General features: G+C 62.9%; 47 protein-coding genes (2 of these 47 running past the window's edge). 31 read left to right on the forward strand and 16 right to left on the reverse strand.

Going from position 1 to position 57671, the window contains the following annotated elements; all coding sequences use genetic code 11:
* The 13 genes from ACOSV0_RS02250 to ACOSV0_RS02310 form a co-directional block, all read left to right on the forward strand.
* Positions 1-595, forward strand: partial view of a ubiquinone biosynthesis accessory factor UbiJ gene (locus ACOSV0_RS02250; protein WP_434108469.1) — the 3' portion only. 50 nt of this gene lie to the left of the window's left edge; only the last 595 of its 645 coding nucleotides appear in the window; the start codon falls outside the window, past its left edge; the stop codon is at positions 593-595.
* Between the two features lie 15 nt (positions 596-610).
* A complete protein-coding gene (gene ubiB / locus ACOSV0_RS02255; protein WP_434108471.1) occupies positions 611-2188 on the forward strand; it encodes a ubiquinone biosynthesis regulatory protein kinase UbiB in 1578 nt (525 codons plus the stop codon).
* 35 nt (positions 2189-2223) lie between these two features.
* Positions 2224-2847 (forward strand): methyltransferase domain-containing protein, encoded by a 624-nt coding sequence (locus ACOSV0_RS02260; RefSeq protein ID WP_434108473.1) that lies wholly within the window; start codon positions 2224-2226, stop codon positions 2845-2847.
* A gap of 178 nt (positions 2848-3025) precedes the next feature.
* Positions 3026-3430: an FmdB family zinc ribbon protein gene (locus ACOSV0_RS02265; protein WP_434108475.1), complete on the forward strand. Its 405-nt coding sequence runs from the start codon at positions 3026-3028 to the stop codon at positions 3428-3430.
* A 75-nt stretch (positions 3431-3505) separates the two neighbouring features.
* Positions 3506-4159, forward strand: coding sequence for a DUF502 domain-containing protein (locus ACOSV0_RS02270; protein WP_434108477.1), 654 nt, complete (start codon positions 3506-3508; stop codon positions 4157-4159).
* A gap of 64 nt (positions 4160-4223) precedes the next feature.
* Positions 4224-6023: an aspartate--tRNA ligase gene (gene aspS / locus ACOSV0_RS02275; protein ID WP_434108479.1), complete on the forward strand. Its 1800-nt coding sequence runs from the start codon at positions 4224-4226 to the stop codon at positions 6021-6023.
* Positions 6024-6190: 167 nt separating this feature from the next.
* Positions 6191-6691: a dihydroneopterin triphosphate diphosphatase gene (gene nudB, locus ACOSV0_RS02280; RefSeq protein ID WP_434108481.1), complete on the forward strand. Its 501-nt coding sequence runs from the start codon at positions 6191-6193 to the stop codon at positions 6689-6691.
* Complete coding sequence (clsB, locus tag ACOSV0_RS02285; protein ID WP_434108483.1) at positions 6688-7947, forward strand: cardiolipin synthase ClsB; 1260 nt, start codon at positions 6688-6690, stop codon at positions 7945-7947. Before nudB ends, clsB begins: the two co-directional genes overlap by 4 nt.
* A gap of 227 nt (positions 7948-8174) precedes the next feature.
* A complete protein-coding gene (locus ACOSV0_RS02290; protein ID WP_434108485.1) occupies positions 8175-8774 on the forward strand; it encodes a TetR/AcrR family transcriptional regulator in 600 nt (199 codons plus the stop codon).
* A gap of 101 nt (positions 8775-8875) precedes the next feature.
* Positions 8876-10663 (forward strand): acyl-CoA dehydrogenase C-terminal domain-containing protein, encoded by a 1788-nt coding sequence (locus tag ACOSV0_RS02295; protein WP_434108487.1) that lies wholly within the window; start codon positions 8876-8878, stop codon positions 10661-10663.
* A 124-nt stretch (positions 10664-10787) separates the two neighbouring features.
* Complete coding sequence (locus tag ACOSV0_RS02300) at positions 10788-13223, forward strand: 3-hydroxyacyl-CoA dehydrogenase/enoyl-CoA hydratase family protein (protein ID WP_434108488.1); 2436 nt, start codon at positions 10788-10790, stop codon at positions 13221-13223.
* Positions 13224-13356: 133 nt separating this feature from the next.
* The gene (locus tag ACOSV0_RS02305; RefSeq protein ID WP_434108490.1) at positions 13357-14556 is read left to right on the forward strand and encodes an acetyl-CoA C-acyltransferase; all 1200 of its coding nucleotides are present in this window, start codon (positions 13357-13359) and stop codon (positions 14554-14556) included.
* Positions 14557-14681: 125 nt separating this feature from the next.
* On the forward strand, positions 14682-15452 hold the full coding sequence (locus tag ACOSV0_RS02310; protein WP_434108491.1) for an enoyl-CoA hydratase: 771 nt from the start codon (positions 14682-14684) through the stop codon (positions 15450-15452).
* A gap of 47 nt (positions 15453-15499) precedes the next feature.
* Here the strand turns inward: ACOSV0_RS02310 and fdhD are convergent, their stop codons facing one another.
* Positions 15500-16339, reverse strand: a complete 840-nt coding sequence (gene fdhD, locus ACOSV0_RS02315; protein ID WP_434108493.1) for a formate dehydrogenase accessory sulfurtransferase FdhD — start codon at positions 16337-16339, stop codon at positions 15500-15502.
* A 158-nt stretch (positions 16340-16497) separates the two neighbouring features.
* Between fdhD and ACOSV0_RS02320 the strand changes: the two genes are divergently transcribed.
* Both ACOSV0_RS02320 and ACOSV0_RS02325 read left to right on the forward strand, forming a co-directional pair.
* Positions 16498-16974: a nitrate reductase associated protein gene (locus ACOSV0_RS02320; RefSeq protein WP_434108495.1), complete on the forward strand. Its 477-nt coding sequence runs from the start codon at positions 16498-16500 to the stop codon at positions 16972-16974.
* 237 nt (positions 16975-17211) lie between these two features.
* A complete protein-coding gene (locus tag ACOSV0_RS02325) occupies positions 17212-20319 on the forward strand; it encodes a sensor domain-containing protein (RefSeq protein ID WP_434108496.1) in 3108 nt (1035 codons plus the stop codon).
* A 33-nt stretch (positions 20320-20352) separates the two neighbouring features.
* Here ACOSV0_RS02325 and ACOSV0_RS02330 read toward each other — a convergent pair whose 3' ends face one another.
* Positions 20353-21249: a LysR family transcriptional regulator gene (locus tag ACOSV0_RS02330; RefSeq protein WP_434108498.1), complete on the reverse strand. Its 897-nt coding sequence runs from the start codon at positions 21247-21249 to the stop codon at positions 20353-20355.
* 111 nt (positions 21250-21360) lie between these two features.
* On the opposite strand from ACOSV0_RS02330, the gene ACOSV0_RS02335 reads away from it, so the two are divergent.
* Positions 21361-22572, forward strand: a complete 1212-nt coding sequence (locus ACOSV0_RS02335) for a serine hydrolase domain-containing protein (protein ID WP_434108500.1) — start codon at positions 21361-21363, stop codon at positions 22570-22572.
* 32 nt (positions 22573-22604) lie between these two features.
* Complete coding sequence (locus ACOSV0_RS02340; RefSeq protein ID WP_434110370.1) at positions 22605-23849, forward strand: MFS transporter; 1245 nt, start codon at positions 22605-22607, stop codon at positions 23847-23849.
* A 167-nt stretch (positions 23850-24016) separates the two neighbouring features.
* Here the strand turns inward: ACOSV0_RS02340 and ACOSV0_RS02345 are convergent, their stop codons facing one another.
* Complete coding sequence (locus ACOSV0_RS02345) at positions 24017-24631, reverse strand: glutathione S-transferase family protein (protein WP_434108502.1); 615 nt, start codon at positions 24629-24631, stop codon at positions 24017-24019.
* A gap of 160 nt (positions 24632-24791) precedes the next feature.
* Here ACOSV0_RS02345 and ACOSV0_RS02350 point away from each other — a divergent pair, with 160 nt between their 5' ends.
* Both ACOSV0_RS02350 and ACOSV0_RS02355 read left to right on the forward strand, forming a co-directional pair.
* On the forward strand, positions 24792-25697 hold the full coding sequence (locus ACOSV0_RS02350) for a LysR substrate-binding domain-containing protein (RefSeq protein ID WP_434108504.1): 906 nt from the start codon (positions 24792-24794) through the stop codon (positions 25695-25697).
* A gap of 214 nt (positions 25698-25911) precedes the next feature.
* On the forward strand, positions 25912-26238 hold the full coding sequence (locus ACOSV0_RS02355) for a DUF4148 domain-containing protein (protein WP_434108506.1): 327 nt from the start codon (positions 25912-25914) through the stop codon (positions 26236-26238).
* A 175-nt stretch (positions 26239-26413) separates the two neighbouring features.
* Here ACOSV0_RS02355 and ACOSV0_RS02360 read toward each other — a convergent pair whose 3' ends face one another.
* A complete protein-coding gene (locus ACOSV0_RS02360; protein ID WP_434108507.1) occupies positions 26414-26809 on the reverse strand; it encodes an acyl-CoA thioesterase in 396 nt (131 codons plus the stop codon).
* 170 nt (positions 26810-26979) lie between these two features.
* Here ACOSV0_RS02360 and ACOSV0_RS02365 point away from each other — a divergent pair, with 170 nt between their 5' ends.
* A complete protein-coding gene (locus ACOSV0_RS02365) occupies positions 26980-28869 on the forward strand; it encodes an ABCB family ABC transporter ATP-binding protein/permease (RefSeq protein WP_434108509.1) in 1890 nt (629 codons plus the stop codon).
* Between the two features lie 170 nt (positions 28870-29039).
* Here ACOSV0_RS02365 and murU read toward each other — a convergent pair whose 3' ends face one another.
* Positions 29040-29753 carry an N-acetylmuramate alpha-1-phosphate uridylyltransferase MurU gene (murU, locus tag ACOSV0_RS02370; RefSeq protein ID WP_434108510.1) on the reverse strand — a complete coding sequence of 238 codons (714 nt, stop codon included), beginning with the start codon at positions 29751-29753 and terminating at the stop codon, positions 29040-29042.
* Positions 29754-29756: 3 nt separating this feature from the next.
* Positions 29757-30848, reverse strand: a complete 1092-nt coding sequence (locus tag ACOSV0_RS02375) for an aminoglycoside phosphotransferase family protein (RefSeq protein ID WP_434108511.1) — start codon at positions 30846-30848, stop codon at positions 29757-29759.
* Positions 30849-31070: 222 nt separating this feature from the next.
* Here ACOSV0_RS02375 and ACOSV0_RS02380 point away from each other — a divergent pair, with 222 nt between their 5' ends.
* The 4 genes from ACOSV0_RS02380 (at position 31071) to rsmA (ending at position 36935) form a co-directional block, all read left to right on the forward strand.
* On the forward strand, positions 31071-33437 hold the full coding sequence (locus tag ACOSV0_RS02380) for an LPS-assembly protein LptD (protein WP_434108512.1): 2367 nt from the start codon (positions 31071-31073) through the stop codon (positions 33435-33437).
* 67 nt (positions 33438-33504) lie between these two features.
* Positions 33505-34866 carry a peptidylprolyl isomerase gene (locus tag ACOSV0_RS02385; protein WP_434108513.1) on the forward strand — a complete coding sequence of 454 codons (1362 nt, stop codon included), beginning with the start codon at positions 33505-33507 and terminating at the stop codon, positions 34864-34866.
* 5 nt (positions 34867-34871) lie between these two features.
* Positions 34872-35882, forward strand: a complete 1011-nt coding sequence (pdxA, locus tag ACOSV0_RS02390; RefSeq protein ID WP_434108514.1) for a 4-hydroxythreonine-4-phosphate dehydrogenase PdxA — start codon at positions 34872-34874, stop codon at positions 35880-35882.
* A gap of 180 nt (positions 35883-36062) precedes the next feature.
* The gene (gene rsmA / locus ACOSV0_RS02395; protein ID WP_434108515.1) at positions 36063-36935 is read left to right on the forward strand and encodes a 16S rRNA (adenine(1518)-N(6)/adenine(1519)-N(6))-dimethyltransferase RsmA; all 873 of its coding nucleotides are present in this window, start codon (positions 36063-36065) and stop codon (positions 36933-36935) included.
* Between the two features lie 75 nt (positions 36936-37010).
* On the opposite strand, the gene ACOSV0_RS02400 is transcribed toward rsmA, so the two are convergent.
* Entirely contained in the window at positions 37011-37946 is a 936-nt protein-coding gene (locus tag ACOSV0_RS02400; protein WP_434108516.1) for a DMT family transporter, read from the reverse strand.
* A gap of 455 nt (positions 37947-38401) precedes the next feature.
* Here ACOSV0_RS02400 and ACOSV0_RS02405 point away from each other — a divergent pair, with 455 nt between their 5' ends.
* A complete protein-coding gene (locus tag ACOSV0_RS02405) occupies positions 38402-39511 on the forward strand; it encodes a porin (protein ID WP_434108517.1) in 1110 nt (369 codons plus the stop codon).
* A gap of 4 nt (positions 39512-39515) precedes the next feature.
* On the opposite strand, the gene ACOSV0_RS02410 is transcribed toward ACOSV0_RS02405, so the two are convergent.
* Both ACOSV0_RS02410 and ACOSV0_RS02415 read right to left on the reverse strand, forming a co-directional pair.
* Complete coding sequence (locus ACOSV0_RS02410; protein WP_434108518.1) at positions 39516-42488, reverse strand: autotransporter outer membrane beta-barrel domain-containing protein; 2973 nt, start codon at positions 42486-42488, stop codon at positions 39516-39518.
* 290 nt (positions 42489-42778) lie between these two features.
* Positions 42779-44122, reverse strand: a complete 1344-nt coding sequence (locus ACOSV0_RS02415; RefSeq protein WP_434108519.1) for an MFS transporter — start codon at positions 44120-44122, stop codon at positions 42779-42781.
* Between the two features lie 102 nt (positions 44123-44224).
* Between ACOSV0_RS02415 and ACOSV0_RS02420 the strand changes: the two genes are divergently transcribed.
* The 6 genes from ACOSV0_RS02420 to ACOSV0_RS02445 all read left to right on the forward strand — a co-directional run bounded on the left by ACOSV0_RS02420 (position 44225) and on the right by ACOSV0_RS02445 (position 50616).
* Positions 44225-45181: a LysR family transcriptional regulator gene (locus ACOSV0_RS02420; protein ID WP_434108520.1), complete on the forward strand. Its 957-nt coding sequence runs from the start codon at positions 44225-44227 to the stop codon at positions 45179-45181.
* A gap of 162 nt (positions 45182-45343) precedes the next feature.
* Entirely contained in the window at positions 45344-46033 is a 690-nt protein-coding gene (locus ACOSV0_RS02425) for a TetR/AcrR family transcriptional regulator (RefSeq protein WP_434108521.1), read from the forward strand.
* 112 nt (positions 46034-46145) lie between these two features.
* Complete coding sequence (locus ACOSV0_RS02430) at positions 46146-47966, forward strand: alkyl sulfatase dimerization domain-containing protein (protein ID WP_434108523.1); 1821 nt, start codon at positions 46146-46148, stop codon at positions 47964-47966.
* A gap of 83 nt (positions 47967-48049) precedes the next feature.
* Positions 48050-49702, forward strand: a complete 1653-nt coding sequence (locus tag ACOSV0_RS02435) for a long-chain-fatty-acid--CoA ligase (RefSeq protein WP_434108524.1) — start codon at positions 48050-48052, stop codon at positions 49700-49702.
* Between the two features lie 102 nt (positions 49703-49804).
* Positions 49805-50191 carry a lactoylglutathione lyase gene (gene gloA / locus ACOSV0_RS02440; RefSeq protein ID WP_434110372.1) on the forward strand — a complete coding sequence of 129 codons (387 nt, stop codon included), beginning with the start codon at positions 49805-49807 and terminating at the stop codon, positions 50189-50191.
* Between the two features lie 26 nt (positions 50192-50217).
* Entirely contained in the window at positions 50218-50616 is a 399-nt protein-coding gene (locus ACOSV0_RS02445; protein ID WP_434108525.1) for a hypothetical protein, read from the forward strand.
* A 117-nt stretch (positions 50617-50733) separates the two neighbouring features.
* Here the strand turns inward: ACOSV0_RS02445 and ACOSV0_RS02450 are convergent, their stop codons facing one another.
* The 7 genes from ACOSV0_RS02450 to ACOSV0_RS02480 all read right to left on the reverse strand — a co-directional run.
* Positions 50734-51624, reverse strand: a complete 891-nt coding sequence (locus ACOSV0_RS02450) for a M48 family metallopeptidase (RefSeq protein WP_434108526.1) — start codon at positions 51622-51624, stop codon at positions 50734-50736.
* Between the two features lie 44 nt (positions 51625-51668).
* Positions 51669-52427, reverse strand: coding sequence for a lysophospholipid acyltransferase family protein (locus tag ACOSV0_RS02455; RefSeq protein ID WP_434108527.1), 759 nt, complete (start codon positions 52425-52427; stop codon positions 51669-51671).
* 40 nt (positions 52428-52467) lie between these two features.
* A complete protein-coding gene (gmhB, locus tag ACOSV0_RS02460) occupies positions 52468-53022 on the reverse strand; it encodes a D-glycero-beta-D-manno-heptose 1,7-bisphosphate 7-phosphatase (protein ID WP_434108529.1) in 555 nt (184 codons plus the stop codon).
* A 10-nt stretch (positions 53023-53032) separates the two neighbouring features.
* Positions 53033-55132, reverse strand: a complete 2100-nt coding sequence (gene glyS / locus ACOSV0_RS02465; protein WP_434108531.1) for a glycine--tRNA ligase subunit beta — start codon at positions 55130-55132, stop codon at positions 53033-53035.
* Between the two features lie 15 nt (positions 55133-55147).
* Positions 55148-56155: a glycine--tRNA ligase subunit alpha gene (glyQ, locus tag ACOSV0_RS02470; RefSeq protein WP_013088411.1), complete on the reverse strand. Its 1008-nt coding sequence runs from the start codon at positions 56153-56155 to the stop codon at positions 55148-55150.
* Positions 56156-56361: 206 nt separating this feature from the next.
* Complete coding sequence (locus ACOSV0_RS02475) at positions 56362-57207, reverse strand: FkbM family methyltransferase (protein WP_434108533.1); 846 nt, start codon at positions 57205-57207, stop codon at positions 56362-56364.
* A gap of 161 nt (positions 57208-57368) precedes the next feature.
* Positions 57369-57671 carry the 3' portion of an FMN-binding glutamate synthase family protein gene (locus tag ACOSV0_RS02480; RefSeq protein WP_434108535.1) on the reverse strand. It continues 1308 nt past the right edge of the window, so only the last 303 of its 1611 coding nucleotides appear in the window; its start codon lies off the right edge, out of view; it ends in the stop codon at positions 57369-57371.

A 57671-nucleotide genomic window follows, 5' to 3' on the forward strand; every position in this document is an offset into this window, starting at 1 on the left:
CCGCGAATCGTGGGCCCGCGAGCGCCTCGCCCCGTACGCAGGCAAGACCGCCAGGCTGTCCTGTCCGCCTGTCGTGCTGACGCTGCTGGTGCAACCCGACGGCTATCTGGGCGCGGTCGAGCAAACCGATGCGCAACAGTTCGATGTGACCGTCTCGGTGCCGTCGGATGCGCTGCCGGCCTTTGTGCAAGGCGGCCAGGCCGCCGTGATGAAGCACGTGAAGATCGAAGGCGACGCCGAATTTGCGACTGTGATCGCCAGGCTCGCCGAGCATCTGCGCTGGGAGCCGGAGGAGGATCTGGCGAAGCTGATCGGCGACGGTCCGGCGTGGCGGGTGGCGTCGGTCGTCCGTACGGTCGGCGAACATGCGCGGCGCACCGGGCGCAATCTGCTCGATACCGCCGCCGAATACCTGCTCGATGAAAATCCGCAACTGGTGCGGCGCGCCGCGCTGGAGGATTTCAACGTCGAACTGGCGCGCGCCCGCGATGCTTTGGCGCGCGTGGAAAAGCGCATCGAGCGTCTTGAACAGAAGGTCGAAGCCCGCGGCGCCGATGCGCCGGGCGGCGCCGCCACGTCGCGCGGCACGCGCTAGTCATCGGGCACAACTATGCGTTTTCTGCGTTTCCTCAAGATTTTCTTTACGGTCATCCGCTTCGGTCTCGATGAGATGATGCTGAGCCGCGTCAACGACCGGCGCGTGCGTCTGCTGCTGCGTATCACCACCATCGGCCGCAAGTTCGAGGCGCCTCCGGGTGTGCGCTTGCGGCTCGCGCTCGAAAGCCTCGGGCCGATCTTCGTCAAGTTCGGCCAGGTGCTGTCCACGCGGCGCGATCTGCTGCCGGTGGATATCGCCAATGAACTGGCCAAGCTGCAGGATCAGGTGCCGCCGTTCGATTCCGCGGTGGCAATCGGATTGGTCGAGAAATCGCTCGGTGCGCCGGTCGACGTGCTGTTCGACGATTTCGAGCGGGTGCCGGTGGCGAGCGCGTCGATCGCGCAGGTGCACTTTGCGAAGGTGAAAGCAGGGCAGCACGCGGGCAAGGCAGTCGCCGTGAAGGTGCTGCGGCCGAACATGCTGCCGGTGATCGATTCCGATCTGGCCTTGCTGCGCGATATCGCTGTATGGGCGGAGCGTTTGTGGGCCGATGGCAAGCGACTCAAGCCGCGCGAGGTGGTCGCCGAATTCGACAAATACCTGCACGACGAACTCGATCTGATGCGCGAGGCGGCCAACGGCAGCCAGTTGCGCCGCAACTTCGCCGGGCTCGATCTGCTGCTGGTGCCGGAGATGTACTGGGAGTTCTGCACGCCCACGGTGCTGGTGATGGAGCGCATGGTCGGCGTGCCGATCAGCCAGGTGGAGACGCTGCGCGCGGCCGGTGTCGATATTCCGAAGCTGGCGCGCGAAGGTGTCGAGATTTTCTTCACCCAGGTGTTCCGCGATGGTTTTTTCCATGCCGACATGCACCCGGGCAACATTCAGGTGAGCCTCGACCCAGCGCACTTCGGCCGCTATATCGCGCTCGACTTCGGCATTATCGGCGCGCTGTCGGACTTCGATAAAAACTACCTCGCGCAGAACTTCCTCGCTTTCTTCAAGCGTGACTACCACCGCGTCGCCACGCTGCATCTGGAGTCGGGCTGGGTGCCGCCCACTACTCGGGTCGAAGAACTGGAAAGCGCGATCCGCGCCGTTTGCGAGCCTTATTTCGACCGCGCGCTGAAGGATATTTCGCTCGGTCAGGTGCTGATGCGCCTCTTTTCGACCTCGCGCCGCTTCAACGTGGAAATCCAGCCGCAACTGGTGTTGCTGCAAAAAACCATGCTGAACGTGGAAGGGCTCGGCCGTTCGCTGGATCCTGAACTGGACTTGTGGAAGACGGCCAAGCCCTACCTCGAACGCTGGATGAACGAGCAGATCGGTCTGCGCGGCTGGTACGAGCGGCTGAAGATCGAGGCGCCGCAGTGGAGCAAGACGCTACCGCAGTTGCCGCGCCTGATCCATCATGTACTGGCCGGACGGCACGACAATGCGCGCGGCGCGAACGACGACATGATTCGCCAGATTCTGCTCGAACAGAAGCGTACCAACCGGTTGTTGCAAGGCTTGCTGCTGTTCGGCGCGGCGGTCGGTGTCGGCGCGGCGCTGGCACGGGCGTTTCTGGCGTTCGCCAACGGCGGCTGATCCCGATCCTGATCCTGATCCACTCGAGGCATTCCATGAGCGACCCGAATTCGCCTTCCGCGCCCGATTTTGCGACCCGTGACCCCAACTCGCCGGCGTTCTGGGACGAGCGCTTCGAGCGCCATTTCACGCCGTGGGATCAGGCGGGCGTGCCGTCGGCGTTCCAGTCGTTCGCCGGGCGGCATCGCGGGGCTGCGGTACTGATTCCGGGTTGCGGTAGTGCCTACGAGGCGCTCTGGCTCGCAGAGCAGGGCAATCCGGTCCGGGCAATCGATTTCTCGCCGGCTGCCGTAGCGGCAGCGCGCGAACAACTGGGTGCGCAGCATGCGCAACTGGTCGAGCAGGCCGATTTCTTCGCTTACGAACCGCCGTTCACGCCGGCATGGATCTACGAGCGCGCATTCCTTTGTGCGCTACCGCCGGCGCGCCGTGCGGACTACGCGCAGCGAATGGCCGGGTTGTTGCCAGAGGGCGCACTGCTGGCGGGTTTCTATTTCATCGGCGCGACGCCGAAAGGGCCGCCGTTCGGTATCGAGCGTGCCGAACTCGACGCGTTGCTCACGCCGTACTTCGATCTGATCGAAGACGAAGCCGTAAACGATTCCATCGCCGTCTTTGCTGGACGCGAGCGCTGGCTGACCTGGCGCCGCCGTGATTGAAGACGCCGCCGGACCCGGCGGTGACGCGGGCCGCACTTGATTCGAACGCGGCCGCCCCCATCTAGGCGGACGGCGGCTGCGCCCGGCACTTGTCCCCGAAATCCGGGGAAGGGGTGTCGTTTGCGGCTATAATTCAAGGCTTTGCAAGCGTTTACAAGATTTCAGTAGGGAACAGATCATGCCGATCTACGCTTATCGTTGCGAGTCATGCGGTTTCGGGAAGGACGTGCTTCAGAAGATGAGCGACCCCCAGTTGACGCAATGTCCCGAGTGCGGGAAAGACACATTTCGCAAGCAGGTGACTGCAGCCGGTTTCCAGTTGAAGGGTTCCGGCTGGTATGTGACCGATTTTCGCGGCGGTAACGGCGGCGCGAGCGCGCCGGCCAAGCCCGACGCGAATGGCGGCTCGAATGCGAATTCGGGCGAAACCGCCGCAGCCGGGAATGACGGCGCAGCGAAATCCGACACGGCTTCGGCCAACGGTACGGCCGCCGCCGCTTCTTCGGGTGCGGCCGCAACGCCGGCCGCGCCTGCTGCCGCGCCGGCCGCATCGGCGAGTTCGAGTGGTCCCGGCAGCGCCTAGTGGGACTGCCGCCCTCCGGGGCGGTGCACACGCCGCGCGCCGGATATCGGCTCGCGCGGCTTTCTGGCGGTACACATGACGACGAAAAAAACGACGCTCAAATCGGTGTTCCTGACTGGCCTGCTGGTGCTGGTGCCTTTGGCTATCACCCTGTGGGTGCTCGGCCTGATCATCGGCACGATGGACCAGACGCTGTTGCTGCTGCCTACCTCATGGCAGCCGGAGCGCGCGCTCGGCTTCCGTTTGCCGGGTCTTGGCGCGGTGCTGACATTGGCGTTCATCTTTGTCGTCGGGTTGTTGACGCAAAACTTCATCGGCCAGAAGCTCGTGAAGTGGTGGGAAGTCGTGGTTGCTCACATTCCGGTGGTCGGCCCGATCTACACCAGCGTCAAACAGGTGTCGGACACCTTGTTGTCGAGCAGCGGCAATGCGTTTCGCAAAGCGCTGCTGATCGAATACCCGCGCCGCGGTTCCTATACGATTGCGTTTCTGACCGGCGTTCCGGGCGGCGACGTGGTTAACCACCTGAAAGAAGATCACGTCAGCGTGTATGTGCCGACTACGCCGAACCCAACGTCCGGCTTCTTCCTGATGGTGCCCAAGAGCGAAGTGATCGAACTCGACATGACAGTCGACGCCGCGCTCAAGTACATCGTCTCGATGGGCGTCGTGGCGCCGTCCGCGCCGCCGGCGCCGGTGCGCCGCACGACAGTCGAGCCTCCGCTGTAATGCCGGTGCGCAGTGTTTCACTGCGGCGCGCCGCTCAACCAATGCAAAACGAAAGACAAACATCATGTCGATGAGATCTGAATACTGCGGTCTGGTGACCGAAGAACTGCTGGGCCAACCTGTCTCGCTGTGCGGCTGGGTAAGCCGCCGCCGCGACCATGGCGGCGTCATCTTCATCGACCTGCGCGACCGCGAAGGCCTCGTTCAGGTCGTCTGCGATCCGGATCGCGCGGAAATGTTCAAGACGGCTGAAGGCGTCCGGAACGAGTTCTGCCTGCAGATCAAGGGCGTGGTTCGCGCCCGCCCGGAAGGCACGACGAACGCCACGCTGAAAAGCGGCAAGATCGAAGTGCTGTGCCACGAGTTGATCGTGCTGAACCCGTCGATCACGCCGCCGTTCCAGCTCGACGACGACAACCTGTCGGAAACCACGCGCCTCACGCACCGCGTGCTCGACCTGCGCCGTCCGCAGATGCAGCACAACCTGCGTCTGCGTTATCGCGTCGCGATCGAAGTGCGCAAGTACCTGGACTCGCTGGGCTTCATCGACATCGAAACGCCGATGCTCACCAAGAGCACGCCGGAAGGCGCGCGCGACTACCTCGTGCCGTCACGTACCAACCCGGGTCAGTTCTTCGCGCTGCCGCAGTCGCCGCAACTGTTCAAGCAGTTGTTGATGGTCGCTAACTTCGATCGCTACTACCAGATCGTCAAGTGCTTCCGCGACGAAGACCTGCGCGCCGACCGTCAACCGGAATTCACGCAGATCGACTGCGAAACCTCGTTCCTGTCGGAACAGGAAATCCGCGATCTGTTCGAAGCGATGATCCGTCACGTCTTCAAGGAAACGATCGGCGTCGAACTGGCCGAGAAATTCCCGGTCATGGAGTACTCGGAAGCCATGCGCCGTTTTGGCTCGGACAAGCCGGACCTGCGCGTCAAGCTCGAATTCACCGACCTGACCGACGCCGTCAGGGACGTCGACTTCAAGGTGTTCAGCACGCCGGCCAACACGAAAGACGGCCGCGTCGCGGCGATCCGCGTGCCGAAGGGCGGCGAACTCTCGCGTGGCGACATCGACAGCTACACGGAATTCGTGCGCATCTACGGCGCGAAGGGTCTGGCGTGGATCAAGGTCAACGAAGTGGCGAAGGGCCGTGACGGTCTGCAAAGCCCGATCGTCAAGAACCTGCACGACGAAGCGGTCAAGGCGATCATCGAGCGCACCGGCGCGCAAGACGGCGACATTATTTTCTTCGCCGCGGATCGCGCGAAGGTGGTGAACGACAGCCTGGGCGCGCTGCGTCTGAAGATCGGTCATTCGGAATTCGGCAAGGCCAACGGTCTGGTCGAATCCGGCTGGAAGCCGCTGTGGGTGATCGACTTCCCGATGTTCGAGTACGACGAGGAAGACAACCGCTACGTCGCCGCGCATCACCCGTTCACGAGCCCGAAAGACGAGCACCTCGAGTATCTGGAAACGGATCCGGCGCGCTGCCTCGCCAAGGCTTACGACATGGTGTTGAACGGCTGGGAAATCGGCGGCGGTTCGGTGCGTATCCACCGTGAAGAAGTGCAGAGCAAGGTGTTCCGCGCGCTGAAGATCGGCGCGGAAGAAGCACAGGCCAAATTCGGCTTCCTGCTCGACGCGCTGCAATACGGCGCGCCGCCGCACGGCGGTATCGCGTTCGGTTTGGACCGGATCATTACGATGATGGCCGGCGCCGATTCGATCCGCGACGTGATCGCGTTCCCGAAGACGCAACGCGCGCAGTGTCTGCTCACGCAGGCGCCGAGCGAAGTGGACGAGCGCCAGTTGCGCGAGTTGCACATCCGCCTGCGTCAGCCGGAACCGAAGGTCTAAGCGGGAACACACTACCGCTGTCTGAAAACGACAGCAGGAAACACCGAAAAAGGCGCGCGATGCGCCTTTTTCGTTTTTTGCGTTACAGTCGAAGCAACCGATCCCGACTGATCATTGGACCACTCGCCGACATGTACCGCGCAAGCGTTGCGCCCAGTTTTTACGCCATGCCGAAACCGCCGAAGATTCCCCAATCCGTACTCGTCGTCATCCATACGCCCGCGCTCGACGTGCTGTTGATCCGGCGTGCCGATCACGCGGATTTCTGGCAATCGGTGACCGGCTCGAAAGACCAGCTCGACGAACCCTTCATCGAGACCGCGGCGCGCGAAGTTGCCGAGGAAACCGGTATCGTGGTCGGCACGACGCTTGTGCCGCAAAGCGCGCTGTTCGACTGGCAGTACTCGATCGACTATGAGATTTACCCCCAGTTCCGGCATCGCTACGCCGAGGGCGTGATCCACAACACCGAACACTGGTTCAGCCTGGAAGTGCCCGAGCAACTCGAGGTGACGCTCGCGCCGCGCGAGCACACTGCGTTCCTGTGGCTGCCCTATGAGGAGGCGGCCTCGCGTTGTTTTTCGTCGTCGAATGCGGATGCGATCCTGCAATTGCCGAAACGGCTCGCTGGGCGCCTGAATGCGCGGCCCGAGGAGCGTGCCCGGTGAGCGTCGGCGGCGCGCGGCGTTTCGCGCGACTCCGGCAATCGCTGCTCGGCCGCCGCTACTGGCAGCGCTACCGCTTCACCGCCGACAACGAGGTCAAGCTACTGCGCTCCGGCGATGAGTTCTTCGCCGCGTTGATCGAGCGTATCGACGCCGCGCAGAGCGACGTCGCTCTAGAAACCTACATCTTCTGTAACGACAGTGCGGGGCAGGCCGTCAGCGCGGCTTTGCTGCGCGCTGCCGCGCGCGGCGTCAAGGTGCGCGTGATTACCGACGGCATCGGCACCGAGCGCCTCAAGATGTTCGACGAATGGCCGCTAGCCGGCATCGACCATCGCATCTACAACCCACACCTGTTCGGCCGCTTCGGCTTCTCGCGTACGCACCGCAAGATCGCGGTGGTGGACGACCAGTTCGGCTACTGCGGCGGCATCAACATCGTCGACGACTACGAGAACAACGGTGAGAGGCTGCCTTACCGGCGCTGGGACTTCGCGGTGGAATTGCGCGGGCCGGTAGTCGCCGATATCCGCCAGGCGTTCGAGGTGCAATGGCGGCGCATTCGCCTCGGGCATCGGCCTCCGGAGTCGCTTGGGCCCGATCTCGGGCCGAAGACCATGGCGTCGCTCGGCACCTTGCGCCGCCGGCGCCGCAATCGCAACGAGGCGCTGTGGGCCGGCGGTCAGCCGTGCGTGGCGTTCGTCGCGCGCGACAACCTGATCAACCGCCGTGCCATCGAAAAGGCGTATCTGACCGCGATCGGCCAGGCGCGCAGCGAAGTGCTGCTGGCCAACCCGTACTTCATGCCCGGCCGTAAGCTGCGGCGCGCGCTGGTGTTCGCGGCGCGGCGCGGCGTCGACGTGAAGCTCATCATCGGGCGCAAGGAGTTCAAGGCGCTCGATTACGCCGTGCCGTTCCTGTATCGTGCCCTGCTCAAAGCCGGCGTGCAGATCGCCGAGTACGAGAAAACCATGCTGCATGGCAAGGTCGCGGTGGTGGATTCGAACTGGGGGACGGTCGGCTCGTCGAACCTCGACGCGTTGAGCCTGATGCTCAACAACGAAGCCAACGTGGTGCTGGTGAACGACCCGTCGATCGGCGCGCTGCGTGAAGCGATCCTGGTCGCGTTCAAGGATTCGCGGCGGATCGACGAGGCCCGCTACGAGGCTCGTCCGGCGGGTGAGCGGCTGCTCAACTGGCTGGCCTATACGGCTTATCGGGCGGCAATGAAACTGTTGACGGTGGGCGGCTATGACTAGCGCTTCTTTCTTTCTCACATAAGGCGCAAGGGCGCGGTGTCAATGGAAGGAAACAAAAGAAGGCAAACGCCTCTAAAAAATCTCCTTCGTCTGATTGACGGATGCCGCAGAATTGAAACCGGGTTAGAAACCGGTTTCTAATAAAGTCCTTGTTTCGCGGACGGCAGCACTCAATAATAGTACGGCCGTTCGATTTTCTTTCGGTCACATTAGAACGGTAAAAAGCTATGCGAAAAGGCGAACAAACACGAGTCGCGATTCTCGAAGCAGCACTTGATCTGGCAAGCCGCGACGGACTGGAAGGTCTGACGATTGGGTTGCTGGCCGAGCGCATGCAGATGAGCAAAAGCGGTGTGTTCGCGCATTTCGGGTCGCGCGAGGATTTGCAGGTCGAAGTCGTGCGCGAATACCACCGTCGTTTTGAAGACGAGGTGTTTTTCCCGAGTCTGCGCGAGCCTCGTGGATTACCGCGCTTGCGCGCGATGATCTCCCGCTGGATTGAGAAACGCATTCAGGAAGTCACAACTGGATGCATCTACATCAGCGGTGCGGTCGAGTACGACGATCGCGGAGACAACCCGGTGCGCGAGCAACTGGTGTCGAGCGTGACGATCTGGCGTGCGGCGCTCACGCGTGCAATTTCGCAGGCGATGGAAGAAGGGCATCTGCGCACCGACACCGATCCGCAGCTGATGCTGTTCGAACTGTACAGCTTCACGCTCGGCCTGCATCACGACGCGCGCTTCCTGCACTTGCCGGATGCAGTGCGTCTTACGTGGGCCGCGCTGGAAAAATTGATTGTTTCGTATCAGAGCGAAAGCCGTTAGCAAGGCCGCCGAACTTCAAGCAGATTCAGCGGCGCTGAAAGATCCGATTCACGGATCTCAACTAACGGCCTGGCTCCTTGTCAAACTTGGGAGAGAGAGTCATGGGACAGTACGCCGCGCCGCTGCGCGACATGCAATTCGTGTTGCACGAACTGCTTAACGTCGAAGCAGAGATCAAGCAGATGCCGAAGCACGCGGATCTCGATGCGGACACGATCAACGCCGTGCTCGAAGAAGCCGGCAAGTTCTGCTCCGAAGTGCTGTTCCCGCTCAATCACAGCGGCGACCAGGAAGGCTGCACGTACGTCGGCGACGGCGTCGTGACCACGCCGAAGGGCTTCAAGGAAGCCTATAAGCAATATGTGGAAGCCGGCTGGCCGGCACTCGGCTGCGATCCGGAATACGGCGGCCAGGGCTTGCCCGCATTCGTGAACAACGCGCTGTATGAAATGCTGAATTCGGCGAACCAGGCGTGGACGATGTACCCGGGTCTGTCGCATGGCGCGTACGAATGCCTGCACGCGCACGGCACGCCGGAACTGCAGCAACGTTATTTGCCGAAGCTGGTTGCGGGCGTCTGGACCGGCACGATGTGTCTGACCGAGCCGCACTGCGGCACCGACCTCGGCATCCTGCGCACCAAGGCCGAACCGAACAGCGACGGCTCGTACGCGATCAGCGGCACGAAGATTTTCATCTCCAGCGGCGAACACGATCTCGCGGAGAACATCGTTCACCTGGTGCTCGCGCGTCTGCCGGATGCGCCGAAGGGTACCAAGGGCATCTCGCTCTTCATCGTGCCGAAGTTCATCCCGAACGAAGCCGGCGAACCGGGCGAGCGCAACGGCGTAAAGTGCGGCTCCATCGAACACAAGATGGGCATTCACGGCAACGCGACCGCCGTGATCAACCTCGACAACGCAAAGGGCTGGCTGGTCGGTGAGCCGAACAAGGGCTTGAACGCGATGTTCGTGATGATGAACGCAGCGCGTCTGGGCGTCGGCATGCAGAGTCTGGGCCTGACCGCAATCGGCTATCAGAACTCGCTCACGTACGCGAAAGAGCGTCTGCAAATGCGCTCGCTGACGGGCCCGAAGGCGCCCGAAAAAGCCGCTGACCCGATCATCGTGCACCCGGACGTGCGTCGCATGTTGCTCACGCAGAAGGCGTACGCCGAAGGCGCGCGCGCGTTCTCGTACTGGTCCGCGCTGCATATCGACAGGGAACTGTCGCACGCCGACGAATCGGTGCGTAAAGAAGCCGCGGATCTGGTCGCGCTGCTCACGCCGATCCTGAAGGCATTCCTCTCGGACAACGCGTTCGAGAGCACCAACCACGCCATGCAGATCTACGGTGGCCACGGCTTCATCGCCGAGTGGGGCATGGAGCAGTACGTGCGCGACGCGCGGATCAACATGATCTACGAAGGCACCAACGCGATTCAGGCGCTCGATTTGCTCGGCCGCAAGATTCTTGGCGACATGGGCGCGAAGATGAAGAAGTTCGGCAAGCTGGTGTCGGATTTTGTCGAAGCCGAAGGCGTGAAGCCGGAAATGCAGGAGTTCATCAACCCGCTCGCCGACATCGGCGACAAGGTGCAGAAGCTGACGATGGAAATCGGCATGAAGGCGATGCAGAACCCGGACGAAGTCGGCGCTGCCGCCGTGCCGTATCTGCGCACCGTCGGCCACCTGGTGTTCTCGTACTTCTGGGCGCGCATGGCACGTATCGCGCTGGACAACGAAGCATCGGGCGATCCGTTCTACAAGGCCAAGCTCGCTACCGCACGCTTCTACTTCGCGAAGCTGCTGCCGGAAACGGCCATGACGATCCGTCAGGCGCGCGCCGGTTCCAAGTCGCTGATGGACGTCGAAGAGTCGCTGTTCTAAGGCACATTTCTTACGGCAAGCGCCGCGCCCTCAAGAGGCGTGGCGCCTTCCACCGCCACAAGCCACACATCGCGAAACCTAAGAGACACCTTCGCGACACCGCATAACTCCCCGGAGGAACGACGTGAGCAATCTGATCATTCGCAAGGTAGCCGTGCTCGGCGCCGGCGTGATGGGCGCGCAGATCGCAGCGCACCTGATCAACGCCAAGGTGCCCGTGCTGCTGTTCGACCTGCCTGCCAAAGAAGGCCCGAAGAACGCGATCGCGCTGAAGGCGATCGAGAATCTGAAGAAGCTGTCGCCTGCGCCGTTCGGCGTGAAGGACGATGCGCAATATATCCAGCCCGCCAACTATGACGACGATATCGGGAAGCTCGCCGAGTGCGACCTCGTGATCGAAGCGATCGCTGAGCGAATGGACTGGAAGCACGACCTGTACAAGAAGGTCTCGCCGCATATCGCACCGAATGCGATCTTCGCGACCAACACGTCGGGTCTGTCGATCACCGAATTGTCGAACGGTTTCTCGGATGAACTGAAGGCGCGCTTCTGCGGCGTGCACTTCTTCAATCCGCCGCGCTACATGCACCTGGTCGAACTGATTCCGACCGCAACCACGCGTCCGGAAATCCTCGATCAACTCGAATCGTTCCTGACGAGCGTGGTCGGCAAGGGCGTCGTGCGCGCGAAAGACACGCCGAACTTTATCGCCAACCGCGTCGGTATTTTCTCGATCCTCGCCGTGATTACGGAGGCCGCAAAGTTCGGTCTGCGTTTCGACGAAGTGGACGACCTGACGGGCTCGCGTCTGGGCCGCGCGAAATCGGCAACGTTCCGCACGGCGGACGTGGTCGGTCTCGACACCATGGCGCACGTCATCAAGACGATGCAGGACACGCTGAAGGACGACCCGTTCTTCCCGGTCTACGAAACGCCGGCCGTGCTGGCTGAACTCGTGAAGAAGGGCGCGCTGGGTCAGAAGACCGGCGGCGGCTTCTACAAGAAGGAAGGCAAAGCCATCAAGGTGCTCGACCCGAAAACGGGCGCGTACGTCGACGGCGGCGCGAAGGCGGACGAACTGGTTGGCCGCATTCTGAAGCGCCCGCCGGCAGAGCGTCTGAAGCTCCTGCGTGAATCGGAGCATCCGCAAGCGCAATTCCTGTGGTCGATTTTCCGCGACGTGTATCACTACATCGGCGTGCATCTCGAATCGATCGCCGACAACGCGCGTGACGTCGATCTGGCCATCCGCTGGGGCTTCGGCTGGAACGAAGGTCCGTTCGAAGGCTGGCAGACCGCCGGCTGGAAGCAGGTCGCCGAATGGGTGCAGGAAGACATCGCGGCCGGCAAGGCGCTCTCGAACGTGCCGCTGCCGTCGTGGGTGCTGGAAGGCCCGGTTGCCGAAAAGGGCGGTGTGCATACGAACGAAGGTTCGTGGTCGCCGGCGTCGAAGACGTTTGTGCCGCGCTCGTCGCTGTCGGTCTACGACAAGCAGGTGTTCCGTGCACCGCTGGTCGGCGAAACCTCGGCTGATCCGAAGACCTACGGCAAGACGCTGTTCGAAACCGACGCCGTGCGCGCCTGGGTCGATGACCGTGCCGGCGAGAACGACGTCCTGATCGTGTCGTTCAAGAGCAAGATGAACACGATCGGACCGTCGGTGATCGACGGTCTGACGCAAGCCATCGAACTGGCCGAGAAGGACTACAAGGGCCTGGTCGTGTGGCAGCCCACGTCGCTGAAACTCGGCACGCCGGGCGGCCCGTTCTCCGCGGGTGCGAACCTCGAAGAAGCCATGCCCGCGTTCATGATGGGCGGCGCGAAGGGCATCGAGCCGTTCGTGAAGAAGTTCCAGCAAGGCATGCTGCGCGTGAAGTACGCGAGCGTGCCGGTCATCTCGGCGGTGTCGGGCATCGCGCTCGGCGGCGGTTGCGAGCTGGCGCTGCATAGCGCGAAGCGTGTTGCACACATCGAAAGCTATATCGGTCTGGTCGAAGTCGGCGTGGGTCTCGTGCCGGCGGGCGGCGGTCTGAAGGAAGCGGCACTGCGTGCGGCGGAAGCCGCAACCGCAGCCGGCGCGACCAACGACCTGTTGAAGTTCGTGCAGAAGTCGTTCGAAAACGCGGCGATGGCGAAGGTTTCGTCCTCCGCACTCGACGCCCGCGCCATGGGCTACCTGAAGCCGTCCGACACGATCGTCTTCAACGTGTTCGAACTGCTCGACATCGCGAAGAAGGAAGCGCGCGCGCTGTCCGCCGCGGGTTACCGTCCGCCGCTGCGTGTCACGCAGGTGCCAGTGGCAGGCCGCTCGGCGATTGCGACCATCAAGGCATCGCTCGTCAACATGCGCGACGGCCGTTTCATCAGCGAGCACGATTTCCTGATCGCCAGCCGTATCGCGGAAGCGGTGTGCGGCGGTGATGTGGAAGCGGGCAGTCTCGTTGACGAAGAATGGCTGCTCAAACTCGAGCGTCAGGCATTTGTCGATCTGCTCGGCACGCAAAAGACGCAGGAACGGATCATGGGCATGCTGCAAACCGGCAAGCCGGTGCGCAACTAAGCGACGACGATCGCACTACGTGCATGGGATCGGAGTAAGGCGCTGAGGCACCAACTCCGATCGACCGCGATAAGACTGCATGGGGCAGGAGTAAGCGCTAAAGCGCTAACTCCTGCCGACAAAGGAGCTTTAAATGACAAAGCAATTGCAAGACGCATACATCGTCGCCGCGAGCCGCACGCCGATCGGCAAAGCGCCGCGCGGGATGTTCAAGAACACCCGCCCGGACGAACTGCTGGTGCACGCGATCAAGTCAGCCGTGGCGCAAGTGCCCGGTCTCGACACCAAGGTGATCGAAGACGCCATCATCGGCTGTGCAATTCCGGAAGCCGAACAGGGGCTGAACGTCGCGCGGATGGGTGCACTGCTGGCTGGCCTGCCGAATACGGTGGGCGGCGTCACGGTGAACCGCTTCTGCGCTTCGGGCCTCACCGCGCTGGCGATGGCGGCTGACCGTATCCGCGTCGGCGAATCGGACGCGATGATCGCGGGCGGTTGCGAATCGATGAGCATGGTGCCGATGATGGGCAACAAGCCGTCGATGTCGCCGCATATCTTCGATCGTAACGAAGACATCGGCATCGCCTACGGCATGGGTCTGACCGCCGAGAAGGTCGCCGAGCGCTGGAAGATCAGCCGCGAAGCGCAAGACCAGTTCTCGGTCGAATCGCACCGTCGCGCGATCGCCGCCCAGCAAGCCGGCGAATTCAACGACGAAATCGCCGCCTACACGATCACCGAGCGTTTCCCCGATCTCGCCACGGGCGAAGTGCGGATCAAGACCCGCGAAGTCGCCCTCGACGAAGGTCCGCGTGCGGACACGTCGATGGAAGGTCTGGCGAAACTGCGCACCGTGTTCGCGAACAAGGGTTCGGTGACGGCGGGTAATAGCTCGCAGACGTCGGACGGCGCGGGCGCGCTGATCGTCGTGTCGGAAAAGATGCTGAAGGAATTCAACCTGACGCCGCTCGCCCGTTTCGTCAGCTTCGCCGTGCGCGGCGTGCCGCCGGAAATCATGGGCATTGGTCCGAAGGAGGCGATTCCGGCCGCACTGAAGGCCGCCGGCCTGAAGATCGAAGACATGGACTGGATCGAGCTGAACGAAGCGTTCGCCGCGCAATCGCTGGCGGTGATTCAGGACCTCGGTCTCGATCCGTCGAAGATCAACCCGCTCGGCGGCGCGATCGCACTCGGCCACCCGCTGGGCGCGACGGGTGCGATCCGTGCGTCGACGGTTGTGCACGGCCTGCGCCGCCGCAACTTCAAGTACGGCATGGTGACGATGTGTGTTGGCACCGGCATGGGCGCGGCGGGCATCATCGAACGCCTGTAATCGTGTTTGCCATGGTCCTTGCGGTGATCCTTGCCGTGACCATCTAAGGACCGCGGAAACGGTTCGCAGGCCGCGTGGCTTGCGAACCGTTTTTTCCATTCAGCAGCAACCAGGAGTACGAGGAGATGACAATGGATATTCTGGTCGAGCGCGCCGACGGCGTGCTGACGATTGCCTTCAACCGGCCCGACAAGAAGAACGCAATCACCGCCGCGATGTATCAGACGATGGCCGATGCTCTGGTCGAAGCCCACGACGATGCGTCGGTTCGGGCGATTCTGATTCGCGGCAGCGTCGGCATTTTCAGCGCCGGCAACGATCTCGAAGACTTCATGAAGACGCCGCCGGGCGGCGAAAATTCTCCGGTGTTCCAGTTCCTGCGAGCGATCAGTGCGGCGGAGAAGCCGGTCGTGGCGTCGGTGGCGGGTCCGGCAGTCGGCATCGGCACGACGCTGTTGCTGCATTGCGATCTGGTCTATGCAGCGGATACCGCGAGCTTTTCGCTGCCGTTCACGCAACTCGGGTTGTGTCCGGAAGCGGCGTCGAGTTTGTTGTTGCAGCGCGTGGCCGGTTATCAGGCCGCCGCGGAAAAGCTGCTGCTCGGCGAAGCGTTCAACGCCGCCGAGGCGCAACGCATGGGTTTCGTGAATCGCGTGCTGCCCGTGGCTGAAGTCGATGCGTTCGCAGCCGCGCAAGCGGCGAAGCTGGCGGCGCTGCCGGCTTCGTCGCTGCGGGTGACGAAGAGTCTGATGAAGCGCGCGAGCCGCCAGGAACTGCAAACGCAGATGGCCGAAGAAGCGGTGCACTTCGGCAAGATGCTGCTCGCGCCGGAAGCGCGCGAGGCGTTCAAGGCGTTCTTCGAGAAGCGCAAGCCGGACTTCCGCCAGTTCGATTGAACTGGCGGTGTTCAGGCGCCTGAAAATACTTCAGGCGCCCGGAGCGCTCAAGGTTGCGTCGGCTGCAAGGTATCGTAGTCGACGTAGCTGGTTTCCCGGCAGAAGCTGACAAGCCGCACGCCTGCCTTGCTGGCAATCGCAATCGCGAGCGACGACGGCGCCGAAATCGTGGCGACCATCGGCACGTCGACGCGCGCCGCCTTGCGCACCAGCTCGTAGCTGGCGCGGCTCGACAGAAACACAAAACCTTCTTTGGTATCCACGCGATCGAGCACCAGTTGGCCGATCAGCTTGTCGAGCGCATTGTGACGGCCGACGTCCTCGAACGCGTAGCGGATCGCGCCTGCCGCATCGCACCATGCGGCGGCATGCAGACCGCCGGTCAGGCGCGTCAATGCCTGATGTTCCGGCAACTCGCGCGCGGCACGAGCAATCGCATCCGGCGCGAGACGTTGCAGAAAGCCGGTGTCCGGCACGCGTTCCGGCTTCAGATCCAGCAGATCGATGCTTTCGATTCCACATACGCCGCAGCCGGTGCGCCCGGCGAGCGCGCGGCGCTTTTCTTTCAGCGCGACGAAAGCCTGCTGCACCACCTTCAATTGCACTTCGGCGTGCGGCAATTCTTCATCGTCGTGCAGCTCGACCTCGATGTCCTGAATGTCGCTGCCGCGTTCCACGATCCCTTCCGAAATCGCAAAACCGACCGCGAATGCTTCCAGATCGCGTGGCGTACACATCATTACCGCGTGCGAGATACCGTTGAAAACGAGCGCAACCGGCCATTCCTGACCGACGTGATCGGTGACCGTTTCGACCGCTGCGCCGCGATGCCGGTGCACCTGTCGCTCCACGGCGCCCGTCTGCCCGTCTGTGTTCAGTTCGTTCAAGCTACTTCACTCCTTTCATGCCGCGCGTGTTTGAGCGGCTTGCAGCCTTGTCCGGCGGCGCGAAGCGGTGCCAGACCGCGCCGCTATCGCGCGAATAAGGTTCTAAAATACCTCAAGCCGGGCTTGCGTGTTGCCCGTCACTCAAGAGGAATACTGTCATGGGACTCAACGAGGCACCGCTTCTGTTCAACTTCGAAGTCGCGTCTTCGGAGAATTTCACCTACATCCCAATGTCGGTGCGTTTCAATCTCGATCGCTTCGGGCTGCGCATCACGCTCGAACAGTGGCAATTGCTGCCGCTCGAGGATCGCAAGCTGCTGGCGCGCTTCCCGGTCGAAGAAGACGCGGAAATCGAGCCGAATTTCGATCACGCGTTGTTCGAGATGCTGCGCACGCACGCCAATATCGAGCCGGAGTGGTTCACGCCCGAGGAAGCGCCCGCCTGGCGCCGCACGGATGCCGTGCCGGACGGCGTCGTGCACCAGGCGGGGCTAGCCGGCCTGCCCACGCCGCGTGTTACTCAGTGGGCCGAACTCGAGCCGTTCAAGCGCTATGTACTCGCCAAATTGTCGCGCAAGCCGGAAAGCAATCATGACTTCGTTCCCGCGATGAGGGAATTTGGTGCGGCCGGCTAGGTGCTGCCGGCTAGTACAGACTGCCCAAGGACGTCCGGCCAGGCACTGCCGCCCCAGAGGCCCCCAGCCAGACGCCCCCCGCCAAATCCGCGAAATATTTCGCCTCGCCCCCTCAATCTGTTCCGAACCCTGCCGTTATCCATGGGTTGGCGCGTAAAAAGACTCGACCCGATGCGGCCCGACGCATCGAAAGCGACCCCGTGCTCCCGCCCTCAGAACGATTGACGTTCGGAACCCATGACTCCTTTTTTATCGAAGCGGCTGCTGATCAATCTGGCAGTCGTCGCCGCCGCAGTCGGCGCGAACGCGTTCGTCGCCTATACGCAGATTTGCGGACAGCGCGACGCCGACGCGCGCATGCTGCGTTCGACGAGCGTGCGCCAGCATCTCGACGCCTACCACAAGGCGCTCGACGGCGGCCTGGCCGCGCTCGGCCGTTTCGAAGCCTCGGGTGAGGCCGCGCCGGTCAATGAGGCCGCTGCCACGGCGGCCTCGCTGGCCGGTCTGGAGCGCGAATTGCGCGCGGAGCTTGCCGGCGAACCGGTCATGCTCGCCACGCTCGCGAGGCTGAGCGCGGACAGTCACGCGCTGCAACGCGACATCGACGATGCATTGTTGAAGAGCACCGGCGCCACGCCGGACGAATCGCGCGCGTGGGCGGCGTCGGCCTATACGCATCTGGGGCTGGGTCTCGGTCATGTGGAAGCCAGCCTGGCGGCGTTGCGCAAGCAGGAGGACGAGGCGCTGCAGGCGTCGCTCGCGGCGTCCACGAGCGAAACCCAACGCGCCATGTTCGTGCTGATCGTGACGATGCTGGCCGGCAGCGCGCTTCTGATCTTCACGTTCGGCGCTCGCGAAAGCCGCGCGCGCGAGACGCTGCGCACCGTCCGCGCACTCAGCCGCAACGATGAGCGGTTTCGCGGCCTGTTCGACGATCATCCGGTACCGATGTACATTTTCGATCGCGACACGCTGCGCTTTCTCGCCGTCAACGCGGCCGCGATCCAGCAATACGGCTACACGGAAAGCGAATTTCTCGGCATGACGATTCGCGCGATCCGGCCGAATGCCGAAGTCTCGCGTCTGGAATCGCACATGCAGCGCAGCGATCTGCAACAGGGCCGCACGATGGCGGGTGTCTGGCATCACCGGCGCAAGGACGGTTCAATGATCAGCGCGGATATTTCGTATCACGCGATCAACTTCATGGGCCACGCCTCCTTCTTCGTGCTGGCCGACGACGTTACCGAACAGATCAATGCCGAAGCCGAAGCGCAGCGTTCGAACCAGATGCTCGAGGCGGTGATCGACAACATTCCGCAGCGGATTTTCTGGAAGGATCAGGAGTCGCGCTATCTCGGTTGCAACATGGCGTTCGCGCGCGATGCGGGGCTCTCGTACCCCGAGCAGGTGGTGGGCAAGAGCGACAGCGATATGCCGTGGCGCGCCTTCGCCGATCTGCTGAACGAGCACGATAAAGAGGTGGTGACCACCGGCGTGCCGAAGATGAATTTCGAGGTCGACGTGGTGATCGACGGCGTGCACCGGACCACGGTCACGAGCAAACTGCCATTCACCGACAACGACGGCCGCGTGATCGGCGTGCTCGGTTCCTACACGGACATCACCGAGCGCAAGCGTGCCGATCTGGCTTTGCGTCTGCAAAGCCGCGCGCTCGATGCCAGCGTCAACGCGATTCTGATTACCGCGCCGTCGCCGACGGGCAATCTGATCGAATACGTGAACCCCGCCTTCATGCGTATCACCGGTTACGATCCCGCCGAAGTGATCGGCCAGGATTGCCGTGTGCTGCAGCGCGACGACCGCGCCCAGGAAGGCGTCGCGCTGATTCGTCAGGCGCTCGAGGCGAACCGCGAGGTCAGCGCCGTGGTGCGCAACTATCGCAAGGACGGCGCGCTGTTCTGGAATCAGCTGTTCATTGCGCCGGTGCCGAACGCGGAGGGCATGATCACGCATCACATCGGCGTGATCAACGACGTGACCGATCTGATCCGCTATCAGGAACAGCTCGAATATCAGGCCAACTATGACAGTCTCACGCGGCTGCCGAATCGCAACCTGCTGCGCGACCGGCTCCAGCATGCGTTGATTGTCGCGCAGCGGCATCACAAGGGCGTCGCGGTCGTGTTCATCGATCTGGACGGCTTCAAGAACGTCAACGACAGCCTCGGCCATAGCGTCGGCGACCGCTTGCTGGGCGTGGTGGCCGAGCGGCTCGCGCGTTGCACGCGGACCAGCGACACGGTCGCGCGCCACGGCGGCGACGAGTTCGTGATCGTGATGACCGATACCGTCGACGAACAGTCGCTGATCGCGTGGATGGAGCGGGTGCGTGCGTCGATTTCCGAACCGGTGTGGCTCGACGGAACCGAGTTGTATGTCGGCTGCAGCATGGGCGCGAGCCTGTTCCCGCAGGACGGCGAAGACGCGGAAACCCTGATGAAAAAGGCCGACCTCGCGATGTATCGCGCGAAGGACATGGGCCGCAACACGTTCCAGTTCTACCAGCCGGAGATGAACGCGAGCGCGGGCGCGCGCCTGAATCTCGAACGGCGTTTGCGCCGCGCTTTGCGCGATAACGAATTTCTGCTGCACTACCAGCCGCAGGTGGATATCGAGAGCGGACAGATTGTCGGCACCGAGGCGCTGGTGCGCTGGCACGATCCGGAAGTCGGTCTGGTGATGCCGTCGCTGTTCATTCCGGTCGCCGAGGAAAGCGGTTTGATCGGGCCGCTGTCGGAATGGGTGCTGCGCGAAGCGTGCCGCCAGAACAAGGCGTGGCAGGACGAAGGTTTGCCGCCGGCGCGGGTGTCGGTGAATCTGTCGGCACGCGTTTTTCAGCAGCGCGATATCGCGAAGCTCGTCATGCAGGTGCTCGCGGAGACGGGTCTTGAGCCGCAGTATCTCGAACTCGAGCTCACCGAAAGCACCATCATGCGTAATGCCGAGGAGGCGGTGTCGATGCTCAACGAGCTGCACGCGCTCGGCATCGGACTTGCCATCGACGACTTCGGCACCGGCTATTCGAGCCTCAGCTATCTGAAGCGCTTCCCGGTGGACCGCTTGAAGATCGACCGCTCGTTCGTGTCGGATATCGGCGTGTCGGTCGACGATGAAACGATCACTTCGGCGATTATCGCGCTCGCGCATTCGCTGAAATTGCAGGTGATTGCCGAAGGTGTGGAGACGTCGGCGCAACTCGATTTTCTGAAAGAGCGCGCCTGCGACGAGATGCAGGGCTTCTACTTTGCGAAGCCTTTGTCGACGGACGCGATTTCGGAGCTGTTCCAGGGTGGCGTCGCGCGCGAACCTGCGGCGGTGTAGCGCACCGGAGCGCCAGGCGGGATTCGCGTGGCGTTACGGCTCGCCATCTGCCAGAAGCCGCGCGGCCATGAAGTCGATGAACACCCGCAACCGCGGCGGCACGCTGCGTCCGGCAGGCCAGACAATGCTCAGATCGATTCTCCGCTCCACGTAATCGTCGAGCACGGTGCAAAGCGAGCCGTCTTTCAGCGCCTGCCGTACCGAAAAATCCGGCATGCAGGCGATTCCCAAGCCACGCATTGCGAAGCACGCGCGCGTTTCGACGTTGTTGCAAACCATCGAGATTGGCAGGGTCACGTCGCGTTCGCCCGCTTCGCGCCGCAACGGCCAGATCTCCAGCTTGCCGCTCGTCGGATAGCGGTAATGCAGACAGACATGGTCCGCGAGATCGGCGGGTTTTTGCGGCGTACCGTGCCGGGCGAAGTAGTCCGGCGCGCCGACCAGCACCACGCCGAACGAACCGATTTGCCGCGCGGCGAGGCGTGAATCCGCCAGCGCGCCGGTGCGCACGACGACGTCGAAACCTTCGTCGATTACGTCGACCACGCGGTCGCTGAAGTCCAGATCCAGTTCGATCTCCGGATACGCCAGCATGAAATCGGCAAGTACCGGCAGCACCAGCGAGCCGACCAGGGGCAGACTCACGCGCAAGCGGCCGCGCGGCAAGCCGGCGCTTTGCGACATCTCCAGTTGCGCCGCTTCGATTTCGGCGAGGATGCGCCGGCTGCGTTCGAGAAACTGCATGCCGTCGGTGGTGAGCGTGATGCTGCGTGTGCTGCGATGAAAGAGCCGCACGCCGAGCCGTTCTTCGAGGCGCGCAATGCGCTTGCCGACTGCCGACGCCGATACGCCGAGCAGCCGCCCGGCGGTGACGAAGCTGCGTGTTTCCGCCACCTGCACGAATACCAGGAACCCGCTCAGACTTTCCACCGTCGCTCCCCATTCCGGACATAAATGTCCGCAGACCGAGGAACTCTATCCCAGTTTTTCTCCGGTTGCCGGATTCGTATGATGGCCGCGTCCCCCTTTACTGGAGCTGCCATGTCCGAATTGTTCGAGCCGTCCCGCTCTTCTCGTCATGCCGCGCCGCTCCCGGCGCGGGTCGATGCGGTGATCGACATCGCGTTGGCTGAGCAGCGCCTCGTTGGCGGCGTCGTGTTGATCGCACAGCACGGCGAGCCGGTGTATCGCCGCGCGGCGGGTCTCGCCGATCGCGAGCGCGAGCAACCGATGCACGAAGACACGCTGTTCCGGCTCGCGTCGATTTCGAAGCCGATCATGGCGACGGCCGCGATGGTGCTGGTCAGCCAGCAGCGTCTTGGACTCGACGACGCAGTCGAGCGTTACCTGCCCGAATTCACGCCGCGCGGGCCGGATGGCGCGGCCGTGCACCTCACCGTGCGGCACCTGCTTACGCATACTGCCGGCCTTGGCTATCGCTTTCTCGAAACCGACGGGCACGGTCCGTATGCTCGCGCAGGCGTCTCCGATGGAATGGATCTCGCGGGCATCACGCTTGCCGAGAACGTGCGCCGGATTGCCAGCGTGCCGTTGATGTTCGCGCCGGGCACCGCCTGGGCCTACTCGCTGTCGATCGACGTGCTGGGCGCACTGATCGAGCGCGTGACGCAATTGCCGCTGGGCGATGCGGTGCGCGATCTCGTCACCGCGCCGCTCGCGATGAACGACACCGCTTTTCATACGCTCGACGAGGATCGCCTCGCGACGCCCTACGTGAGCGACGTGCCGCGACCGCACCGTATGCGCGACAAGGAACGCGTGACGCCGTTCGAAGGCGCGGTCGGCATCGATTTCGAGCCGGCGCGCGCGTTGGACCGCCGCGCGTTTGCTTCGGGCGGCGCGGGCATGGTCGGTTGCGCGGACGACGTGCTGCGTCTGCTCGACACGTTGCGTGACGGCGGCGGCGCTTTGCTGCCGCGCGCGATCGTCGACGAAATGGGCCGTAACCAGACGGGCGAGATGGGGCCGCCCGACAAGCCGGGCTACGGCTTCGGCCTGGGTTTTTCGGTGCTGCGTGATCCGCTCGCTGCCGATTCGCCGGAGTCGTCCGGCACCTGGCGCTGGGGCGGTGCGTACGGCCATTCATGGTTCGTCGACCGGAGCCGCGGTTTGAGCGTCGTCGCGCTCACGAACACCTTGTACGAAGGGATGTCAGGCGTGTTCGTCAATGCGTTGCGCGATGCTGTGTATGGCGTGACGGCGCCCAAGGTTCAGGAGGCGAGCCCGTCATGAGCGAATTCGACCTGGACCAGGCCGACGCCGCGATGCGTCTGCCGCAAGCAACACAATCGACACAAGCGCCGCAATCGTCCGATCGCTTGCCGCTGTCAGGTTTGCTCGCGCTCGCCACGGCCGGTTTCATTACGGTTCTGACCGAGGCGCTACCCGCCGGCCTGCTGCGCGAAATGAGCGGCGACTTCGGGGTGTCGGCGGCGCTGATCGGGCAACTCGTCACCGTGTACGCGGCGGGGTCGTTGCTGGCGGCGATTCCGCTCGCGATCGCGACGCGCGGCTGGCGGCGTCGTCCGTTGCTGCTGATGGCGATCGCGGGTTTCGTCGTCGTCAATACGGTCACGACGTTGTCGACGGATTACACGCTCACGCTGGTTGCGCGGTTCTTTGCCGGCGTGTCGGCGGGTCTCCTGTGGGCATTGCTTGCGGGCTACGCGGCGCGCATGGCTCCCGCGCGCCTGCAAGGCCGTGCAATTGCGATCGCGATGACGGGAATACCGCTCGCGTTGTCGTTCGGCATTCCGTTTGGGACGCTGCTGGGCGCTTCGATTGGCTGGCGTTACACATTCGGCGCGATGAGCGTGCTGACCGTCTTGCTGCTTGGCTGGGTGCGCTGGCAGGTGCCCGATTTCGCCGGCCAGCCGGCCGGGCGGCGCACGACGTTGAGCGGTGTGCTCACCTCGCCCGGTCTCAAGGCGGTACTCATGGTGATGTTCGCCTATGTGCTCGCGCACAACATCCTTTACACCTACATCTCGCCGTTCCTTGCGCTCGCGCATTTGCAGCAGCGCGTGGATGCGGTGCTGCTGGTGTTCGGTTTGACGTCGCTGGCAAGCATTGCGATCGTCGGCGTGCTGGTGGACCGGCATTTGCGGCGGCTGACGCTGATCAGCATTCTGCTGTTCGGCGTGGCGGCCGTGATACTCGGACTGGCGAGCGATCTGCCGGCTGTTGTCTATGTCGGCGTAGGCATCTGGGGGTTCGCGTTCGGCGGCGCCGCCACGCTCTTTCAAACCGCGTCGGCGCGTGCTGCGGGCGAGGGCGCCGACGTCGCGCAATCGATGGTCGTCACGGTCTGGAATCTTGCGATCGCGGGCGGCGGGGCGTTCGGCGGCATAGCGATCGACCGGTATGGCGCGGTCGCGTTGCCATGGGTGGCGGCCGTGCTGTTGATCGGCACGTTGCTGTGTATCGGCATCAATGCTGTCCGCCGGGGCCGTGCGCGAGCCGGCGGCAAAACTGCGGCCGGGCGTCTCGGTGTCTGCAATGGGCAGTGAGTGACGCCGGTTGCTGGCCGCGCTTACCGTTCAATGGCTCGCTGCGCTGAGCCGATCTCCGCCCCGTTCGCTGCCTTGGCGCGCCCGCCCGAACGGAGCGTGCTGCGGGCGTCATCAGATCAGTTGGCGAAGCATGCCGCTTCGCCAGTACGACGCTCGCGCGCCGTTTATACCGCTGGCGTATCGACGAACACCGGCAACTGCTCGGCGAACTCAGAAAACGCCTGCAAGCGTGGATGGTCCGCCTTGGCGACGATCTCCGACAAGAACATCTGCGTGAAATTCCACGCGACGGCCACCGCCACATCTGCCGCGCCGAAATGATCCGGCTCGATCGGCAGCGGGGCCGATGCGAGTTCCTCTTCGAGTTCGCGGTAAGCGGCGTGCAATTGCTCGGTCACGCGATTGACCCACGGCTCATGCTGTTTTTCCGCCGGACGCAGATTGCGTTCGTAGACGATCTGCACGCTCTTTTCACATGCGGCCAGCGCAAGGCCCGTGAGGCGCGCGGCACGCAGGCAGTGCTCCGGTTGCGAAGGAAAGATCCGTTGATCCGGTGCGGCGAGCGTGGCGAGGTACTGCAGGATCACCGTCGAATCCATCACGCGTTGCCCGTTGTCGAGGATCAGGGTCGGCGCTTTCACGACCGGGTTGATCTTCGCGAACGCTTCATACGTGCTGAACACTGAAATCGACTGGTGTTCGAAGTCGAGCTTCAGCAACTTCATGCAGATAGCGACGCGGCGCACGTAGGGCGAATCCAGCATTCCGATCAGTTTCATCTCATTTCCGTTAGAAGATCTATAAGGTTGGCCCGAGCGGGCGAAGAGGCGGCTATTCGCTTACCAGACGGTGCTTGTGATGCATCAGATCAATAGATTAAAGTGCTCGGTGAGTCAAAAAAAGCGACATTAATCGACGGTTTACGTCAGAATTTCTTACATGAAGCCGATTCCGCCCCTCACTGCTCTGCGCTGCTTCGAAGCCGTCGCCCGCCTGGGCGGTGTGACCCAGGCCGCGCGCGAATTGCATGTCACGCACTCGGCGGTGAGCCAGCAGATCAAGGTGCTGGAAGATTCGATGGGTGTCGCGCTGTTCGTGCGCGAAGCGCGCGGCCTGCGGCCGACCGAAGAAGGCCGGTTCTACGCGCTGGAAATACGCTCGGCGTTGCGCGACATTACGCGGGCGACGCGCCGCGCGCAGGCGCGCCCACACGAAAGCGAATTGGTCATCGCGACCGTGCCGTCGTTTGCGCAGCATTGGCTCGTGCCGCGTCTCGCGAGTTTCCGCGAGACACATCCGTACTACCGGATCCGTCTGCTGACGAGTCTGCAGGTCGAGGATTTCCGCCAGGGTGTGAGTGATATCGGCATTCGCATGGGACAAGGGCATTGGCCCGATGTTGCGCAGCAGAAACTGTTCGACGACGAAGTGCTGGTCGTCGCGGCGCCACACTTCACGCTCGCGCCGGGAGGGCGTCTTCCCGTCACCGCTGAGGACGTGATCGCGTGTCCGTTGATCTCCAGCCCCAACACGCCGTGGTCCGAATGGTGCCAGGCGGCGCAGGTGGTGGAGCCGGCCGCCGAAGCGGTCGTGCTGTCTGCAAACGATTCGAACATCGTGCTGAGCGCGGTCCTGCTCGGGCAGGGCGTCGCGCTCGAGCGGCGCAGCCTCGTCGCGCATGCGCTGGCGCGGGGCGAACTGGTGCAGATCACGGACATCCGCGTGCCGTATCGCTATCCGTACTGGCTGGTGTGGCAGCAACGCGAGATTCTGAACGCGAAACAGGCGCATTTTGCCCAGTGGATCGACGCCCAGGTCGACGCCTATTTGCGTAGTGATGTGTGAGATTCTGTGCCGCCTCGCGCGCTCAGCGCGCCGTTCGCGGAAGATTCCCGGTTTCCGGGTGAGTGGCTGTCGTATATATTCGGATTTCCCATCTCTGACTTCGCTGGGAACCACGAAGCATCGATTCACGTGGCGTTGCGTCCGCTTTCCGCTGCTCGCACTCAGTCATGGGCGTTCCGCCGTCGAATATTTGCCAATCCGACTGGAGAGAAAAATGACTTCCTCACCTGCAAAGAAATGGGCTGTGATGCTGGCATCGGTTGTACTGAGCGTGGCTTCTGTTGCACCGGCGTTCGCGCAAAGCGGCGGTAGTGCTCCGGCGGGCGATCAAGCCGCTGCCGTCTCACCGTCGGCTGCCTCGAAGGCAGCCGCCAAGGCGCAGCGCAAGGCCGCGCGCAAAGCCGCACGGGCGAAGAAGAACGCCGAGCTGAAGCAATTGGAGAGCAATGGGTATAACCCGTCGCGCAACGATCCGAACTATCCGACGGATCTGCAGAACGCGCAGAAGAAGGCGGCGGCCGCCGCGGCGGCGAGTCAGTAAGCCGGCAAGCCGGCTGCGGGCCGGACAGCGGTTGCCGGCGCTGGGTGCTTGCGCTGGGGGATCCGGCGACTGCAACCTGGGACAGGCGGCCCGGCAAAGGCAATCCGGCAAATACCACGTATGAAACCAAACGAGGCGCCCAGGCGCCTCGTTTTCGTTTAGTGTCCCGCTGCGCTCAATCCAGCACGGGCAGCGCGCGCGGGCGCCGGTCGCTATCGGTCGCGACGTAGGTCAGGGTTGCTTCGGTGACCTTCACGAGTTCTTCGGTCAGGCTCATGCGCTGCGCGTAGACCTCGACCGACACCGTTACCGACGTGTTGCCCGTCTTGACGATATCCGCGTAAAAGCTCAGCAGATCGCCGACGAACACGGGCTGCTTGAAGACGAACGAGTTGACCGCGATAGTCGCCACCCGCCCGTTGGCACGGCGGCTTGCCGGAATCGACCCGGCGATGTCCACTTGCGCCATGATCCAGCCGCCGAACACGTCGCCGTGGACATTCGCGTCCGACGGTTGCGGCACGACGCGCAGCGCGCAATGTTTTTGCGGGAGTTGAAGAATATCGGTCATGGGGATGAAAAGCGGCGCCAGCCAGCTTCTGCGACAATAGAAAGATCAGGAATTGTACGGGAAAGCGCCCAGCCGGGTCGCGCGACATCAAGCAGAGTGCCGGGTTGGCACTTGCCGGTCGGCGCGCCGCTGCGAACTCCGTCGCTTCCACACTCTCCCCAGCCGATCCCATGCGCCGTACGCCCTCGTCCGAACCCTCACCGATCTCGACCCAGCCTCGCAACGACTGGCAAACGATCCTGTCGCTGCTCCCGTATCTCGCCACCTATAAATGGCGCGTGGGTTTCGCGTTGAGCTGCCTGATCGGCGCGAAGGTCGCCAATCTCGGCGTGCCGATCGTGATGAAGAAGATCATCGACGGCCTTGCGTCAGTGAAGCATCTCACCGCGCTCGGCCGCGCGCACGATTCGCCTGGCATCGTGCTGCTGGGTGGAGTCGGTTTGATGGTGGTCGCCTACGCCGTGGTGCGGCTGTCCACCTCGCTGTTCACCGAGCTGCGCGAAATTCTGTTTGCGAAGGTGACCGAAAGCGCGGTGCGGCAGCTCGCGCTAAAAGTGTTCCGCCATTTGCATGCATTGTCGTTGCGCTTTCATCTCGACCGGCAGACGGGCGGCATGTCGCGCGATATCGAACGCGGCACGCGCGGCATCACGCAACTGATTTCGTATTCGCTGTACAGCATCTTGCCGACCCTGGTCGAAGTCGGTCTCGTGCTCGGCTTTTTCGTCATCAAATACGAGGCGTATTACGCGATTGTCACGTTCATTGCGCTTGCCGCGTACATCGTATTCACCGTGAAAGTCACCGAATGGCGCACGCATTTTCGCCGCACGATGAACGATCTCGATTCGAAGGCGAATTCGCGAGCGATCGATTCGTTGCTCAACTACGAGACGGTGAAGTACTTCGGCAACGAAGAGTGGGAAGCGCAACGTTACGACGAAAATCTCAAACGCTATCGCACGGCCGCGATCAAATCGCAGCGTTCGCTGTCGGCGCTGAATTTCGGGCAGCAGGCGATCATCGGCACGGGGCTCGTGTTCATTCTGTGGCGCGCGACGCAAGGCGTGATGGCCGGGCGCCTCACGCTCGGCGATCTGGTGTTGATCAACACCTTCATGTTGCAGCTCTATATCCCGTTGAATTTTCTCGGCGTGGTGTATCGGGAACTGAAGCAAAGTCTCACCGATATGGATCGCATGTTCACGCTGCTTGGCGCGGCTCAGGAAGTGCCCGATATGCCGGACGCACGCGAGCTGCAGGTGAGCGGTGCACAGGTGCGTTTCGAGCACGTGAACTTTTCGTATGAACCGGCGCGGCAGATTCTGCACGACGTGAGCTTCACGATTCCGGCGGGCAGCACCACGGCGGTGGTCGGTCATAGCGGCTCGGGTAAATCGACGCTCGCGCGGCTGATGTTCCGCTTCTACGATCTGGACCGCGCAACAGGCGGCGCGATCACCATCGACGGTCAGGATATTCGCGACGTCACGCAGGATTCGCTGCGGGCCTCGATCGGCATCGTGCCGCAGGACACGGTGCTGTTCAACGATTCGATCTACTACAACATCGCTTACGGCCGCCCGTCGGCCACGCGTGAGGAAGTGATCGCGGCGGCGCGCGCGGCGCATATTCACGATTTCATCGAAGGGCTGCCGAAGGGCTACGAAACGCCGGTCGGCGAGCGAGGCCTGAAGTTGTCCGGCGGCGAAAAGCAGCGCGTCGCGATTGCGCGGACCATCCTCAAGAACCCGCCGATCCTGCTGTTCGACGAGGCCACGTCGGCGCTCGATTCGCGTTCGGAGCGCGCGATCCAGCATGAGCTCGATCAGATCGCCCGCGAACGCACGACGCTGATCATCGCGCACCGGCTGTCGACGGTGGTGCACGCACAGCAGATCATCGTGATGGACAAGGGGCGCATCGTCGAGCGCGGGACGCACGCCGAATTGCTGCATGCGAATGGGTTGTTTGCGCAGATGTGGGCGTTGCAGCAGCAGCGTGCCGCAGAGGCGCCGGAGTCGGCTGAAACGGTGGGCGCGGGGGACGGCGGGCGGTGAGCGATCTGCGGCGCGATGCACCGCCGTTCTGGCTTGTTGAATGTCGCTTTGAACGGGGCGTATTGCGTGTTCGCCGCTGAGCGATCGGTGTCGACCGCTCAGCCTTGACCGTTGCACGTTGCCCCGCGTGCGTTATTTCGCTGCGTCGTTCAACGCCGCGTGGCCTGCACTCAGCGTGCGCTCAAACGCTGATCCAAATCCTGCAGCTGCGCTGGCGTACCAACGTTTTCCCACAAGCCTTCATACAGTTCGCCGCTTGCGAGACCGTCTGCAATCGTCGCGCGGTAGTAAGGCGTCAGCGGGCGCCGCGTGCCGCGCGGCAGATCGTGGAACATGCGCGTGTCGTAGAGTCCGATGCTGCCGAACGTCAAGCGCGGCTGCCCGTCGAGCGACAGCACGCCGTCGATCAGACCGAAGTCGCCATGCGGATGAAACGCCGGATTCGGCACCATCACCAGATGCATGCCCGGCTTGGGCAGCGCCTTCAATCTGTCGGCATGCGCATTCAGTGTGGCGTAGTCGAAATCGGCGTACACGTCGCCGGCGATGGCGACGAACACTTCGCTTGCGCCGTCATCCTCCAGCAGCGGCAACGCCTGCGCGATCCCGCCGGCCGTCTCCAGGGCCTCATGCTCGGCCGAGTAGCGCAGTTGCACGTCCCAGCGCGAACCGTCGCCGAGCTCGGCCTCGATCCGCTCGCCGAGCCACGCGTGATTGATCACAATGGTTTGAAAGCCCGCCTTCGCGAGGCGTTCGATCTGCCACACGATCAACGGTTTGCCGCCTGCTTCGAGCAAGGGCTTGGGGCACGTGTCGGTCAACGGACGCATGCGTTCGCCGCGCCCGGCGGCGAAAATCATCGCTTTCTTCAGAGACATCGTCATCCGTCAGAACGTGTAGCCGACTTCATTCGCGCGGCCTTCGAGCTCGTCGAGCAGCTTTGCGAACGGACGCAGCGGCGCATAGCGTTCCGCGACCTTGCGGGCATAGCCGATGAAACGCGGCAGATCTTTCATGTAATGCGGTTTGCCATCGCGGTAGTTGATCCGGCAGAACAGGCCCAGCACCTTGATGTGCCGTTGCAGCCCCATCCATTCGAGCTGGCGATAGAACTCGCCGAAATCCGGATCGACCGGCAGGCCGGCTTTTTTCGCGCGTTCCCAGTAGTACACGAAGCAATCCAGTTCGAATTCTTCGTCCCAACTGAGGAACGCGTCGCGCAGCAACGAGGCGACGTCGTAGGTGATCGGGCCGTATACCGCGTCCTGGAAGTCCAGCACGCCGGGATTTGCGGGGTTGGGCGCGGCGGCAACCATCAGATTGCGCGGCATGAAGTCGCGCAGCATGAACACCTGCGGCTGCGCCCGGGCGCTCGCGATCAGCAGCGCGAAGGTGCGGTCGAGCAGCCCGCGGGTCTTGTCGTCGACCTCGCGGCCCAGATGGCGGCCGATGAACCATTCCGGCAGCAACTCCATCTCGCGGCGCAGGAAGGCTTCGTCGAACGGCGGCAGCACGTCTTCGCGCGACGTGAGCTGCCAGCGGATCAGGGCATCGAGCGCGTCGTGCATCAGCGAGCGGGCACGGCGCGGGTCGTCCCCGCTTTGCGCCTCAGTCAGCGCGCCGAGGTACGAATCGGTGCCCAGATCGGTGACGAGCATGAACCCGGCGTCGAAGTCGACCTCCAGCACGCGCGGCACATGCACGTTCGCCGCGCCGAGCAATTGCGCGATCTGCACAAATTCGCGGCACTTTTCTGGTGGCGGGGCGTCGACGGCGATCAGCGTGCCGGTGCCTTCGCCTTCCGCCGCCTTACCGGCGAGCCGGAAATAGCGGCGAAAACTGGCATCGGACGAAGCCGGGTGAAGCGTGCCGAGATCAAGCGCATAGCGTGCTGCATGGGCGTTCAGCCAGGCCTTGAGCAGTTCGAGGCGGCTGTCGGTGAAATCTTGGGTAGTGTTTCTGGAAGGGGCGAGCGTCATGAAAACCGGCGGCAAATTCAGAGGGGCAACGTCTTGCCATATAATACCCCACGACTTTTTTGACGCGACTCACGCCAGTTTTCGCGCATTCCGCTTTACCGCCCGCCTCATCGTTCGACAGATTGTAAATATTGATGTGCAGCCGACTGTCACGGTCGGGATGTGCAGGCGGTGGATCGTGACTGCAGAAGCTGACGGACGGGCCGATTCGCCAAACGATACATGCCGCCTAGACAGCTTTCCCAAACGACTTCCTCTTGTGCCGTAGTGCCGCGCAAAAGGCGGCTCGTAGCGGCGTTGATCGCCGTTCCGGGCCTGATGCCCGCGCTTGCCCATGCCCAGCTCGTGGGGGAAGCCGCGCAGCCGCAACCTATCGACGCGCCCTGGGGCATGCAGCTTGCCCCGCAGCTCGAAGAGCATCCATTGCAGTCAGGCCAGAAGGCTGCCACCTTCGTGCTCGGCGACACGACGAGCGGCACCTCCGATCAGGACATGGCCGCGAAAGGCTCGGCCGAGGTGCGGCGTAACACCTTCGTGATCAAGGCCGACGCGCTGCACTACGATCAGGACACGGACATGGCCGATGCCTATGGCCAGGTCCACCTGAACAACAACGGCGCCACGTTCGCCGGTCCGGAAGCGCATATGCGGGTGGACTCGAGCGAAGGCTTCATGTCCGCGCCGAAGTACCACTTCAACGTGACGGGCGGTTCCGGCAGCGCGGAGCGCGTCGACCTGCTCGACAACGAGCGCTCGGTGTTCACGAAGGGCACGTACACGGCGTGCTCGTGCTCGGACAATCCGGCCTGGTATATCAAGGGCAGCGAGTTCGATTTCGACACCGGCGCGGACGAAGGCGTCGCATACAACAGCGTGCTGTTCTTCCAGGGCCTGCCGGTATTCGCTTCGCCGTGGCTGTCGTTCCCGCTGTCGGGCGAACGGCGCAGCGGGGTGCTGCCGCCCACGTTCTCGCTCAGCTCGTCGAACGGCTTCGAACTGTCGGTACCGTATTACTTCAACATCGCGCCGAATCGCGATCTGACGGTCACGCCGCGCCTGATCTCGAAGCGCGGCGTGCAGTTGCAGTCCACGTTCCGCTACCTGTCGCCCACGTATTCCGGTTCGATCACCGGCGAGTATCTGCCGGACGACCACCTGACCCATACCAACCGCTACGCGCTGTACATCCAGCACAACCAGAACTTCGGCGACGGGTTCGGCGGTTACATCTACTACAACAAGGTTTCGGACAACACGTATCCGGAAGACCTGTCGTCGTCGGTCAGCCAGTTCATGAACGGCACCCAGCTCCTGTATCAACAGGAAGCCGGGTTGACTTACAACAACGGCCCGTGGTCGGTGCTCGCCCGCGAACAGCACTGGCAGACGCTGACGCCTTCGGTGGCGCCGTATGGCCGCGAGCCGCAGTTGAACGTGAAGTACGCGAAGTACAACATCGGCGGCTTCGACTACGGCGCGGAAGCCGACTACACGAATTTCCGCATCACCACCGCGGACATGACCCAGGGTCAGCGGGTGATGTTCAACCCGTACCTGTCGTATTCGGTGGTCGGGCCGGGCTACTTCGTGACGCCGAAGGTGCAGTGGCACTTTGCGTCGTACAACCTGAACAACATCAGCTCCGACGTGCCGGCCGGCACGCCGAAGAATTTCACCGAGTCGATTCCGACGCTCTCGTTCGACACCGGGCTGATTTTCGACCGTTCGGTGCGGATCTTCGGCGAGGATTACATCCAGACGCTGGAGCCGCGGCTTTACTACGTCTATACGCCGTACCGCAACCAGGAATCCGCGCCGCTGTTCGATACGGCCGATTCCGACTTCGGCCTGGCGGAAATCTTTACGCCGAACACGTTCGTCGGCAACGACCGGATCGCCGATGCGAACCGTCTGACCGCGGCCATCACCACGCGCTTCATCAACCCGGCCACGGGCGACGAACGCGCGCGTTTCGTGATCGCGCAGCAGTATTACTTCCAGGATCAGCGGGTCACGCTGCTGCCTACGCAGACCAGCACGCAGGCCACGCATTCGGACCTGATTCTGGGTGCGTCGCTTAAGCTCGGGGCCGGTTTCGCGTCGGAAACTGCGTTCCAATATAATGCCGACAACAACCAGTTGGTGAAGACGAGCGTCGGCTTCGGGTTCAGTCCGGGTACCGGCAAGGTGGTCAATGTCGCGTATCGCTACACCCGCGCGAACACCACGCTGGACAATCAGCCGATCAATCAGGTGCTGATCTCGGGGCAGTGGCCGCTCTCCCACCGTGTGTACGGCGTGGGCCGCTTCAATTACGACCTGGGCGGCCATCGGATCGTCGACGGTCTGGTCGGCCTGCAATACGACGCCGACTGCTGGACGCTTGGCGCCGGGATTCAGCGCTATGCGAACGGTCTGAACACGTCGGGGCAGAATCAGTCGAGCACGCGGTTTCTCGCGCAGTTGACGTTCAAGGGCTTGTCGAGCGTCGACAACGGGCTGATTTCCGCGTTCCGCGCCAGCGTGGCGGGGTACACGCCGTTGCCGCCGCCGCCGCCGCCGGAAGCGCGTTTCACCAATTACGAATGACGCTCGCGCGATCATTTATAGAATGCGAAAAGACGGGCCAGGCGCGCCCGATATCATTGGAGTATCTGTGGCAATCATGAAAAAGCTTCGCTTGGCAACGCTTGCGGCCGGTTTTGCCGCTGTGGCGTCTTTCCTGTCGGCTGCGCCGGTTCAGGCGCAGGCGCTCTCCGGCAATAACGGCCAGACGGTCGACACTATTGCCGCAGTGGTCAACAACGGTGTCATCACGCGGCGCGAGCTCGACGAGCGCATCGGCCTGATCACGCGGCGGCTGAACCAGCAGAATGCGCCGGTCCCGCCGATGGACCAGCTGCGCCAGCAGGTGCTCAACCAGATGGTGCTGGAACGCATCCAGTTGCAGAAGGCGAAAGAAGACGGCATCAACATCGACGACGCCGCCGTGCAAAAAACGCTCGAGCGGCTCGCGCAGGCGAACAACATGTCGCTCGACATGTATCGCTCGCGGATCGAGGCGCAAGGCGTGCCCTGGACCACCTTCACGAACGACGCGCGCACCGAGCTCACGCTCTCGCGTCTGCGTGAGAAGGAAGTGGACAGCAAGGTCACGGTGTCGGACGCCGAAGTCGCGAACTACATCGCCAGCCAGCGCGGACCGAACTCCGGCCTGACGAGCGATCTGCATTTCCAGCACATTTTCGTGAAGGCGCCGCTGAACGCCCCGGAAACCGACATCGAAGCCGCGCAGAAAAAGGCCGATGCTTTGCTGGCCGAAGCCAAGGGTGGCGCCAACTTCGAAAAGCTGGCGAAGTCGAATTCGCAGGCGCCGGATGCGTCGAAAGGCGGCGATACGGGTTTCCTGCCGCCGTCCAAACTGCCGCCTGAGTTCGTCAAGGCCGCTTCGGCGCTGCGCCCGGGCGAGATCAATCCGGATGTGATCCGCACCAACGACGGCTTCGAAGTCGTGCGCCTCGTCGATCGTCGCGCGGGCCAGGGCACCAGCTCCGATGCACCGAAGCTCGTGCAGACGCACGTTCGCCACATTCTGCTGCGCGTCGGCGACGGCATGTCCGAACCGCAGGCACGTCAGAAGCTGCTCGAAATCAAGAATCAGATCGCCGCAGGCGGCGATTTCGCGAAGTTCGCTCACACCTACTCGCAAGACGGTTCGTCGTCGCAAGGCGGCGACCTCGGCTGGATCAGCCCGGGTGAGACGGTGCCGGAATTCGAGCGCGCCATGAACAGCCTGCAGGACGGTCAGATCAGCGACCCGGTGCGCAGCGAATACGGCTATCACCTGATTCAGGTGCTGGGCCGCCGCGAATCGGAAGGTTCGGTTTCGCAGCAGATGGATCTGGCGCGTCAGGCAATCGGTCAGCGCAAGGCGGAACAGGCTTACGCCGACTGGCTGCGCGAACTGCGCGATACGGCTTACGTCGAAGTAAAACCGGTTCAGGCAAGCCTGCAGTAATCGTCATGACAAGCGCCGCGCAGTCCGCCAGCCTTCCGTTGCAGATCGCGATCACGACCGGCGAGCCTGCCGGCGTGGGCCCCGAACTGACCGTGCAGGCGTTGGCGGGCGCGGCGGCGCATTGGCCGGGCGCACAGTTCACCGTGCTGGGCGATGCGGATTTGCTGGCTGAACGCGCGCGCGCGGTTGGTGTCGATTGGGCTGCGCTGGTGGCGGGCGGCAAGCGCGTGCGGGTGCAGCATCGGCCGCTCGGCGCACCGTCGGTGGCCGGCAAGCTGGACGCCGCCAACGGCCGTTACGTGCTCGATCTGCTCGACAGCGCGATCGACGGCGCCGTGGCCGGCACGTTCGACGCGATCGTCACCGCGCCGCTGCAGAAAAGCACCATCAACGATGCCGGCGTACCGTTCACCGGCCACACGGAATATCTGGCCGAGCGCACGCACACGCCGCGCGTGGTGATGATGCTGGCCGGCACCGGCCGGCGCCCGTTGCGTGTCGCGCTGGCAACCACGCATCTGCCGCTCAAAGACGTCTCCGCCGCGTTGACGATCGAAGGCATCGTCGAGACGTTGCGCATTGTCGACCACGATCTGCGCCACCACTTTGGTTTGCCCGCGCCGCGTATTCTCGTGACGGGCTTGAACCCGCATGCGGGTGAAAACGGTTATCTGGGCCGTGAGGAAATCGAGGTGATTTCTCCGGCCCTGAAGCTCGCGAACGAACAAGGCATCGACGCGCCCGGTCCTTATCCGGCGGATACGTTGTTCCAGCCGCGCTATCTGGAACAGGCCGACTGCGTGCTGGCAATGTTCCACGATCAGGGTCTGCCGGTGTTGAAGTACGCAACGTTCGGCGAAGGCATCAACGTCACGCTCGGCTTGCCGATCATCCGCACCTCGGTCGATCACGGCACCGCGCTCGATCTGGCCGGCACCGGCCGTGCCGACTCGGGCAGTCTGATTGCCGCGATCGATACGGCGGTTTCGATGGCGCAGCACCGCCGCGCGGGCTGATACTGCCGTTGCGGTCGCATCTCTTCGCCGGGCGGTCTGATCCGGCGGTGTCGACGGCGTAGCATGGCCGGGCAGGCCGCTTCAGTGGCGGGGCCGCACGGCTTCATCAGCGTTTGCCGCGATTGCGAGTTGTTCCGCTTGCTCCTTTTTTAAGCAGTTCTCTTTCTTAGCGTTTCTTCGATGTCCACCAGCAGACAGCAACAGGGCCGGCACCAAGGCCATATCGCGCGCAAGCGTTTCGGACAGAATTTTCTGGTCGATATGGGCGTGATCGATTCGATCGTCGACGTGATTCGGCCGCAGCGCGGCGAACGCATGGTCGAGATCGGGCCGGGGCTTGGCGCGCTTACCGAGCCGCTGATCGAGCGTCTGGCGACGCCCGAGGCGCCGCTGCACGCGGTGGAACTGGATCGCGATCTGATCGGCCGCCTCAAGAAAAAATTCGGCGACCTGCTCGAACTGCATGCCGGCGATGCACTCGCGTTCGACTTCGGCGCGTTGGCTGCACCGGGTGAGAAGGCGTCGCTGCGCATTGTCGGCAATTTGCCGTACAACATTTCGAGCCCGCTGCTGTTTCATCTGAGCGCGTTTGCGCATCGCGTGATCGATCAGCATTTCATGCTGCAAAACGAAGTCGTCGAGCGCATGGTGGCGGAACCGGGCACCAAGGCGTTCAGCCGCCTTTCGGTGATGCTGCAATACCGCTACGTGATCGACAAGCAACTCGACGTGCCGCCCGAAGCATTCAACCCGCCGCCGAAGGTCGATTCGGCGATCGTGCGGATGATTCCGTACGAGCTGCATGAATTGCCGGCCGTGGACGAGCGCGTACTCGGCGAAGTGGTGACGGCGGCCTTCTCGCAGCGGCGCAAGATGCTGCGCAACACCCTGGCCGCGTTTCGTGACTCGGTGGATTTCGAGGCGCTAGGCTTCGATCTGCAACGCCGCGCCGAAGACGTGCCGGTGGCCGAATATGTGCGTGTGGCACAGATCGTGGCGGCTTCGCCGGCGCGCGGCGCTGCGGCGGCCGCCGCTGAAACCGACGAGGCGTGAGTTGCGCGACTCAGGCGCAACTGAGGTTTGACGCAAGCGCGCTGCGCCCTGCAGCGTGCATGAAATTCCACTCTCCTAAGCCGCTGGCCGCTTCACCGGAGCATTGACCAGCGCGATGCCGGTCAGCACCAGCACCGCCGCCATCAGAAAGCGCAGGCTGAACGATTCGCCGAGCAACAACACGCCGAAGGTCACGCCGAACAACGGTGTCAGGAACGAAAACACCGACAGGCGCGACGCGATGTAACGCGTCAACAGCCAGAACCACACCAGATAGCTGACGAACGCGACGACTACCGCCTGGTACGCGAGGCTCACCACAGCCAGCGGGGTGACGGCTGCCACGTGTGCCTGACCGAGCCCCAGCGCAAGTGCGAGCAGGACTACCGCCGACACCGTCAATTGATAGAACAGCGTTTTGCTGGCGCTCGATTGGGCGAGGCGCGTGGCGCGCACCACCACGGTGGTTGCGGCCCACGCGATGCCGGCTAGCACGCCGAGCGCGTCGCCGGCGACACCCGTGAGCGTCGATCCTTGCGCCGCATGGCCGTGCAGGAAGCCATCTGCGAACGCCAGCGCCATACCCGCAAACGCCACCAGGATGCCGAGCCACTGAATGCGCCGCATCCGCTCGCCGTCGACGAACCAGTGCAGCCCGAGCGCCGTGAAGCACGGTGCGGTGTACAGAAAAACCGCCATGCGCGACGCGCTGGTCAGCGTCAGGCCGAGAAAAATGCACACGAATTCCGCCGCGAACAGCATGCCCGCGAGCAAACCCGCGCCTAAGGTGCCGTCGTCGCGAAAGAGCGGCGTGCCGCGCGAGCGTGCCCAGCCCCAGACCAGCAAGGCCGCGATCGCCGAGCGCAGGCCGGCCTGGAATACCGGCGGCAGCGCCGCGTTGGTGCTCTTGATCGCGACTTGCTGGAGCCCCCAGATCGCGCACAAACCGATCATCAACAGGATGGCGAAGCTATCCGGGGTGCGGCGCGCGGGCAGGGCGGTGGTGCTCATGGGGTGGTGGCGTGGCGAAAAGAATGGGCGGCCGCCAGTATGCCGTCGCCGTGCGGATCGCGGTAGTCGGGTGAATGGCTAGTCCGACTTTTAAGCCGGCTGACCAGGCGCAGAAGGGCGGCGGTAGTTCATACGATATCAAACCGTCCGCGCCGGGATGGGATGCCCCCACCGTCTACGCGTGCTTCCTGCAAGCTGCAAGCATTTCGATGACATAACAACACTTGCGTCAGTCTACTTTCTTCCTGCCCCGGTTTCGCGCTAAGGTTCACCCACACGCATTTCGTCAGGTCATTCAGACAGCCTGAATTGGTCATCGTGCAAGGTTCCTGGGCGGCCCCTTCACCGTAACTGTCGATTTGCGCGGCCTCAATGAGCAGCGTGCCGGTACTTTGCATCAAGCGTGGCGGTGTCGAAATATCCGTGAAAAGCGGGAACCTGTCCGAGGAGACTGTATGAAGAACGTATCCAGGTGGGCAATAGCAGCTGTGCCCGCAGCGTTGGCATGCCATATGGCGCATGCTCAATCGAGCGTGACGCTCTACGGTGTAATCGACGAAAGCGTGCGATATCTGACTCACGCAAACACGGCCGGAGATTCGTCGGTTGCGCTCGGCAACGGCGGCATGACCCAGAGCCGCTGGGGCATAAGGGGCGTCGAGGATCTGGGCGGCGGCTGGTCTACGTTCTTCAAGCTCGAAAACCGTTTCTACATGAATAGCGGCCAAAGCGACCCCACCTTGCCGTTCTTCAATGAGGCGCAAGTGGGCGTGCGTTCGGATTCCTATGGTCAGGTGATCTTCGGCCGTCAGTACAACGTGATGATCGAGGGCGTGACCATCGGCGGTTACGGCAGCAATCTCTGGATTCCGTACGATTTCAGCTTTCAGCCGGAAGTGACGATGACCGGCGGTATCTGGACCAGCAACCAGGTGCAGTATCAGGCGAAATATGCCGGTTTCTATCTGGCCACCGGCTATGCATTCGGCGGCAATGCGGGCAATTCATACGGCAGCCAGGTCGGCGTGGCGCTTGCTTATGCGCCAGGTGGTCCGTTCACTTTCGGCGGCGCGTATCAGGAGTCGAAAGATTCGGTCAACGGCGCGGCCGCGAAAGCGTGGACCTTCGGCGGGTCGTACACGTGGAACCTGACCCGCTTCTCTGTCGGCTATATCGTCGATCAGAACGATGCGGGCTTTTCGAATTTCGCCAACGGGCCGTTCACCGCGCCCGCGCTGGCCGCGCTCAAGTACACGGACTTTGCGCGGCGCCGCATGATCATGGGCGGCATCACGCAGCAGCTCAGCAACAAATGGCACTTCGCCGCGAATGTCTGGCGCACGCTGCAGGACGGCAAAACCGCCGCGCAGAACGGCTCGGCATGGCAGTATCAACTGGTCGCCGACTACAACCTGTCCCTGCGTACCGATGTCTATCTGGAAGGCGATTACTCGCTATACCGGGGCGACCTGATCGGCGCGCAGTTGCAAGGTGTCAACGGTGTCGGGCTTGCGCAGAAGGGCAGCCAGATCGGCCTGATGGCCGGCATACGGCATCAGTTCTGAGCCCTTACCAACTCCAGCGCGCGCCCAGATTGCCCTCCACCGTGCTGCGGTGCTCGCCGTTCACATTCATGGTGTAGCTCGCGGTGGCGAACACACTGCCGCGAGCGCTCAAATGCGCAACCATGCCGATGCCGAACTGGGCGGCCGTGGCGGCGACATCGGTGGGAATCACGGTTGTCCCGGCGAAGGTCGCGCTATCGGTTCCGTTGAAGTAGCGCCACAGATTCGCGCGCAGATAGGGTTGCCACTGCGTGCCCGCGCCTTCGAAGCTGCCTTGCAGGCGGAGTCCGAGGCGGCCCACCAGACCGTTCGCCGAGTGAAACGATACGTTCGAAATACCATCGTTGAGATCGTTGATCGAGGCGTGCTGCCAGATCAGTTGCGCTTGCGGTTCGAGGCTGAGACTGGCGCTTAGTGGAACAGGCAAGCCGGCTTCCAGCGAGGTCGTGACCGCATGTCCATGCGTGCTCGCGCCGATGCCCTGATTCGACGATGGATCGAGCGTGAGCGAACTGCCCATCGCGACCGCATCGGTGTACCAGCCGCCCGGACCGATGTGTGTCCAATAGAGGCCTGCGCTGTATGCATTGATCGACAGCCGCCCGGCCGACAGATCGGGAAAGCCGAGCGCGAAGCCGTTCACGTCGCCTGTCGCGCGGGCAAAGCCGATGAAGAATCCATAGTGATTGCGCTGGCCGCTTGCACTGCGATCCGCGTAGATATCGTGGCCCACTTGTACGCCGGCCATCGTTCCGCTGAATTCGGGGTTGGCGGCACCGCCGTTGCTCTGCGAGCTGTGCTCGCCCCAGACACGCGCCCATGCCGCGGCTAGCGGGCCGCTTTCGCTCAGCAGTGCCTGCTCGCCCTGGCGGTCGTGAAAGGTGCCGATCTGTGCGATACCGAGTTCGCGTGTGAGAACCGGGACCTCGGCGTAGACGGGCACTTCCATCCGGTAGAGCGGCGTCGCGGCGGCGCCTGCGGGTGGTGGCGCAGGCAAGGGCGGCGTGCCGGGCGCCGCGAACGGTGCGGCTGCGGCGCTTGGTGTGGGCGTTGGAGTTGGTGTCGGAGTTGGCGAGGGCGTCGGCGTGGGTGCCGGAGTCGGCGCCGCAGCCAGAGTCGAGCGCAAATACCAGTTATCTGCCGTCCCCGCGCTCACGCCGCCTTTGAACAGGTAGTACGTGTAAGCGCCTGCGGTCAGCGGTTTCGGCAGCGTGAAGGCGGCTGCCGTCGTCGTCGCGCCGTTGCTCGCCTGCACGACAAGAATGCCGTCGCTGAGCGTGGCGCCGCCGGAGCCACCGGCGTTGGTGACGCCGAGCAACGTGTTGCCCGAGCCGACGCCTTGCGCGATCACCAGCTTGTCGCTCGGTGAGCCATCCGTGCCCAACACCGTCTGTAGTAGCAGGCGGCCATTGAGTCCGGTGTAGTTGCCGTTGATCACCAGCGTATTGCGCGTAGCTGTCGCACCGTTGGTCAAATCGATGGTGCCTGCATTGTTGACGTTCACGAGCTGACCCGCGACCGCCGGCGCGATTGTCGCCGTACCGCCAAAGCCACCCGCGAACACCGTGCTGCTCGAATCGACGTTGAGCGTGCCGGTCAGCGTGCCGCTGTCGCCGAGCACGAGGCCGTTGGCGTCGAGCGTCAACTGGCTGCCGTTGGTAACGTTGACGGTCTCCCAGTTGATGAAGCGACCGAGGCCGCTCGCCGACGTGCCGTTGAAATTGAGCACGTCGTTGCCGGTTCCACCGTCGAAGCTCGGTACGCCGGCCAGATTGGTGTCGGTGAGGCCGGTGAGGTTGGCGGTGTCGTTGCCTGCGTCGAGCCGCACGAAGCCGGTGACGGTGCCTGCGCTCCAGTTGAAAGTGTCGTTGCCGCTGTCGGTCCAGATCGCGCGGCCGTTGCCGCCCGCAATGTTGCCCGTGTTGTTGATGACGGTGTCGACCGTGCCGATCACACTGATTGCCTGGCTGCCGGCTGCGGTGATCGAACCGCTGTTGGTGACGGTCGATGCGCCGCCGGAGAGGGCAATTGCGTTGACCGCACCTGCAATCGCGCCCGCGTTGTTGAACGTGCCGCCGCCGTTCGCCACGATGGCATTGGCCTGCTGACTCACGATGCTTGCGCCCGCCGCATTGTTCAGCGTGACGGGGCCGGAAAAGATGGCGCCGAGGCCGCCGGTCCCGCGCGCGGTCACTGAGCCGGTATTCGTCACGATGCCGGGCGCAGTGTCCTGCGAAACGAGGCCATGCGAACTTGCACCGGAGACGTCGATCGTGCCGTGATTGGTCAGCACGTTGTTGCCGGTTCCGCCGACGGCGTTGCCATTGGCCAGCATTCCATACGAACCGGCGCCCGTCGTCGTGATCGAGCCGTTGTTGACGAGCGTGTCGTTGTTCGTCAACGCCGCCATGCCGTGCGAACCGTCGCCGCTCGTTGCAAGCGTGCCGTTGTTGGTCAGCGTGCCGCCACCGGGGCTCGCGAAGTCATGCATTGCGACTGAGTTGTTGCCGGTGGTGCGGATTACGCCGGCGGTGTCGTTGAGCATCGTGACCGCGGCAGAGCTGTTGAACATGCCCTCCGATTCGACTCCGCTGGTAACGATCGTGCCGCGGTTGATCAACACGTCATGGCCGGCACCACCGCTAGCGCCTTGCGCCGAGATGGCGTCGAAGGTGTCGCCGGCGCCGTTCAAGGTGCCGAGGTTGGTGACGGTGCTGCCGTCGCGCACAAGAATGACGTTGTTGCCGGTGACGTCGAGTTCGGCCCCCGCTTGCACGTTCACCGTGACGTTGGTGCTTCCGGCAACGGCGGCGACTGGCGTGGTGGACGGATTGGGGGTGCTGCTACTGCAGGTGACGGTTTGTCCGCTGACCGGCGCGGTGTTGTCGCAGGTAGCGAATGCATGCTCGCATGGTAGAAGGGCCGCGATTCCGAGCGCGGACGAAAAGGCTTCGAGCAGACGCAAACGAACAGGCACATGTCTCGAGCATGCACGGCGCATACGATGGTCCTCCAGTAGAACAGCTCTGGTCGGTTCCTGCTGGGTCTGCTCTGCGTGCTGCGCCGTCTCTTGAGATATTGTGACTGGACGATGTGCCAAAGAATGTACCGTTGGGCGGATTTAGTCAACGACTTGAATGACGCAGGCGGGACCGGCAAACCCGTATGACCGTACGTGAAGAACGCTGTCTCTGGCGGCGCGCGAAGGCCATGCGAAGGTCACGCAAAAGCCCAGAAAAAAACCACGCAAAAACGCGCCCGCAAGACTCACTCAGGTGTGCTTTCCATGCGTCGCTTCGACCGCTGTGGATCGATCAGTGCGAAACCTGCCGCGCCGACAATCAGCAACAACACGCCGGTTACCGCGAAGCCGATCTCGTAGCCTCGCGCGTCGCCTGCCGCGCCGAGCAGCTTGCCCATCGCGACGGGGCCGATCAGGCCGGCGGTGGTGACGACCGAATTGGTAATCGCCAGCAGGGCACCGCGCCGCGCCGCTGGCGCAACTTCGGCGACTAGCATCGGACCGAAGGTGAAAGTCTGGATTGCCAGCGCGCTAGCGAGTCCCATCAAGGCGACTTTGACGAACGGCGGCGCACCGAACAACAAAGAGCAGTACGCAAATCCACTCGTCACACATGCTGCACTGATCACTTTGCCGCGCGCCACCTTCGACGGCACGCCGCGTTTGAGCATTCGATGTGAAACCATCACGAGCGCGATACCGAGCGGGATCTGCGCCGCGACTTGCAGCGCGAACAACCAGCCGGCCTGGGTTGCGGCAAAGCCGAGGCCGAGCCGGAAATACGCGGGCACCCAGGTGAAGCCGATGGCGATCACCGCATAGCCGACAAAGCATTGCAGCATGACGCCGATAACGGTGCGGTCGCTGAGCATGCGCCGAAAGCGCAATGACGCGGCACGCGGGCCACCCGCCGCGGCGGTAAACGCGGGTGATGGGTTGTGCTGACGATTCCCTGTCTTGCCAAGGCACAGCCACAACACGGTCCAGCCGATGCCGACCGCGCCGAGCGTGAGAAACGTCGCGTGCCAGTGCCACCGCTGCGAGATATAGGTGAGCAACGGTCCCGCGATGATGACGCCCGCAGTCGCCCCCTGTTGAACAATAGCGGTAGGCAGGTTGCGTTCGTGATCGTCGAACCAGGTGTAAACCACATGCAGCGCAAGCGGCGAGGCCGGTCCTTCGCCTGCCCCCAGCAGGACGCGGCATAGCAGCAGCACGGCAAAGCTGGTCGGCCATGCGAGCGGCAATTGCGCTACCGCCCAGATCAGTGCGAGTGCGGCGAGCAGCCATTTCATGTTGACGCGGTCCGAGATCAGACCGACGGCGATGCCCGAAATCGAGAACAACACAAAAAACGCGCTGCCGACGAGGCCGAATTGACCGTGCGTCAACTGCATGTCATGCATCAGTGGAATCGCGACCAGACCGAGTACGGCCTTGTCGGCGAAGTTGATCAGCATGAACAGGAACAGCGAGGCGACGATTACCCAGCGGTGGCCTTGCGCGCGCTCATGTGTGTGAGAAGGATGAGCCGACGCCGTTTCGGCAAGCGTCGTGCAGCGTTTCGTGCTGCTGAGGAAAGTGGGCAAAGCGTGTCTCCATTTCTTGCGCGGTGCGCTGGGTTTTCGCCCATTTGAGGTGGTATAAATGAATTATTCAAGTGCATTCTCGTTATCGGGAGCTTGCAAGTTATGCATGAGGTCAATTCCCGCCGCCTTACCCATCTGATCGCGCTCGCGGAGGAGGGCAGCTTTGCGCGTGCGGCGGAGCGGGTTCATCTGAGCCAGCCGGCGTTGAGCCGCAGCATTCAGGCGCTCGAAGAAGAGGTCGGCATGAAACTGTTCGACCGCGCCGCGCGTGGTGTCGCGATGACCGCGGCCGGGCGGCTGCTGGTCGAGCGCGCCCGGCGCGTGCTGTTCGAAACGCGCTGCCTGTTTCGCGACGTCGAACTGCTGAAGGCGCACGAACTCGGCGAGGTACGCATCGGTCTCGGGCCCTATGCGGCCGTCGTGCTGCTGCCGGACCTGCTGGTGGAGTTCGCGCGGCGCTTTCCGAAGATCAAGGTGTCGATCGAACTTGGCGAAGGCGATGCGCTGCTTGCCAAGCTGCGCGCCGAACAGATCGACTTTATGGTGGCCGACCGCCGTGTGCCGCCCGTGACACCCGACGTCACGTTGCAGCGTCTGCCACGTCACGAAGGTGGCTGGTTTGCGCGGCCGGATCATCCCTTGTTTGAGCGCGACACGGTGCAGCTCACGGCGTTGCGCGATTTTCCGCTGGTGTCCGTGACCTTGCCCGCGTTCATGAAAGACGCTCTGCATCGTCTGCTCAAGTATCGCGCGCACGAGCAGATTCCGTTTCAGATCGAATGCAACGACGTGACGGTACTGAAGGACTTCGTTGCGCAGACCGATGCCGTTCTGTTCGCCACGGCATCCGCGGTGCGGCGCGATCTGGAGACACGGCGGCTGGCGCGCATCCCGCTCGCCAATCCGCCGCGTCTCGCGCTCGAGTTCGCGCTGGTGTATCTGGCCGAGCGCACGCCTTCGCCCGCCGCATATTCCGCGTTGGGACTCACCGAACAGGTGATGGAGGACGCCAACCGCGCAGCGCAGCGCTTGCTGCCTCTCGACTCGTCGGCGACGTGAGTGGAGCGCCAAACGGCAGGCTGATTGATCGCATGACCGGCCCCCTGTTTACCCTGAGTGCGGTTGACAAGACAATTCCGATCACGGACCATCCGGAATCCAGATTCCGGTTTGTCGTGAATCTTCATGTCTTAAGAGCAGCGAACCGAAGCTGAACACCGTATGACGATGATTTCCCCACGTGGCCGCGAAGTGCAGCCCAGCGCCATCGCAGCGCCCCGTCAGACGCGCAGCCAGCAGGGGCTCGTTCGCATGCTGCAAGCCGGGCGCGAACTGCTCGAAGCGAGCGGCAATCTCGACGATCTGTCGATCAACGATATCGTCGAGCGTGCGGGTACGTCGATCGGGGCGTTCTATCGGCGCTTCGACAACAAGGACAGCTTCTTCGAAGTCGTTCAGAACGCGGCAATGGAAGAAGGGCTCGGGCACGTGCGCGAGACCGTGGAGCGCGATCCGGCCTGGCGTTCGAACGACGCGGGCACGCTTGCCGATGCGGTCATTTCGTTTTACGTGGCGACGTTCCGGCGCAATCGCGGGCTGTATCACGCGTCGCTGCTGCGGGCGTCGCAGCGCAAAGCCAGTTGGGACGCCGTGAAATCGACCAATCACGAGGTTCTGGCGCTGATCGTGCCACGTCTCGTCAATGCGTTGGCGCAGTCGCGCGGCATCAAGGCCACGGGCAACGCTGCCCAGTCGCTCGAATTCGAAGTACGCGCCACCCTGCAGATGATCCTCGGCATGCTCGTCAACAGCGTGTTGAACGACCCCGGTCCTTTATCGCTTTCCAGCCGGCAATTGCAATCGTGGCTGCAAATCCGGGTGCGGCGCTGTCTCGGTTTGCCGGACAGCTGATTTTTTTTACCCAAAAAACGGAATCAGAATTCCGGTTCCTTTAATCGAACACAGATTCCCTGGTGCCGCGCGCTTTCCGCCACGCGCTGCCGAATATTCAAGGAGACATCGCTTGAGCTCATGTTGCCCCGAACTGGTCCGTAATCCCGCCTTCGACGCGCCGCATATCGGTGACCCGCTCGATGTCGCGTTCGACGCCGGTGTGAATCTCGCCTTCGCCATCGCCGCGCCGACCGTGCCGCCGCGTCTGACCGAACACTCGCGGCGCATGGCGCAGCGCATCTATCGCGTAGCCGAACGCGTGTATTGCGCGGTCGGTTATGCGATCGCGAACATCATCTTCGTGGTGGGCGACGACGGCATCGTGGTGATCGATGCGACCGAGGCGGTTTCCGCCGCGAAGCGTATCTATGACGACTTCTGCGCGATCGATCCGCGGCACGCCGGGCTGCCGGTCAAGGCCGTGGTCTACACGCACAACCATACGGACCACACGGGCGGCGTGCGTGCCTTCGTCGACGAGGCCGCGCTCGAAGCCGGCAGCGTCGAGATCATCGCGCACCGCTCGTTGATGGACACCGTGATCAACAACGCGAACCTCGTGGCGCCGATTCTCGCCACGCGGTCGGCCTACAGCTTCGGCACGCTGCTGCCGCCCGGCGCGACCGGCAAAGTCAACGCGGGTATCGGACCCGTGCTGATCGCCGAGCCGGCGAGCTTTTTCGCACCGACCCGCGTATTCGACGACAAGCTCGACATCGTGCTGGCGGGCGTGCGCTTCGAGTTCCGCTACGCGCCTTCGGAAGCCGACGATGAAATCGTCATGTGGCTGCCCGAACTCGGCGTGCTGCTGTCGGCGGAAGTGATCCAGGGCGAGTGTCTCGCGAACGTGCATACGTTGCGCGGCACGCGTTACCGCGATCCGGTGCGCTGGTATCAGACCATCGACATGATGCGCGGCTTCAACGCGGCGCATATGGTGCCGGCGCATGGCCGGCCGGTATCGGGCGCGCAGCATGTCGCCGAGGTATTGTGCGTGTATCGCGACGCGATCCAGTTCATCCACGATCAGACCATCCGCCACATGAACTTCGGTCTGAGCCCGGACGAACTTGCCGAGGCCATTCCCGCGCTGCCGCCGCATCTCGCGGAGCATGCGTGGCTCGGAGAGTACTACGGCACGGTCAAACATTCGGTGCGCCAGGTGTATAGCGGTCAGCTCGGCTGGTTCGACGGCGATCCGGCGTCGCTCGATCCGTTGCCGCGTGTTGAACGTTCGCAGCGCATGGTGCAGATGATGGGCGGCGCGGAAGCGGTGCGCGCCGCTGCGCTGGTGGCGTTGGACGATTCGGATTGGCGCTGGGCCGCGGAATTGGCCACGCTGCTGGTGCGCCTCGATAAAGCCGACGCCGGCGCGCGCAACATCAAGGCGACAGCGTTGCGCGAGTTGGGCTACCGCACGGTGAACACCAACTGGCGCAACTGGTATCTGAGCGCGGCGCGCGAACTCGAACACGCGTACGACGAACTGCCGTTTGGCGGCAGTTCGAGTCTCGCCTCGGTGGATGTATTGCGTGCGCAGCCGCTGCGCAACGTGTTCCGGCGCTTCAGCGTAAACGTCGATCCGGAACGTTGCGCCGACATGCAGATGACACTCGCATTCCGCGTGACGGATCGCAATGAAACGCATGCGCTCGAACTGCGGCGTGGCGTGTTGCAGATTCACGAGCGCACACCTTCTGCAATCGACGTTCAACTCGCGCTTGAAACGGGCACCCTGTACGGCATGCTGAACAACATGGCGATGCAGTTGCCGAAGTGCATCGAGAGCGGCACAGTGATGCTGGAGCGTGGCACGGTAGATCAGTTGCGCAGCTTTTTCGACTGCTTTGACCGGCCCGCGCGGCGTATGCCCGCGCTGACTACGCGATAGATGCAGCGCGGCTCGCCTCGGTACGCCGGTGCAGCGGCACATCGTGCAGCGGCGCATCGCGATGCGAAATCAGGGGAGGAGACATGGAAAAAATCTGGTTGAAGTCCTATCCGCCGGGTGTCCCGGCACAGATCGATACTACGCAGTTCAGCTCCGTCGGCGACTTGCTGGAGCAAAGCTTCCAAACACACGCGGCAGATCGTGCATTCGTCTGCATGGGCCGAGAACTGACCTACGGCGAGCTCGATGCGAAGTCACGCGATCTTGCCGCCTGGTTTCAATGGCTGGGTCTCGCGCGCGGCACGCGCATCGCCGTGATGCTGCCGAACGTGTTGCAGTATCCGGTGGTCATGGCCGCGATTCTGCGTGCGGGTTACGTGGTGGTGAACGTCAATCCGATGTACACGCCGCGAGAACTGGAGCATCAATTGAACGACAGCGGCGCTGAAGCGATCGTGCTGCTCGAACCGTTCATGAAGACGCTCGAGGCCGTCGAGGCCAATACGTCGATCAGACATGTCGTGCTGACCTCGATCGGCGAGATGCTCGGCGCGGGGAGTCCTGAGATTGCGGACAATGCGTCGACCTCTTCGCGTATTGCGCTGAACGATGCGATCGCGCGTGGTTCGGAGGCGGGCTTCACACCCGTCACGCTGACGCAAAGCGATGTGGCGGTGCTGCAATACACCGGCGGCACCACCGGCGTTTCGAAAGGCGCCACCTTGCTGCACGGCAATCTGATTGCCAACGTCCTGCAATCGGAGTTGTGGCGCGAACCGGTTTATCGCGGGCGCACCGATATCGGGCAGTACATCACGGTGGTCGCGTTGCCGCTTTATCACATCTTCGGGCTGACGGTCTGCGGCCTGCTGACAATGCGTTGCGGCGGCCTGGGCATCCTGATTCCGAATCCGCGTGATCTGCCGGGGATGATCAAAGCCCTGCAAGGCTATGCGATCAACTCGTTCCCCGGCGTGAACACGATGTACAACGCGCTGCTGAACGAACCCGATTTCAAAACGCTCGACTTCTCGAAGCTGGTGCAATCGAACGGCGGCGGCATGGCTGTGCAGCAAGCCGTTGCACAACGCTGGCAGGCGCTGACTGGCGTGCCGATTGTCGAAGGTTACGGGCTCTCGGAAACCTCGCCGTGCGCCACGACCAATCTGCCGACATCCACCGCGTTCACCGGGACGGTCGGTTTGCCGCTGCCGTCCACGGATATTTCGATTCGCGATGACGCCGGCCAGGAAGTGCCCCTCGGCGAGCGCGGTGAAATCTGCATTCGCGGGCCGCAGGTGATGGCCGGCTATTGGAACCGTCCCGATGAAACCGCGAAGGTGATGACGCCGGACGGCTTCTTCAAATCCGGCGACATCGGCGTGATGACGGAAGAGGGTTTCGTGAAGATTGTGGATCGCAAGAAGGACATGATTCTGGTATCGGGTTTCAACGTCTATCCGAACGAAATCGAGGACGTGGTGGCGAAGCACCCGGGCGTGTTCGAAGTGGTGGCGGTCGGCGTGCCGGATGCGGAGGCGGGCGAAGTGGTGAAGCTTTACGTGGTGAAGAAAGACCCGGCGCTTACCGATGCGGACCTTCTCGCGTTCTGCAGGGAGCAACTGACGGGTTACAAGCGTCCCAAAATCATCGAGTTCCGCAGCGAACTGCCAAAGACCAATGTCGGCAAGATTTTGCGGCGCGCATTGCGCGACGAGGCGAAGAGCGTGGGTTGAAAACGGGCGGGCCACGCGTTTCGCCGCATGTCGCGCACTCTGCAGCGCGGCGTGATTCCGGGTACATTGTCGTTCTCGACATCACGCACTATGGAGTACACGATGCGCCTGCTTCACACCATGCTCCGGGTCGGCGACCTGGACCGTTCGATTGCCTTCTACACCGAACTGCTCGGTATGAAATTGCTGCGCCGCGACGACTATCCGGACGGCAAGTTCACACTCGCTTTCGTCGGCTATGAGGACGAACGTAACGGCACCGTTCTCGAACTCACGCACAATTGGGACACGCCGTCGTACGACCTCGGTACCGGCTTTGGGCACCTCGCCGTCGAAGTCGACGATGCCTATGCCGCTTGCGACAAGATCAAGGCACAAGGCGGCACGGTTGTGCGCGAAGCCGGTCCGATGAAACACGGCACGACCGTGATCGCTTTCGTGACGGATCCGGACGGCTACAAGATCGAATTCATCCAGAAGAAAAAGTGACGCAGGCGGCGGGGCGAGGACACGCAATGAATAACAGCAATCCCTACTTCAAGGAACTTGACGACATCCACGTCGAAATCCAGGCTTTGTTCGACGGTTCTGCGGATCACGGCGCGCTGGAGCGCATCATGTCGCGCTTCGCTCCGCAATTCACGCTGGTCATGCCGTCCGGCCTCGCACTCGACCACACGGGTCTGCGCGAGACCTTCGCGAAGCTGAACGGCGCGCGTCCCGGCTCGCAAATCACGATCCGCGATATGGAGATCGTGGCCGAGTATCCATCGGGCGCGGTGGTGAAATATCGTGAGTATCAGCGCGACAAGGCGGGCAATGCGAACGTGCGGCGCTCGACAGCTGTGATGGACCTGGACGCGCACGGCAAGGTAACGTGGCGTCACCTGCAGGAAACCTTCTGCACGGATTGAGCGGTGGGTTGCATTCAGAGGGCCGGTGCTTCGAGTTGAGGCGGCCGGCGTCAAGGCTTCCTGGCAGAAGACCGAGGACCAAAGTCTTGAACGGCCGAAGAAGAAGGTCCGAGGCTTCTAAAGCGTCGGCAGCAATTCCGGTGGATGCGATTTCAACGTCTGCCGCGCTTCGCGGAATTCCGGAAAAATCGATTCGACCGTCTGCCAGAAGCGCGGACTGTGATTCATCTCACGCAGATGTGCGAGCTCGTGCGCGACAACATAGTCGATGATCGACAGCGGAAAGTGGATCAGCCGCCAGTTCAGACGAATCTTGCCGTCGCTCGAACAACTGCCCCACCGCGTGGCCGCCGAAGAGAGTGCATACGCGCGATAGTTGACGCCCAGCTTCTCCGCGTAGATATCGAGGCGTTCGCCGAACAGGCGCTTCGCTTCGCCTTGCAGCCAGCCTTGCACACGGTCCTTGATCTGCTGCGGGTCCGCTTGCAACGGCAGTGGCAGCTGCAGCGCGGCTTCATCCGCGCTGAACGCGAGCGTGCCTTGCGGCGAACCGAGCTTGATGCGCACCGGCTGGCCAAGATACGGCACCTCAGCACCATCTTTCCAGTCGACCTTGGGCAACGCGCGCTGTTCGACACGCGTCTGCCATTCGATCAGCTTCGCAAAAATCCAGCGCTGCTTTTCGGTGATCGCGGTTTCAATATCGGCGAGCGTGACCCAGCGTGGTGCGGTAATCATCAGGCCGGTACTGTCGATCGCAAAGCCGATCGAGCGGCGCGCCGAACGCTTCAGCACATAGTGCAGCGTGCGCGAACCGATGGTGAGGCTGCGCAGTTTGGTGCCGTCCGGTGCGAGCGGCACGGCCGGCTGCTGCCCGCTCTGCGAGCCCGCCGACGGTGCGGAGGGTGTTGGGGACGACGACGTCGACCCCGGCTCGGCGAAGAGCGGGAGATCGAGCTGCCGGTTATCGAGCGCCGCAGCAGGCTGCGACGTAGGAGACTTCTGCATCGGATTCGGCTTCGCGCAAATGCGCCTTCGAGGGCGCGGGCGCGTCAGATTGGTGCGGCGGCGGAGGTGCTATCCGCCGCGCGGTACGCAGTAGGATCGATGCGACGCATTTCAGCTTCGATCCACTGTTCGACGCGCGTGTTCACTTCGTCGGGCGTGAGCCCCGTCGTGTCGATCGGCTTGCCGATCGACACTGTGACTATACCCGCATATTTGAGAAACGAGTTGCGCGGCCACACACGTCCGGCGTTGTGCGCGATCGGCACGACCGGCGCGCCAGTCGCAATCGCGAAACGCGCACCGCCGGTTTTGTACTTGCCTTGCTTGCCGGTCGGCGTGCGCGTGCCTTCCGGAAACATGATCACCCAAGCACCTTCGGCCATGCGCTGCTTGCCTTGCTTGATGACCGATTCGAACGCGTACTTGCCTTCCTTGCGGTCGATGTGAACCATCTTCAGCATGCCGAGCGCCCAGCCGAAGAACGGCACGAACAGCAGCTCGCGCTTGAACACGTAGCACAGCGGACGCGGCATCAGCGCCGGAAACGCCAGCGTTTCCCAGGCCGATTGATGCTTGGACAGTAGCACGGCGGGCCCGTCTGGCAGGTTTTCAAACCCTTCAATTTTATAGCGGATGCCGTTCAGCCAGCGCACCGTGTGGAGCGTGGCGCGGCACCAGCCGGCCGCCATCCAGTAGCGATTGTCGGCGCGCATGAACGGAAACGCGATGAAGCATGCGGTTGCGTACGGCACCGTGAAGAGCACGAAGTAGATCAGCAGGAGCAAAGAGCGAATGAAGCGCATCGGCGTGGTCTGTGAGGGTTGGGGACGCGCGTGGCGCGCATCACTCTTGAGCGTCGGAAAGGAAGTCGAGTGCGAACGCGCGCAGGTCGTCGTGCACGCGCGTGCCTTCGGGCAAGTCGCCGGCCTGGAGCGTCTTGCGGCCCTTGCCCGTCAGCACCAGATGCGTCGGATGGCCGAGCGACGCGCCCGCCTGCAGGTCGCGCATTGCGTCGCCGACTACCGGCGTATGCTGCGGATCGACTTCGAAACGTTCAGCGATCATCTTAAGCATACCGGGCTTTGGCTTGCGGCATTCGCAGTGATCTTCCGCCGTATGCGGACAGAAGAATACCGCGTCGATGCGGCCGCCGACCGCCGCCGCCATGCGATGCATTTTCAGATGCATCGCATTGAGCGCGTTCATGTCGAAGAGACCGCGGCCAATGCCAGACTGGTTGGTCGCGACAGCCACGCGATAACCCGCCTGGCTCAGTCGCGCGATGGCTTCGAGCGAACCCGGCAGGGCGATCCATTCGTCCGGCGACTTGATGAACGCGTCGGAATCGACGTTGATCACGCCGTCGCGGTCGAGGATCACCACTTTTTTTGTCGGCATGGCGCGGGGCTCAGGCGGCGAGTCGGGAAATGTCGGCGACGCAATTCATCTGCTGATGCAGCGCGCCGAGCAAGGCCAGACGGTTGGCGCGCAACGCCGGATCTTCGGCGTTGACCATCACGTCGTTGAAGAACGTGTCGACCGGTTCGCGCAACGCGGCGAGCGCGGTCAGTGCGCCCGTGTAGTCGCGCGCGGCGAGCTGCGATTGCACCCGCGGCGAGACCTGTTCAAGCTGCGCGTGCAAGGTTTTTTCGGCTGCTTCAACGAGCAACGTGGCTTGCACGCCGCCGGTCGTGGCGCTTTCCGACTTCTTCAGGATGTTCGAAATACGCTTGTTGGCTGCCGCAAGCGATGCCGCTTCCGGCAGCGCCGCGAATTCGCGCACCGCATCCAGACGCGCGACGATGTCGTCGAGGCGCGTGGGGTTCAGCGCCAGCACCGCGTCGATTTCACCCGGCGCGTAACCACGCTCGCGCAGCAGACCGCGCAGACGGTCCATGCTGAATTCGTAGATCGCCTGCGTCGAATCGGCGACGCCCGGCACGGCGGCGAATTGCGCATAAGCGGTGCGCAGCAGTTCGATCAGATCGACCGGCAATTGCTTTTCAACCAGAATCCGCAGTACGCCGAGCGCATGACGGCGCAGCGCGAACGGATCTTTCTCGCCCGTGGGCTGCAGACCGATGCCCCAGATGCCGACCAGTGTTTCGAGCTTGTCGGCGAGCGCGACGACGGTGCCGGTTGCCGTGGCCGGCAAGGCGTCACCGGAGAAACGCGGCTGATAGTGTTCCGAGCACGCCAGCGCAACTTCTTCCGGCTCGCCGTCGTGGCGCGCGTAGTACGTGCCCATCGTGCCTTGCAGCTCGGGGAATTCGCCGACCATGTCGGTGATCAGATCGGCCTTGGCGAGACGCGCGGCGCGTTTTGCCAGCGCCACATCTGCGCCGATCAGCGAGGCGATTGCACCCGCCAGCGCTTCGACGCGCTCGACGCGTTGCAGCGCCGAACCGAGCTTGTTGTGATACACGACGTTGGCGAGCAGCGGCACGCGCTCGGCGAGCGGCTTCTTCTTGTCCTGCTCGAAGAAGAACTTCGCATCGGCCAGACGCGGACGCACCACACGTTCGTTGCCTTCGACGATATCGCCAGGCGTCTTCGTTTCGATGTTCGACACGATCAGGAAGCGCGAGCGCAGCTTGCCGTTCGCATCCGTCAACGCGAAATATTTCTGGTTCGTCTGCATGGTCAGGATCAGGCATTCCTGCGGCACTTGCAGGAATTCGTCCTCGAAACGGCAGGCGTAGACCACCGGCCATTCGACCAGCGAATTCACTTCATCCAGCAGCGATTCCGGCATCACGACCTGATCGCCCTCGGCTTGCGCGAGCAGATGCGTGCGGATGGTTTCCTTGCGATCGGCGAAATTCGCGATCACGCGGCCCTTGTGCATCAGCGTATCGGCATACGAATCCGCGTGCTGGATTTGCACGAGGCCCTCGGACAGGAAGCGATGACCGAGCGTGGTGTCGTCGGCATCGACGCCCAGTGCCGTGACCGGCACGACCTGTTCGCCATGCAACGTGGTCAGGCGATGTACCGGACGCACGAACTGCACATTGGTGCCGTCCGGGCGTTGATACGTCATGACCTTCGGGATCGGCAGCTTGGCGAGCGTTTCGTCGAGTGCGCTTTGCAGGCCTTCGGCCAGCGTGGCGCCCGGCGCGGCGTAGCGCAGGAAGAAGGCTTCGGCCTTGCCGTCCTGCGCGCGCTCCAGGTCGTTCACCGAAAAATCGGGGAAGCCGAGCGCGGCCAGTTTCTTCGCGAGCGGCGCGGTGGGCTGGCCGTCTTTGTCTAGTGCGACCGAAACCGGCAGCACTTTTTCGCGCACGTGTTTTTCCGGCGCGACCGAACGCACATTTTTGATCGTGACGGCGAGACGGCGTGGCGTGGCGTAACGTTCGAACGACAGTTCGCCTTCGATCAGGTCGCGCGCCGCGAGGCGCTGCGCAATGCCTTCGGCGAAGGCGTCGCCGAGACGCGCAAGCGCTTTCGGCGGCAGTTCTTCGGTGAGCAGCTCGACGAGCAGGGTAGCTTGATGGGGTTGAGTCATTTCTAGGTGTTCTCGTCAGTCCTGGTCGATCTTGCGTTCGACTTTCAGCGGCGGCGCCCACGCGGGCATGGCGGCATCCTGTTCGTCGGTGGTCAGGCCGGGTACGCCGTGCACCGGATTGCCGAGCATCGGGAAACCGAGCTTTTCGCGCGAGTCGTAGTAAGCCTGTGCAACCAGACGCGACAGCGCGCGAATCCGGCCGATGTACGCCGCACGCTCCGTAACGGAGATCGCGCCGCGCGCGTCCAGCAGGTTGAACGTGTGGCCGGCCTTCAGCACCAGTTCATAGGCGGGCAGCGCGATCTGCGCGTCGATCATGCGCTTCGCTTCCGCTTCGTAGCTGTTGAAGAACGTGAACAGCAGATCGACGTTCGCATGCTCGAAGTTGTAGGTCGACTGTTCGACTTCATTCTGGTGGTACACGTCGCCATAAGTCAGGCGGCGCAGTTCCGGGCCGTTCGGGCCTTGCTCTTCCCACTCGGTCCAGACCAGGTCGTAGACGTTCTCGACCTTCTGCAGATACATGGCGAGACGTTCGAGACCGTAGGTGATTTCGCCCAGCACCGGCTTGCAATCCAGACCGCCGACCTGCTGGAAGTAGGTGAACTGGGTTACTTCCATGCCGTTCAGCCACACTTCCCAACCGAGGCCCCACGCGCCGAGCGTGGGGTTTTCCCAGTCGTCTTCGACGAAACGCACGTCGTTCTGCTTCAGATCGAAGCCGAGGGCCTCCAGCGAACCGAGGTACAGGTCGAGGATGTTTTCCGGCGCCGGCTTCAGCACGACCTGATACTGGTAGTAATGCTGCAGGCGGTTCGGGTTCTCGCCGTAGCGGCCGTCTTTCGGACGGCGCGACGGCTGCACATACGCGGCGCGCCACGGTTCCGGACCGATTGCGCGCAGAAAAGTATGGACGTGGGACGTGCCCGCGCCGACTTCCATGTCGATCGGCTGGAGCAAGGCGCAACCCTGCTTATCCCAGTAGGACTGCAGTGTCAGGATGATTTGCTGAAACGTGAGCATGAAGTGCCTTTCGGGCATAGGGCCGCGCCGCAAACGCCGGAGCGTGCGAGGTGGCCGTGGAGCGAAGTGCTAAACCGTAGATTTTAACGGAAAGGGAGGGGGGCGTCCGTTTTGGTGGGGCCGGACGAACCTGGCGCGCTCTTTAAACGACAAAGGGCCGCTTTAAGCGGCCCTTTGTCGTTTGCGCCTCAGGATGCGCTGATCGGCTAACTGCTCAAACTTATTAACGCATGCGTCCTTGAGTCAGTCACCTCGACAAACCCGCCAATCTCCATCTCCAGTTCCCGCGGCAGCGCGAGCATATTGCAAGACACAGCATTGCCGTAAATATTCTCCGTTCGCGCCAGAAAATTCCCCGGATTGAACAAAGGCGGCAAATGCCACCACATCCGGTATTCCTTCGACCACAACCACTCGATCAATGCCTGCGAACGGTCGAGCCGGTCGTTCTCCACGTAGATCACCGGCCGCGAGCGGGCGACGGTTTCCTCCGCGCCTAACAGCGTATTCAACTCGAACCCTTCGACGTTCAGCTTCAGCAGTCCCACGACATGCGAGCGCAACACATCGTCCAGCCGCACGCACGGAACCGGGAGCGTATTCGCCGCAGCCTCGGTTTGCATCGACACGGCGCCGAAGTTGCCCGGCGCATCGTAGTCTGGTTGCGCGAAGTGCAGTGTCCCCACCGTCGCCCCGCACGCATACGGCCAGGCCAGCACGTTACGCACACCATTGGCCGCGAGATTCGCGCACAGGTTCTGAAAGATCACCGGCTGCGGCTCGAATGCGACCAGCACCTGGCGGCGTGCCCGCGCCTCACGGGCCAGCATGACCGTATGCACGCCGATATTCGCGCCGACTTCCACGACGATGCCCGGCTGCACCAGCAACTGCCGCAACACGGCGGATTCGAGTTCGCAACATTCGCCGTATTCGATGAGTGCGCGGCCGAGATAGAAGTCGTTTGGATTGGCGAGCATCCAGCCGTGACGGGTCTGGACGAGCTGTGTGTGTTCGCTGAGCGGCAGCAAGGCAGGAGGAGGCGTAACCATGGACATTGAGCGGGAAAAAGACCACGCAAATGTACGGTTCGCCGCTGTCCTTGTATATAAGACGAGTTCTCAAGAATTCTTATTTCTCTGCAAGAACTCGCCGTCGGGACCTAAGACTCCGAGACGATCGGTTCAGGCGCCGATCGCCAGGCACAACTGGATTACGTCGCGGCCAGTTCGACTTTCGGCGAAAACGAATCGCTTTGGGCCATAGGCCAATATTTCTCGTACAGCGAGTAGCGATAGTTGCCGTTCAGCAGATCGTTCGGATCGAGATACTTCAATAGTTCCGACATCAGCCGCACCTCATGCGACGACACCCGCCGCACGATGTGATGCGCGCGCAGTTCCGCCGGATGCTTGAGCCCCGCGGCCTGAATGATTTCCTTCAGCGCATGCAGCGTGTTGTGATGGAAGTTGAACACGCGCTCGGCCTTGTCCGGCACCACCAACGCACGCTGACG

Source organism: Paraburkholderia caffeinilytica (genome assembly GCF_051027425.1).
Classification (GTDB): domain Bacteria; phylum Pseudomonadota; class Gammaproteobacteria; order Burkholderiales; family Burkholderiaceae; genus Paraburkholderia; species Paraburkholderia caffeinilytica_A.

Excerpts from the sequence above, each read along its gene's own strand:
- ubiB (WP_434108471.1), top strand. The coding sequence starts at position 611 with ATGCGTTTTCTGCGTTTCCTCAAGATTTTCTTTACGGTCATCCGCTTC.
- ACOSV0_RS02260 (WP_434108473.1), top strand. The coding sequence starts at position 2,224 with ATGAGCGACCCGAATTCGCCTTCCGCGCCCGATTTTGCGACCCGTGAC.
- ACOSV0_RS02265 (WP_434108475.1), top strand. The coding sequence starts at position 3,026 with ATGCCGATCTACGCTTATCGTTGCGAGTCATGCGGTTTCGGGAAGGAC.
- ACOSV0_RS02270 (WP_434108477.1), top strand. The coding sequence starts at position 3,506 with ATGACGACGAAAAAAACGACGCTCAAATCGGTGTTCCTGACTGGCCTG.
- aspS (WP_434108479.1), top strand. The coding sequence starts at position 4,224 with ATGTCGATGAGATCTGAATACTGCGGTCTGGTGACCGAAGAACTGCTG.
- nudB (WP_434108481.1), top strand. The coding sequence starts at position 6,191 with ATGCCGAAACCGCCGAAGATTCCCCAATCCGTACTCGTCGTCATCCAT.
- ACOSV0_RS02290 (WP_434108485.1), top strand. The coding sequence starts at position 8,175 with ATGCGAAAAGGCGAACAAACACGAGTCGCGATTCTCGAAGCAGCACTT.
- ACOSV0_RS02295 (WP_434108487.1), top strand. The coding sequence starts at position 8,876 with ATGGGACAGTACGCCGCGCCGCTGCGCGACATGCAATTCGTGTTGCAC.
- ACOSV0_RS02305 (WP_434108490.1), top strand. The coding sequence starts at position 13,357 with ATGACAAAGCAATTGCAAGACGCATACATCGTCGCCGCGAGCCGCACG.
- ACOSV0_RS02310 (WP_434108491.1), top strand. The coding sequence starts at position 14,682 with ATGACAATGGATATTCTGGTCGAGCGCGCCGACGGCGTGCTGACGATT.
- ACOSV0_RS02320 (WP_434108495.1), top strand. The coding sequence starts at position 16,498 with ATGGGACTCAACGAGGCACCGCTTCTGTTCAACTTCGAAGTCGCGTCT.
- ACOSV0_RS02325 (WP_434108496.1), top strand. The coding sequence starts at position 17,212 with ATGACTCCTTTTTTATCGAAGCGGCTGCTGATCAATCTGGCAGTCGTC.
- ACOSV0_RS02335 (WP_434108500.1), top strand. The coding sequence starts at position 21,361 with ATGTCCGAATTGTTCGAGCCGTCCCGCTCTTCTCGTCATGCCGCGCCG.
- ACOSV0_RS02340 (WP_434110370.1), top strand. The coding sequence starts at position 22,605 with ATGCGTCTGCCGCAAGCAACACAATCGACACAAGCGCCGCAATCGTCC.
- ACOSV0_RS02345 (WP_434108502.1), bottom strand. The coding sequence starts at position 24,631 with ATGAAACTGATCGGAATGCTGGATTCGCCCTACGTGCGCCGCGTCGCT.
- ACOSV0_RS02350 (WP_434108504.1), top strand. The coding sequence starts at position 24,792 with ATGAAGCCGATTCCGCCCCTCACTGCTCTGCGCTGCTTCGAAGCCGTC.
- ACOSV0_RS02355 (WP_434108506.1), top strand. The coding sequence starts at position 25,912 with ATGACTTCCTCACCTGCAAAGAAATGGGCTGTGATGCTGGCATCGGTT.
- ACOSV0_RS02360 (WP_434108507.1), bottom strand. The coding sequence starts at position 26,809 with ATGACCGATATTCTTCAACTCCCGCAAAAACATTGCGCGCTGCGCGTC.
- ACOSV0_RS02365 (WP_434108509.1), top strand. The coding sequence starts at position 26,980 with ATGCGCCGTACGCCCTCGTCCGAACCCTCACCGATCTCGACCCAGCCT.
- murU (WP_434108510.1), bottom strand. The coding sequence starts at position 29,753 with ATGACGATGTCTCTGAAGAAAGCGATGATTTTCGCCGCCGGGCGCGGC.
- ACOSV0_RS02375 (WP_434108511.1), bottom strand. The coding sequence starts at position 30,848 with ATGACGCTCGCCCCTTCCAGAAACACTACCCAAGATTTCACCGACAGC.
- ACOSV0_RS02380 (WP_434108512.1), top strand. The coding sequence starts at position 31,071 with ATGCCGCCTAGACAGCTTTCCCAAACGACTTCCTCTTGTGCCGTAGTG.
- pdxA (WP_434108514.1), top strand. The coding sequence starts at position 34,872 with ATGACAAGCGCCGCGCAGTCCGCCAGCCTTCCGTTGCAGATCGCGATC.
- rsmA (WP_434108515.1), top strand. The coding sequence starts at position 36,063 with ATGTCCACCAGCAGACAGCAACAGGGCCGGCACCAAGGCCATATCGCG.
- ACOSV0_RS02400 (WP_434108516.1), bottom strand. The coding sequence starts at position 37,946 with ATGAGCACCACCGCCCTGCCCGCGCGCCGCACCCCGGATAGCTTCGCC.
- ACOSV0_RS02405 (WP_434108517.1), top strand. The coding sequence starts at position 38,402 with ATGAAGAACGTATCCAGGTGGGCAATAGCAGCTGTGCCCGCAGCGTTG.
- ACOSV0_RS02420 (WP_434108520.1), top strand. The coding sequence starts at position 44,225 with ATGCATGAGGTCAATTCCCGCCGCCTTACCCATCTGATCGCGCTCGCG.
- ACOSV0_RS02425 (WP_434108521.1), top strand. The coding sequence starts at position 45,344 with ATGACGATGATTTCCCCACGTGGCCGCGAAGTGCAGCCCAGCGCCATC.
- ACOSV0_RS02435 (WP_434108524.1), top strand. The coding sequence starts at position 48,050 with ATGGAAAAAATCTGGTTGAAGTCCTATCCGCCGGGTGTCCCGGCACAG.
- gloA (WP_434110372.1), top strand. The coding sequence starts at position 49,805 with ATGCGCCTGCTTCACACCATGCTCCGGGTCGGCGACCTGGACCGTTCG.
- ACOSV0_RS02445 (WP_434108525.1), top strand. The coding sequence starts at position 50,218 with ATGAATAACAGCAATCCCTACTTCAAGGAACTTGACGACATCCACGTC.
- ACOSV0_RS02450 (WP_434108526.1), bottom strand. The coding sequence starts at position 51,624 with ATGCAGAAGTCTCCTACGTCGCAGCCTGCTGCGGCGCTCGATAACCGG.
- ACOSV0_RS02455 (WP_434108527.1), bottom strand. The coding sequence starts at position 52,427 with ATGCGCTTCATTCGCTCTTTGCTCCTGCTGATCTACTTCGTGCTCTTC.
- gmhB (WP_434108529.1), bottom strand. The coding sequence starts at position 53,022 with ATGCCGACAAAAAAAGTGGTGATCCTCGACCGCGACGGCGTGATCAAC.
- glyS (WP_434108531.1), bottom strand. The coding sequence starts at position 55,132 with ATGACTCAACCCCATCAAGCTACCCTGCTCGTCGAGCTGCTCACCGAA.
- glyQ (WP_013088411.1), bottom strand. The coding sequence starts at position 56,155 with ATGCTCACGTTTCAGCAAATCATCCTGACACTGCAGTCCTACTGGGAT.
- ACOSV0_RS02475 (WP_434108533.1), bottom strand. The coding sequence starts at position 57,207 with ATGGTTACGCCTCCTCCTGCCTTGCTGCCGCTCAGCGAACACACACAG.